We start from the raw sequence: 53563 nt of genomic DNA on the forward strand, positions 1-53563 counted from the left end.
GGGTTCCCAAAATGCCCGCACACCGCCTTTGGATGAAAAGCGGCGCTTCTGGACGCGCGGTAAATTTCTATCATTCTGCCGTACAGGATAACCGTGATAAGCACCGACATGATTTTCATGCAAAGGCTCACAAGGCTTGTTTCCATAACGAGCATAAGCAGTTCGGGGATTTCCATAGCGTCAAGTCCGGCTTGCATGGACGAGAGGGCGGCGTCAACGTCGATATTCGTATCGCCGCCGATCACGCCCGCCGCGCCGGAAACAACGTGCTGCGCCATATCGAACACCGCCATAGTGATAGTAAAGGTGTGGGTAACGAGATACACCGCTACCCACGCCTTGAAAAACCACTTAAAGAACATGAACGTGTCAATATCGTGCATATTGTTCTTTTCCGTTACCATGCTGATAAGCTCCACGCATAGAACGTAGGTAATAACAAGCCCCGCAATGGGTACAATCACATTTTCCGACAAGCTCTGTATCATGGAAAATATGCCTGCGTTCCACCCCTGCGGGGTTTGTCCTACCTCTGCGGCGATAGTTCCGACTTTTTCGTTTACGTCCCCGAACATAGTTGACAGATTACCGTTAATGGCTCCAATGAGGATTTCCTTTATCCATTCGTTAATCGCGTCAAGTATGCTCTGCATAGGCTAACCCCGCCGCTTAACCGAACAGTCCGGCAAGCAGAGGTACGAGGGTGCCGCCGATAAGGGCAACGCCGCCGCCCGCCATGAGCTGTTTCATGCCCTGGCTTTTTGCTTATGTGTGATAAAGAAGTAATAGAAGTGTAAAAAATTTTGCCGTTCCTATCCGGCACATGAGGTATGTCGGATAGGTCGGGCGGTTAGGTGTCGGGCAGTTCTACCTTGCCGACAAAAGAATAATAGATTTCGATTTCCTGTCTGCGTAACTTGCCCCGGCGTTTCCCGTCAAGGGCAACGCTTTCATGGACAACGATTTTCTCCACAAACTCCCGCAGCAGAGTAGGGGTAAGTTCTTCAATGGTAGTGTGCCTGCGTACCACATTCATAAACTTTTCAGCGTTTGCGGTGGCTTCCTGCGCTTTGGAAAGTTCTTCCCGCAGTCTGGCGGCACGTTCTTTCAGTTCTTTCTGCTCGGCTTCATAGTCTGCCGACAGCTCTGTGAAACGCTCGTCCGATATGCGCCCGGTTACGCTGTCCTCATACAGCCGCTTGAAGATAGCAGATAACTCGGCTATGCGTTTCTCGGCGGCTTCCAGCTCCTTTTTCTTGGCGGCGTTCCTGCGTCTGTCCCCGTCCTCATTCTGCTCGATTAAAAGCTTCATAAACCGGGCTTCATGCTTTGCCGCATAGCTGGTAACTTTCCGCAGATTGGAGAGTACGCCAGCGGTCAAGAGGTCAGTGCGGATAAAGTGCGCTGTGCAGTCGGCGGTGCGTTTCTTGTAGCTTCCGCAGATATAACAGTCCTGCTTGCGCTTGTCCGTCTGGTATCGCTGCTGGTACATGACGCTGCCGCAGTCGGCACAAAAGAGTATGCCGGAGAACAAGCCCACTTCGTCATAACGGTTGGGGCGTTTGCGCTGCTTGCGTAACTCCTGCACCCGTTCCCACGTTTCCCGGTCAATGATAGGCTCATGGTGGTTCTCAAAAACCGCCTGCTTTTCCGGGGGATTTTCTATGCTGTGTTTCAGCTTGTAGGACGGCTTCTCGGTCTTAAAGTTTACCAGACAGCCCGTATATTCCCGGTTTTCCAGCAGATGAACCACGGTATTGGTCGCCCACTTGCACTCATAGCCGGGGTGGTAGCGGCGGGTGCTGCCCGTCCTGCGGTATTCCAGCGTCCCCGGCGTGGGGATTTGCTGCTCGGTCAGCATACGGGCTATCTTGGTCGGACCGTTCCCGGCAAGGCAAAGGCTGTAAATCTGCCGTACCACCGGGGCGGCTTCCTCGTCAATGATAAAGTTTTCGTCCTCGTCCATGAGGTAGCCATAGACGGGCTTGCTTGTGATGGGCTTTCCGCTCATGCCCTTAGAGCGTTTTACTGCCTTGATTTTCTTGCTCGTATCTCTCACCAGCCATTCGTTAAAAATGTTCCGCAGCGGGGCAAAATCATTTTCCCCCTGTGCGCTGTCCACTCCGTCATTGATAGCGATGAAGCGGACACCTTTCTGTGGGAAAATCATTTCTGTGTACATTCCCACCTGTAAGTAGTTTCGCCCTAACCTCGACATATCCTTGACGATAACTGTCCCGACTTTCCCTGCTTCAATGTCTGCAAGCATGGCTTGAAATCCGGGTCTTTGAAAGTTCGCACCGGAATAACCGTCGTCGGTGTACCAGCGCAGATTAGAAAATCCATTCTGTTTGGCATAGGTTTCCAAAATCCTCTTTTGGTTGGAAATGGAATTGCTCTCGCCTTGCAGCTCGTCCTCATGGGACAGTCTTGGGTAAAGGGCGGTAATGAGTTGCTGGGTGGTCTGTCTTAACATAAATTCCTCCGTTTCCGACAGCCAGCCCCACTATTCCGTACCTTGATTGTACCACATGGGGCGGCTGTCTGTATAGCGGCAAAAGCGTCAAATCTGCTTCTTTACGGTCGGTAAAAATGACGGTTTTTCAATCAGGCTTATCACAGGTCAAATATCCGGCGGCGGCTTCTGCTTCCAGCACTTTCATCATCTTGTCAGCGGCGGTGTCGGTCGCCCCCTCCTTGAAAAAGCCAGACACCACAAGGATTGTGTTGCCTATCCTCGTTTCGGTCACGCAGTCCGGGCGGCGGGCAGGGCGTTTGTTTCTCTGGGTGTCGGTCATAGGCAAATCTCCTTTCCGGCAAGCAGCCGTTTCAGCTGTTCCATTTTTCCCTGTGCGGCGGCTTTCCTCAAATTCTCCCCGGTAAAGCAGAGAGGGGAACACATTTCAAGCAGGCGGTCATAAATCCGGGCGTGGGCGGTGTCCTCCGGGTGCTGCAATTCCTCCAGCGTGAGGTTGGTCGTCACAATCAGCGGCTTCCTGCTCCGGTAGCGGCTGTCAATCACATTGTAGACCTGTTCCAGACCGTATTCTGTGCCACGCTCCATTCCAAAATCGTCAATGATGAGCAGGGGGAAGCTGCAAAGGCGGGAAATATATTCGTTCCTGCCCGCAAAGCTGGCGGCAAGGTCGTTTAATATTGCTGCAAAGTTTGTCATGCACACCGGGACTTCCTGCTCCATGAGGGCGTTTGCAATACACCCGGCAAAATAGCTTTTCCCAGTGCCTACCCTGCCCCACAAGAGCAGCCCGTAGTTCCCGTCCTTTATCTGTTCCCAGCGTGCCACATATCCGGCGGCGTTCTTCATCTGCGGGCAGCTGCCGTTATCGTTGGCAAATGTCCAGTCCTGCATGGTCTTGTCTGTAAAGCCCTGCCGTTTCAGCCGTTCCACCGTTTCAAGGTGGCTGCGCCGCTTCTCGGCGGCTTCCCGTTCCTTACGGGCTGCCCGCTGGCAGTCGCACTCTGACGGGTGGCGGTCACGCCCGAAAAAGGTCTTGCCCTCCGGGAAATAGGCTTCTTTGGGTTTCCGGCATTTGCCGCAGTATAAAAGCCCGTCCTCCCCGGTGTAATCCTCCGGCTCGGCTGTGGTGTCGGTCATAGGCAGTATGGTGTTGTGGATTGTATCGGTCATAGGCTTTCTCCCTCCTTGAATGAATAGTCCGGTATGCCTTTCTTTGGCTTCTCTTTGGCAGCGTCCTCCTGCGCCCACTTGTAAATGGTGGCTGCATGGCTCTGGTACTGCTTCCCGGTGGAAGCGATGTGGCAGGAAAGGCGGTCAAGGTAATACTCCCACTTGCCGGGGAAGTCCTGTTCCAGCTCCAAAAGTTCTGTGTCAGAAAGAAATACATTTTTATATCTGCCATAAGCGGCGGGGGGCTGCCCCTCACTCGCTCCTTTTGTTTGGCTCTCTATTAGGTTGTTTATATTAGTTTGGTTAGGGGACGGTTTTCCGACCGTCATAAGGTCAGTTTTCCGGCTGTCAGTTGGTCGGTTTCCCGCCCTTATGAGGGGCGGTTTTCCGTCCGTCAGTTGGTCGGAAAACTGTACCACTGGGATAGGCGGCACTTTCACATACAGACGGTTGGCGGCAGAAAAGCCCGTCCGTCTGCGTTCCAGCAGCCCGGCAGCGTCCAGTTCGTTCAGTGCGCCCTTTATGGTGGTGCAGCCTTTATCCAGCATTTCCGCTATCTCTGCTATGGGGTAGACAATGTATGTCCGTCCCTCGCTGTCCTGCCAGCCGTTCTTCTGCGAAAGGGTGGAACGGTCTAACAGCAGCGCATATAACTCTCTTGCGGTGTGGGATAGGTCTGTTTCCAGCAGGAAACGGGGGTAAGGCAGGTAAGCGGGCAGCTCCGTTCCTGCGGTCATATAATCAGCGATAGGGTTCACCTCCTTGTGGTGTCTGTCTGTGGGTTCTGTTACGCTTTTAGGGGGCGTTTTTAAGGGAAAAGGATAAATGTATCACGCACCCTTTGACACCCTCCAAAAAAGCCTTGATTTATGCGGGTTTGAAATGCCCTAAAGCGTGACATTTCTCCCTTTGTTTCCGCTTCCGTTTGGCGGCGTTTATCCGCTTCATGCGTCCGGCGCAGTCCGGGCAGTATTTCCCCCGGTTGGATTTTGGGAAGAAGAACGCCCCGCAGACAGCGCAGCGTTTCCGGCTTCCCCGGCGCAAGAGGGCGGCTTCCAGTGCTTCATCAAGGGGCAGGACAGCGGCGGTAAACCAGCGGCAGAGCAGCGAATAGCTGATACTCTGTACACACACGCAAGGCTCGCCGTCCTCCAACAGCAGGCAGTTCCCGCTGTCATAGTTGCAGCACTCATGCACAAGGCGGCGGGCTGCCCGGTACTGGCGGTAGTCCATGCGGGGGATATTACCGTTCATGGCTCTGCTCCTTTCTGCGCTGCGGCTCGCTCCGGCGTAAAATCTGGTCGATATTGCCCTTGACAGTCTGCAAGCGGCGGTACTCCTCCCGTTTTGCCCGGTAATCGTTGTAGCCGCTGTTTTTCTCTTTGATAAGGCTTTCAATCTCTGCTTGCAGGGATTTATAGCTCGGCAGCTTGGAAATGCCGTTCTCCCTGAAATAGCGGGCGGCTGCGTCTGCTATGATAAAGTCACTTTCATGCTTCTGACGGTAGGCTGCTTTTGCTTTGGCGTTTTTCTGCTGTTTCAGCCCGTCCCGGACAGGGCGGGTCTTGGAATAGGCAAGCACCTGCCGTTGCAGCTCCTTTTTCCCGTTCAGCGTCTTTTCCACCTGCTTCAACCACGCAAGGCTTTCCTGCATGGCGGCATAGGCGGCAGAACAGGCTTCGTCCAGTTCCTCCGGGGAGGAAAAGCCGTACTGCTGATAGGCGGTAACGGTAGCTGCCATTTGCTTTAGGTTGTGCTTTGCCGCCCAGCGGTCATAGCCCACGCCCTTGCCCTCGGCTCGCTTGGCTTCCCGGTCAACCATGCGCTGCAAGGTGTTGTCTGCCGGGGTGGTTTTTGCAGCTTTTTCCCCTTGTAACGGCTTTTTAACTGCGGCAGGGTATTCGGGTATGGCTTTGGTCTGTTCGGCAGCTCTGTGGGCGTTCTGCGTGAGCAGGGCAAGGACAGCAGCCTTGTCAAAATCGTCCCCCAGCTTTCGGGCTGTGATAGGCTTTGTCCTGTCCGGCGTGAGGTAGGAAAGCCGCCCCCGGCTCTCCTTGACGGTCACACCCTCCCGCAGCAAAAGGGAAGAAAACTCGTCAAAGCTGCCAGCTTGGGAAAGTGCCTGCCGTATCGTCCGGCGCAGCTTCGCCTTGTCCGTTTCAAACTTGGTGGGCTTGGTCGGCTGTCCGGCGGCTTCTCTGGCGGCGTTCTCTTTGTCAAGGGCAAGCTGCCCTTTCTTTGCCGCCCAGTATTCCCGTTCGGTTATCCGTTCCTTGCTGCCGTTCAAGAGGTCGATTTGGTAAAGCCCCTCCCGGTGGCACATTTCCATGACTTCGCTCTTGAAATATTCCATAGCGGCGTTGGTGCAGCGGTGCTTGCAGCCCTCCAGCGTGTCGGCTGGTCTGTCCATGTAGGGCAGAAGCGGGACTTCGTAAATCCGCAGGGAGTTGATGACGATATGCACATGGATATTCCCGCTGTGGTTATGCCCGTCCGGGTGGGTGCAGATTAGGGCTTGGTGTCCGGGGAAATGCTCCTTGCAGAACTGCTCGCCCAGCTCCTGCGCCCGGTCTACGGTCAAGCCGTTGTCTGTCCCGTCCCGTGGGTCAAAGCTGATGATATAGTGGTGGCTTTTCACATCTTCCCGTTTTTGGTTTTTCTCATAGCGGAGATTGGCTCGCATACAGGCAACAGCGAAATCCTCGCCCCCGCAGTTGAGGGAAGAAATGCGGTAATCCTCCCTCGGTATCAGCCGCCCGTTTTCATCAAGGGTGGCTTTCATGGTAAACTCGTCATGCTCAAATGTGAGATAGGCTTCCGCTGCGCCATAGTCGGCGTTTTTAGAGCTGATATGTTTGAATGTTGCCAACAGCGTCACCCACTTTCTGCAAGACTTCAAACTTTAGGGCAGCAAGGTCGGAAACCGCCGCCCGTACCTCCCCGGCAAGCTGCGGATAGGGACTGTGCCACTCGTTCAGCGTCCGGGCTATCTGGTTTAAGTTGCCGCCGATCCTCCCGTATTCGGCGGTCAGCTTCCCGACAGCGGCAAGCAGCTCGTCATTGATGGGGGAAACGGTTATGATGGGGCGTATGGCTGCCCCGGTTATGGCTTGCCGGATAAACTCGGCTTGGCTCATGTGGTAAGCAGAAAGCCGCTGGGCAAACTCGGCGTATTCTTCCTCGGTCATGCGTGTTTTGACTACCCGGCTGCGGTGCGGCGTGTTGTATCGTTTCATAGGTGGTTGACCTCCTTTCTGTGCGTGGTGTCCTCTCACTAATAGGAGAAAAACAGGGTGTGAAGCGGAACTGTTTTTGAAAAATCCGAAAAATATTTTGAGGGGTTTTTCAGCGGCGCAAGCCGCATAAGCAGGGTTTGGGGAAGGCACTCCCCAACAAGATTCCCGCAGGGGCAAAATGAGCGATAAGCGAATTTTGGCACCTCGGTAGAATCTTGCTCTAAGAAACTGCCGGCCTGCCGTTCACTTGCTACTGCCACTTTTTCAGAAAATCTATAACCAGCTTTTTTTATAAAAGGCTGCGGGCTGGCGTTTTTCCCTTACTCCCTACAAACCACAAAAGAGCAGAATGGACGGACTTTCCGGCAAGAACTTTTCCGGCGGCTCGGTCTTTCCCGACAATAAGGCGTTTCGGAAGCTGCGTTTTGCCCGCTGTCTGAAAAAAATGGCAGCCTTTTTTGGTTTCACTGTCTAATACGGAACTTTTGGAAATTTGCCAAAAATGGACGCAAAAAAAGCAGCAAATCTTTTTCGGATTTACTGCTTCATGTGCCGCTGCGGTGCGGCGGGATGGATATTCAGTTGAAATAAAAGAGGATGGTGGTACTTTAGTCTATCGACTCTTTACTAACTATTAGGTAATCTTGAAAGATTTTCCTTGAATTTATCTAAAGAATGTTCATTGTTTCCCGCAAAAATAAGTGGAATTGTATATTCATATGATATGCCATTTTCATAGTCCGATAATTGTATTTTTATAGTATCATCCCTCTCATCTTTAGGTGCTATATATATGAATGAATTTTTATTTATATCAGATATTTTCCCTTTTTCAGAAGAAACAGTATAACCCCAGTCTGTTAAATTTGTCTTTATTGTAACTTCTGTTTCTGTTTCTTTTCTAGTCTGCAATGCTGTTTTATCGATTTGGATATCAAAAGGAGTCGAACCTAACAATTCACTGTTTATATTTACAAGTTCTTCTCCATTTGTTTTAGAAATATTAGATTCATCTTCATAATTTTGTTGAGATTCATCTTTTGGTGTTTCTCTGTTACATCCTAATAAAAAGCATAAAATAATTAGTACTAATACAGAAAGTTGTTTTTTTTGCATTTATTTCTCCTTTCATATTATCAAAGAAAGCACTGAGAGTACTTTCAAGAAATTATGAAATATTCTCAATGCTTTCTATTTTTTGATTATAAACTTGCCGGTAATGATACTATGTTAATTTATCTCTTTCGCGTAACCTTTGTTGCAATATACACATGCACCATTCACCCATTTGTGAGACATTTCAATCGTCTCAACTTCATAAATGCTTACTTCTCCACAAATTAAACATTGTTTGTAATTATATACATGACGTGTCGCACATTTATCCCAGTCATCATATATACCAGGCATTTCATCTTCATATCCATAGTACTGGGGAGAACCCCAACTATGAGTATGAGCGGCAAATACAGTCATTGGAGCAGCTACAATTCCAGCTACTACTGAAAGTGCTAAAATAGATTTTCTTAAATTCATAAGTTCCTCCCTTTCCTTAAAAATACATAGCTCTTTGTTACATTGTCATTTTAACATAATAATTGGTAAAATGCAATAATTTATTTTCTATTTACGAGAAAATACTGTGCATATTATCTTATTTAGGAATAGTTAAGGCGGCTACCTAAATCTTTTTATTACTTTACCGCACATGAGCATTCGCGCCCGGATTGTCGTTTCCGTAGCCCTCCAAGAGGTTGATAACGCCCCAAATGCCAAGACCTGCTCCGAGAGCGATAACGAGTGTCTGCAAAACGCCTACTGCGCTGTTGAAAAATGCCATAATATAACTCCTTTCTGCCGCTGTGCGGCTGCCCGAAAAAGGGCATAAAAAACGGCGGTCAGTTTTCGATAACTGCCGCGGTCATAAGTCCCCGCGCTGCGTTTGTTGCTGCTGCGCGGCGGTATTCAGTTGTAGGGTGCGGCTTCCTGCCGCGATACGCGCAAGGAGTAGGGGCGCGTACCATGTAGCCCGTGTTTATTATTTTTACTTTAAGCTCCCTCCTTTTCAAAAAGCGGTGTGTAGACAGGCTTAATGCCGTACTGCCGTTCCCGGACAGCTTCGATATACTTGATATAGGAAATACCTGCCTGTCTTGTCCTGCGTTCCTGTTCCCGCTGCATTTCCTCGGCAGCTTCCACAAGCCCGCTGATAGCCCGGATTAGCTGCTGTTTTGCCTTTTTCTTTCTGATACGCTTATTCATTTTCTGTGTCCTCCTGCAAATCTGCTTCGTCAACTTCGTAATAGTCAAATACCTCGTCCGGCTTTACGATTGCAGGACGGCGGCGCAAGTGCTTTTCCATGTCAAAGGCATTTTTCTTGTCAAAGTCGGAAAGGTACTTGTACTTCGGGTGTTTGGTAATATCGTATTTTTCGGAGAAGAACGGACGCACCCCGCGTAGTTGCAAGATACATTTCCCGCCGTCCATGACCGCAATTTCATCTTCGCTCATAAGCTGCTTGCCTAACTTCTGATAGTTCAGCCCGTGGGAAAGCTCCCGTCCTCTTGTTTCGGAAGTGTTGAAGCTGTCAATGGTTTCTTTCCCCAAGATTTCCGACATTTCTTTAAGGGTCGTTTTCTCCTTGCCGCCCAAGAACAGGGTCGTATCGCAGTTGCCGACAATGGTATCGGCGTTGTCCTTGTAGATAGCCTTTAGCTGCGACTGGCTCTGCAAGATGATGGACGCGGAGATTTCGCGGCTCCTTATCGTGGCAATGAGTTTTTCAAACTTCGGTATCTGCCCGATATTTGCAAACTCGTCAAGCAGACAGCGCACATGAACAGGTAGCCGCCCGCCGTACACATCATCTGCCTTGTCACAAAGCAGATTGAAAAGCTGTGTGTAAAGGATTGATACAACAAAGTTAAAGGTGTCGTCGGTGTCGGAGATAATAACAAAAAGCGCGGTCTTTCGGTCGCCTAAGGTGTCAAGCTCCATTTCGTCGGTTTCCATCAGCTCGCGCAGTTCCCGAATGTCAAAGGGGGCAAGACGCGCACCGCAGGAAATGAGGATAGAGCTTCTTGTTTTTCCGGCAGACAGCAAAAACTTCTTGTACTGGCGCACCGCAAAATGTTCCGGGTCTTTTTCCTCCAAGCGTTCAAACATGAGGTCAACGGGGGATTGAAATTCCGGGTCGTCCTCGCGGGCTTCCGACGCATTTATCATTTCAAGCAGCGTCGTAAAGTTTTTCTCATTCTCCGGGGCTTCGTACCAGATGTAGCCGATAAGGGCGCAGTAAAAAAGCCGTTCCGATTTCACCCAAAAATCCTCGCCGGATTTTTCCCCGTCGCCTTTGGTGTTGGCGATAATGGTATTTACCAGTTTCAAAATATCCTTTTCGCTGCGCAGATAGGCGAAGGGATTGTACCGCATGGATTTCTTGAAATTGATGGTGTTTAGCACCTTGATTTTGTACCCGCCCCGCTGCAAGAGCTTTCCACACTCGATTAAAACCGTTCCTTTCGGGTCTGTGACAACATAGCTGCTGTGCATTTGCATTAAGTTGGGCTTTACAAAAAACCTTGTTTTGCCGCTGCCGGAGCCGCCGATGACAAGCACGTTTTTGTTTCTTGCATACTTCGGGTGCTTCGGGCGGCTGCTCATCATCAGCCTTTCGGTCTGCGTCAGCAGCACGTTATTTTCAAACATGGGGTCGATATATGGCTTTATATCCTCGGCATTGCCCCAACGTGCAGAGCCGTACTCCATGCCCTTACGGTATTTCTTTGCGTTCTTGCCTTTCACATAGACCGCAAGCCGGATAACGACAGCCCCGACAATGCCGATAAGCAAATCCATAGGGTTAAAACTCGGCAGGGCATTTGAAAAGGCAGCGGAAAAGCCGCTGCCAATGGAAACCAGCTTGCCGGAGAGGTCAGCCCCCGGCGAGAGCCGCACCGCCTGTCCGACTTTATCAAAGAGATACACAAAGAGCAGATAGGGGGCGTTTAGGATAAGCAGCTTCTTGATATTCGGCTTCATAGCGATACCTCCCTGTCCTTGTATTTTGTCTTTTGACGGTTCGCGTTAAGCTGCTTTGCTGCTTCCCGGAATGTGGCAAGTGCCTTTCGGATAGAGGGCTTTTGCTCCTGTGTCAGCTTCTTTGCGGAAAACTCCTTAAAGGCTGCGGTCAGAGCGTCCGCGTCCCGCCCCTTGAAAAAGACGAGATAACGGGGCGGCGTTTCGGTGCTGTCTTTCTTTAGGGCAAAGTCGATACCGTATTTTTTTGCCGTCTGCTCAAAGGCTTTGATATTGCCCTCGGTTATCTCAATGTTGGATAGCCCCGCGTTCTGCTTCGCAAGCTGCTTTAGGGTCTGCTTCCCGTGGGGCTGTTTTTCCTGCTGCTTTTTTGCCTGTGCAAGCATGGCTTTGATTGCCTTTTGCAGCGTTTCAGCGGTCAGCTTCGCTCCCTTGACAGAGAGCGCAACCACTTTTTCGTTGATTTCATCTTGCAATGTTTACCGTCCTCCTTTCCCGGTAGTAGTGATAGTGTTAAGGTGGTACGCCGCTTTTGGGCGTGAAAAAAGGGCGTCCGTTCTTCACGCCGCCCCGTTAAATCCGCACCCGCAGCCCGTTCAAGTCCTCGGCGCGGATACCTACAAGATACCAGTTGTCCCCGTACTCAATCCGGGTCGGCTTCCATTTGCCGCCTGTGAATACGTCCATGCACTCGCCGCAATGCAAGCCGCCGTAATAGTCGGCAATATCAAAGCGAATATCGTAGCGGTCAGCGGTTTCGTCAAAAATTAAAGCTCCTGTTTTCTGTGCCATGTGGTAAATCCTCCTTTTTTCGTTTACAGGCTTTCGCCCTCGTTGTAGGTGTAGTAGTCCGGGTCGCCGTATTTAGGCTTGCCGGATAATGCGCCGCTTGCCATGTCGTGAGCGACAAGGGAAGTATAGTAGCTGTCAATGGTAGACGGGGCATTGAAAAGCACCGCCTTTAGGTACTGCTTGATGTTGCGGATTTTCGTGGTGTTCTCCTGCATACAGTCAAGCACAAAGCGGATATGTTCGCTGTTCAGCTTCATAAACTTTGACTTCACAAGCTCGGCGGGGTAATCGTCCCCGGCAATACGGATTTTCTTTCTTGCCGTACAGACGGTTTCAAGCATGAGGTCAACAATTTCATTCAGACGGTCGCGGTCAAGGCTTCTGTCCTGTAAGAGAATGTCATAGGCGATATTGTCTTTGATAATTTCCTCATACACTCTGTAAGCGTCGTTCCTTTCCGTTCTTTTCCGTTCCGGCGGCTGTGCCGTTTCGTCCTCGCCATAAGGCAAGGGATTTAGGGAATGGATAGGAATGGAATGGGTACTTGATAAATCCGTATTTGATTTTTCTTTTTTTGGTAAGTTAGTTCTTTGTATATCTTTATTTAATTGCGTTGGATTTTCCAACGTAGGTTTTTCCTGCGTAGGTTTTTCCAACGTTGGATTATCCAATGTTGGATTTTCCAATGTAGGTAAATCCGATACAGGCGGGGTCTGCGGCTGCTCAAAGATTACATAGTCTGTGCCGCGCAAGCGTCCTTTCTCGTCGCGCTCCCTTGAACGGACGATATACCCGGCGCGTTCCAGTTCCTTAACGGCTTCCCGGATAGCGTCGATTTTCTCCCGGTTGATAAAGGACAGCCCCGCAAGGGTATAGTCCCAATCCTCCGGCAAGGACAGCATTTGCGATAACAGCCCTTTTGCCTTTAGGGATAGCTCCTTATTGCGTAAGTGGTGGTTGCTCATAACCGTATAGCCCTTGTTGCGCTCCACTCTGAAAACTGCCATAGCTTCATCACTCCTTTGCTGCATACCTGTTACGCAATAGAAACGCGATTTTGAGGGTTTAGGTATCAATCCCTTATCCGCTGAAAACCGCGCCCGCAAAGCCGCATAAATCAAGGGCTTTTTCCTGCCTACTGCGTAACAAAGGGCATGAAAAAAGCGGCGTTCCTGTTCTTCCTTGTGGGAAGTGAGAAACGCCGCCTGTGCGGTGCGTTATTCTGCTTCTTCGGCTATGAGGTCTTGTATGACTTCGCCAAAGTCTGCCGTAAAGGAAAAAATGAAGTATTCCAAAACGGCGGGGTCTGCGTCCATAGGCTCGGCTTCTTCGGAAAAGGGCAAGCCCATAAGCCCATAGAGCATTTTTATGATTTTGAACAGCTTCCCCCGGTCGGCGGGGGTGTTCATGGTAACAAGTACGTCGGTCAAGCGGTTTACGGTTTCCATGTCGCCGCCTGTCGTTACCCATACCATTTCTGCGAATGACTGCGTGATTGCCCCGGCGACAAGGTTTACCTTATCCTTGCTGATTTCGCCGGACGGGAGTATAATACCCTTGTCTAAAAGTACGTTTTTCATGTCGTCCTCCTATAATCTGTGGTGCCAAAATGGTGCCCGGTCTTACAAAATCATCTTATACGGAGATACGGCAAGATAAATGACGATACGCGGAAAACCTTGATTTTAAGCCATTTTCGCAAGGTTTTATAAACACTTGCGCGGGCTTATAAGAAGATTTCCGTCTATCAAATCAATAAAAAATTTGTCGAAAAGAATTGAACTTCTGCGAAGAATAGAGTATCATAAATATAATTTTACAAAAACGAGAATTTTAGTCAAAGGAGATATAACATGCAGCTTTTAAAAGACCGTATACTGAAAGATGGAATCGTGAAACCAGGAAATATTTTGAAAGTAGACAGTTTTTTGAATCACCAGATGGACATTACTCTGATCAATGAGATCGGCAAAGAATTCAAGAGACGTTTTGCTGACTGCCCGATTACCAAGATCCTTACGATCGAAGCATCTGGAATCGGAATTGCCTGTATCGCAGCACAGTATTTTGATGTTCCTGTAGTTTTTGCCAAGAAGGCACAGAGCCTGAATCTGGATGGTGAGATGTACTGTTCCAAGGTAGAATCTTTCACCCACAAGAAAGTTTATGACGTGATCTTATCCAAGAAATTTCTCGGACCGGAAGACCATGTTCTCCTGATCGATGATTTCCTTGCCAACGGATGTGCACTGCTCGGCCTGATCGAGATCGTCAAAGAATCCGGAGCTACCCTTGAAGGTGCCGGAATCGTGATCGAGAAAGGTTTCCAGAACGGCGGACAGAAGATCCGTGACATGGGTGTTCGTCTGGAATCTCTTGCGATCGTTGACTCTATGACTGATGATTCTCTGACATTCCGCGAGTAATTTTTTACCGTCCACAGTAAAATTTATCGCAAAGCGCACAAAACAACAGCCGGAACAAAGTCTTAATGCTCTGTTCCGGCTGTATTTTTGTATCTTTACTTATTATTTCTTTGCCTTTTCGGTCGGTGTTGGTGTCTCCGTAGCGGTTGGCTTCGGCGTAGAAGTCGGCTTCTTTGTCGGCTCCGCCTTTTCCGTTGGAGTTGGTGTTTCTGTCTCAGCTGGTGTCGGGGAAACTTCCTCCGGTGTTTCCGTTGGAGTCACCGTCGGCTCTGCTGCCTCAGTCGGTGTGACCGGCTCCGGTGTCTCTGTCGGGTCCGGCTCTACTTCCTTCTCTGAATAATATCCATTGTCGATCAGGATCTCATAGTTATCCCTGTCGATCATCTGCGACTCACAGAGATAAGTTCCTATGATCTTGACGCCATTGTCATACTGCTCGTAATCATTGACTTCCGGATCATCCTCTCCGTGGAGATATACATTTACCATCTCCTCGCACTGATCCGCAAGTTCTCTGAAATCCATAAATACACTGAATGCCTGTGTGCCGGATGCTATACGCTTCACTGCATCCTCCTTGCAGCCATTTCCCGTGATCATCGGCCAGATATCTGTTCCCGGAACTACACCAGCCTCCTGAAGTGCTTCCTGCACGGCTCCTGCTGCATCGTCAAATCCTGTACAGATGATATCCGGTGCCGCTCCATCTGGATAAAACTGCTCCAGGATCTCTGCTGCACGTGATTTTGCAGTGTTTTTGCTCCATCTCAGGATTCCTGTGTCATCAAAAGAAAGTTTGCCTGATTTGCATACAAGAGTTCCGTCATCCAGATATTCCTGCAGCGTCTCCATCAGACCGTTATACAGAAACAGCGCCTGCGTATCATCCAGAGATCCCATAAAAAATTCGATTGTCCTGGATTCTTTTGCCTCACGGACCTTGTCCAGTTCTTCGCTCTCAATGATCTTCTTGCCGATCATCTGACCGATCTGGCGGCCGCCAAATGTGACATAATATTTGACTGCATTCGTATCCATGATCAGATCATCGTAGGAAAATACCGGAATTTCCGCTTCCTTCACGCTCTCAAGGACACTCTTGAGCCCATAAGGATCCACCGGTGCAATGACGAACGCAGAAACCTCTTCTGCTGTCAGTTCCTGGATCTGGGAAACCTGTCTGGAAACATCGTTCTCGGCATACTCGATCACCGGTTCATATCCATCGTCCTCAAGTGTGCTTTTGAACTCATCTGCATCTCTGGTCCATTTCTCCTCGTTTGGAAGAAGAACGGCGATCTTCTCTCTGGAAGCTTCCGTTGTCTCCTCCGTCTTGTCCTCATTGTCAGAATCTGAGGTTTCTGTTTCCTTTGATGATTTCTGTTTATTTGTTTCTTTATCTGATTTTGCTTCCGGAGTCGGAGTCTCTGTCAGTTCATCCTCTCCTGCTCCCTCTTTTTCTGTCTGTGCACTTTCACTGGCAGCTTCTGTTGCCTCATTCTTGCCACATCCGCCAAGTACAGTCGTTGTCAGAAAAATGCCTAATAAAAGATATGCTGTCTTTTTTTTCATGTTAAATTCCTTTATATTCCTTTGCGAGAAGTTTCAGATAGTCTCTATAGGCTGCCGCTGTCTTCTTTGGCTTGACGATCGTAACGTCCCTTCCCATTGCAGTCAGCCATCCAAAAAACTGCGGACCGGATATCTGTGGTACTGTAACGGATATGTATCCGGCTTCTTTTGTCTTGTAATTTCCATGAGTGCCAAAATATTCCTGAACTTCTTTTTCTCTTGTCTCCCTGCACAGAAGTTTCATAGGTTTCTCTGTATCCTGGATCTCGCTCTCGTCCAGAACAAAATGCTTTACCAGTACTTCTTTAACAACCGGCTGTACTTTCTCTTTGTTCTGTCTGACTGCAGGTTTCAGCACTGTTTCCTTCTTTTCTTCTGCATTCCGACCTGCAAGATAATAGCCGCCCGGTCTTCCTCGTTTATATTTTATGTCCAGTCCAAACTCTCTCAGCGCGTCTAAATCATCATAAATACTTTTACGCTCCGCATTGACTCCACATTCTGTCAGTTTCTCAAGGATCTCCTGCATAGTTACTGCACGGTTCTCCCCGGTCTCCCCAAGCAGATGTTCCAAAACCAGTATTTTTGCTTTCTGATTACGTGATTTCGCCATTTTTGTCCCCTTGTTTGCCCTTTTATGATTATGATTGTCTTTTGCAAAAAGAAGGTGTCAAAAGCATTTGGCTCTCAGCACCTTCGTGACCTTTTATATTTGAATTATATCCTCACCATATTTTGAATGCAAGTACTATTTGAGGAATCTGTGACAGATATAATCGTTGGCTTCTTTTTCCTGGCTGTCGTCAAGCGGGGTAAGCTCTGTCTGCTCTCCGTATTTCTTCTGCAGTGCGTGCAGGATCAGCCAGTCCGCAAGCTGCGGGTTCTTCGGAAGCAGCGGTCCATGGAGGTAGGTTCCGATCACATTCTTGTACACAACACCTTCATAACCGGATTTACCGTCATTTCCAGAACCATAGAGAACTTTGCCAAGCGGTTTGTTATCGTTGATACATGTCCTTCCACCGTGGTTCTCAAAACCGACGACCGGCATCTCAAACAGGTCGCTCTGAAGGACGATGTTGCTGATGAGACGGCCCTCCTCCTGCTCTGTATACATATCTACAAGTTCCAGCCCCTTGATCGTTCCCTGGTCCGTCTTGTAGTAATTTCCAAGGAGCTGATAACCGCCGCAGATAGCGATAACGACTCCATTATCCTCTACATATGCCTTGAAATCCTTCTGGATCTCCTTGAGTTTCTCACAGACAAGCATCTGCTCCCTGTCGGAACCGCCTCCCAGAAGCACGATATCAAGTTTGGAAAAATCAATCTTGTCATCGATCTCGTAGGCGATGGTTTCTGCCTCGATTCCTCTCCACTGGCATCTCTTCATCAGGCACTGGATATTGCCTCTGTCCCCGTAAAGATTCAGGAGATCCGGATATAAATGTCCTATCGTAAGTTTCATTTCTGCTCTCCCTCCAGCTTCTTGAGTATATTTCTGGTACTGAACAGTGCTGTATAGTTTACAAGCACATACAGATTTCCGGTTCCGTCAGCCACGCGGCTGCGGATCGCCTTCTCGACATCAGCTTCCAGCATGGTCGGAATATCTACGTATTTCATTCGAAGACGCATATCCTGGCATCGGATACCGCTGACTGTGATGGAGCGGATGCTCTCCTCCTGGAAGCGGTCAAAATCCACATCCCATAGCCAGGAAATATCGATTCCATCCTGTGCATTGTCGTTGATCGCGATGAGCACATCCTTCGGCATGCTGTCCTGCATCACGGCAGAAATATTCTGGTTAAAACCTGCCGGGTTCTTTGCAAGGTTCAGTGTCACACTGGTTCCCTGGATACGGAACTGTTCCATACGACCGTTCTCCGGATTGAATTTCTTAAGCATATCCTGGAAATGTTCCGCCTTAAATCCGGCCGTGCGGATTCCCGCATAGGCAGCCAGAATATTGTATACGTTATAAAATCCCTTGTAATTTGCAGTGATCTTATGATCTTCCACACGGAAAGAAAGCTGGTCTCCTACCTGTACATCAGAAGCATCATATTCTGGAACCGGTCTATGGAAACCGCATTTCGGGCATTTGTAATCACCAAGCTGGCTATAATGATAAAAACTGTACTGTAATCTCTCGCCGCAGCGTTTGCAGAAACGACCCTCCCGGATCTCATTTGTCTTGCTCTTCATGACAGCTTTGCTGATTCCGTAGTACGTACAGGCATTTCCGCTGTCCATTGCAAGATAAGCAGACAATGCATCATCTCCGTTTACCACAAGTTTCATCTTTGGCACTTTGCGGATCATTTCTTCGAGAATATTCATGGTGATATCGATCTCACCATAGCGGTCAAGCTGATCGCGGAAAAGGTTCGTCATAACCATATAATCCGGCTTGATCTGCGGAAAAATATATCTCGTGGATGCCTCATCTACTTCAATGCAGGCATAATCTGCCTTGATATGTCCGTTCAGTCCTGCCCCAAGTACAAATGCCGCCACAACACCATTCAACATATTGGAGCCGGTATGGTTACAGATGACTTTCTGTCCCTCTGCCTCCAGTGCTGCACAGAGCATGTTGTTGGTCGTAGTCTTACCATTGGTACCGCATACTACAAAAATGTCTTTTTTGACTTCCCCTGCCAGTTCTTTCAGTACAGGCGGATATATCTTAAGTGCGATCTTGCCTGCCCATGTCACACCCTGGCGTCCCATCTTCTTGCAGGCAAAGCCAGTTGCCTTGGCAGCCCAGACTGCCAGTATTCTTCTAATATTCATGTGTTCTGTTCCTTTTATTTTAACTTTATAGTTCCTACTGATTTTACGACAATTTTCCTGATTTAGCAACTGTCTTCGAAAAGTTAGCAAAAAAAGGCAGACACCTGTATCTGATTTATTTGGTAAAAAGTTCTTTTTCGTTCAGATAATTACGATATTGTTTTTGCGCTTCCTTCATATATGTTCTGGAAACAGGCACTACAATGTCTCTCATAATAAAGCCATCAGCCTTCATTCCCATTGTCTTGTTCATATTGACAAAAAAGCTCTGGTGACAGCGAAGAAAAGAACTGCCTTTCAGCTGATCCTCAAAATCACAGAGTTTTCCTCTGCAATGGATAATTCCTCCATCTTCCATATGAAAATTTACTGTGTGAAGACTGCTTGAAATATACTGGATCTCACTGTGTCTGATCGTATAAAACCGGGAACGATAGCGAAAACAGACACTTCTCTCTTCCATAGATCTATCACTGTATCTCTGCACATTGCTATCCAGAAAATAAAAAATTTTTTCAATTTTTTCATACGTCAGTGGTTTAAGAAGATACTGAAGTGCAAACACCTCAAATGCCTGTCTGTAATATTTCTCACTCTTTGTCATAAATATGATTCCAACTTTTTTGTTGACTTTCCGTATTTCCTGTGCAACCCATATTCCATTTTCCTCTTCAAACTCAATCTCCATGAAAATAAGCTGAAACTGATTTGGATTCTCGGTCATACGATTGAGCAGCTGGTGACTTTTTGTAAGTTTTGTGATTTCAGCATCTGGAAGTAACTTTCGTACATATTCTTCAAGAACTCCTGCATCCCTGGAATTCCCATCACAAATAGCAATTGTAATTGGTTTCATTAAATTCTCTCTTTCTAAAATATTTCTCTTTTGCATACGCCAATTATATCATATTTCTGAATTCACTTTTACCCCCCCCCTAATTTTTTTGACGTTTTTGCTGTTAAATATGACGTTCTTGCAAAATATGACGTTTTCTCATAGCAAATTTAAAATTCCTGTACATTTCCTGTCACATTTTCATAGAAAAAGGACATCTATTCCTTTTGATAAAAAAAAGAGAAGATATCCTGCTATGAATATCTTCTCCTGATTTCTGTCAAATTATACTAACTCGATCAGAACTTCCATTGCTGCGTCACCTTTACGCGGTCCGATCTTAACGATTCTTGTGTAACCACCGTTACGATCTGCATATTTCGGTGCGATCTCTTCGAACATCTTCTTGGTCATGTCGATGTCTTTTGTGTTTTTCTTCTTTCCAGCAGCTTTGGTCGGAACTTCTTTTACCGGGTAGAATACTTTAGCCATCTGACGACGAGCGTGCAGTCTGGATGGAGCATCTTTGGTAATTTCTTTCTGTACTTCGTCATATACGGTTACTTTCTTTCCGTCTACAACTTCTTTTACTCTCTTACCGTCAGCATCTTTACGAGCAACTTTTGCAGTTACAGTAACTGTCTCGAAGTTGTCTTTCTCGCGAACTGCCATAGCGATAAGGCTTTCAGCGATCTTGCGGATCTCTTTAGCTTTAGCTTCAGTGGTAACGATTTTTCCGTTGTACAGAAGGTTTGTTACCTGGTTTCTTAACAGAGCTTTTCTCTGATCAGAAGTTCTGCTTAATTTTCTATATTTTGCCATGTTATTTTCCTCCATCTGCGGGACATCCATACATGCTAGTTCGGTCTTACTGCATGAATGCTTAGGCATCCCCGCTCAAATTATTAAGAAGTGCTTATTCTTCAGTTGGCTGAAGCTGTAAGCCCAGTTCTTTCAGTTTAGCAAGTACTTCTTCTAATGACTTACGACCAAGGTTACGAACCTTCATCATATCATCAGAAGTTCTGTTGCAAAGTTCTTCAACTGTGTTGATTCCGGCTCTCTTCAGGCAGTTATAAGAACGAACGGAAAGTTCGAGCTCATCAATGCTCATCTCCAGAACCTTTTCTTTCTCATTGTCTTCTTTCTCGATCATGACTTCTGCAGTCTTTGCATTCTCAGAAAGATCAATGAACAGGCTCAGATGTTCACTCAGTACCTTCGCAGCGAGGCTGACAGCCTCATCCGGATCCAGTGTTCCATTGGTATATACATCCAATGTAAGTTTATCGAAATCAGTAACCTGACCAACACGGGTGTTCTCTACAACCATGTTTACACGGTCAACCGGTGTGTAGATTGCATCAACTGCAATTACGCCGATCGGCATGTCGTCAGTTTTGGCTTTATCAGCACCGATGTAACCACGGCCACGGGTAATTGTAAGCTCCATAGCCAGTCTGCAGTCCTTGCCTCCGTTAAGAGTAGCAATGATCTGATCTGGATTCATGATTTCGATATCCTGATCTGCCTGGATGTCAGCTGCTGTTACAACACCAGATCCCTCACACTCGATATATGCGGTCTTTGGCTCATTGTCTGTGCTGGTATTTTTGATAGCAAGGCTTTTCAGATTCATGATGATCTCTGAAACGTCTTCTTTTACGCCCGGAATAGAGCTGAATTCATGAAGAACTCCATCGATCTTAACCTGGCTTACTGCTGCTCCCGGGAGGGAGGACAGCATAATTCTTCTGAGAGAATTACCAAGTGTAGTACCATATCCTCTTTCCAGAGGCTCTACTACGAATCTGCCAAACTTTTTATCTTCGGAAATTTCCGTAATTTCGATTTTTGGTTTATTAAAATCAAACACTATATGGTTCCCTCCTTCTGGGTATTCAACATTTGAGGGTATTAACGAATGCTGTAACTGTGAAGAAAACTCCCCACAGTTACTCGTGTTCTAATTATTATTTAGAATACAGCTCGACGATAAGCATTTCGTTTACCGGAACATCAATTGCTTCTCTTCTTGGAAGTTCTTTTACAGTTCCGCTTAAAGCTTCCTGATTAACATCGATCCATTCCGGAACAAGTCTTCCACCTGTTACTTCCAGAATTCCTTTGTATCTCTCAGAACCTTTGCATTTTTCTTTGATTTCAACTGTGTCACCAGCTTTTACAAGGTAAGACGGAATGTTTACACATTTTCCGTTTACAAGTACGTGTTTGTGGTCAACGATCTGACGAGCTTCACGTCTTGTTCTTGCAAATCCCATACGGAATACTACGTTGTCAAGTCTGCTCTCAAGAAGGACCATAAGGTTTTCACCAGTCTGTCCCGGCATTCTGTCAGCTTTGTTGTAGTAGTTGTGGAAAGGTTTTTCCAGAACTCCGTAGATGAATTTTGCTTTCTGTTTTTCTCTTAACTGTAAACCGTACTCAGACATTTTTCTGTTTGCACGTTTTAACTGTCTTGTGGATTTTTTATCAATTCCTAAATAAATCGGATCCAGGCCAAGGGATCTGCATCTTTTCAGAACAGGAACTCTATTTACTGCCATTTCAAGCTACCTCCTAAATTAGACTCTTCTACGTTTTGGTGGACGGCATCCGTTGTGCGGAACCGGTGTTACGTCACGGATACTTGTTACTTCAAGGCCGCAAGCCTGAAGTGCACGAATTGCAGCTTCACGTCCTGATCCTGGTCCTTTAACCATAACATCAACAGTTTTTAATCCATGAATCAGAGCAGCTTTTGTTGCAGTCTCTGCTGCCATCTGTGCTGCATAAGGGGTAGATTTTCTTGAACCTCTAAATCCCAGACCGCCGGCACTTGCCCATGAAAGAGCGTTTCCTTCGTTGTCAGTCAGAGTAACAATTGTATTGTTAAAGGATGACTGGATATGTGCCTGTCCGTGTTCAACGTTTTTCTTAACACGACGTTTAGTAGTCGCTTTTCTGGTTGTCTTTGCCATTTTAAAACTAACCTACACTTTCCTATATATAATCAATTATTTGTTACGAATTATTTCTTCTTATTAGCAACAGTTCTCTTAGGACCCTTGCGAGTTCTAGCGTTTGTTTTGGTCTTCTGGCCACGAACCGGAAGTCCTTTACGATGACGGATACCACGGTAGCATCCGATTTCCTGCAGTCTCTTGATATTCATAGCGATTTCACGACGAAGATCACCTTCAACTGTCATTGTTTCATCAATAACAGCACTGATTTTCTTTACATCATCGTCTGTCAGATCTCTGACACGGATGTCAGGATTTACTCCTGCCTGTGCAAGAATCTTGTCTGCACTTGTTCTGCCGATACCATAGATATAGGTAAGGCCGATTTCGATACGTTTGTCTCTTGGTAAATCTACACCAGCTATACGAGCCATGTACTGTTTCCTCCATTTTCTTTTTGAAAGTCGTCTGAACCGTACCACTTGCAATCTCGCAAGGTGAAATAGGGTACATCTTCAAAAACTCTCGATTTTTCTAGTTTCCTAATTGGGGTGCCTCGGTAAAACACCCAGCCGCCTTTGGCGAAAAGCGACCTTTCCGAAATTTTGTTGCCTCTCGGTATTAGGCAATACATGCTTCTTTAATAAAATATTAAAACAGTCCGAACAACCCTTCCGGGTGTATCAAACTGCAGCCGCACGTTTCACAAATCAGTCAATCAACCCTGACGCTGTTTGTGTTTTGGATTTTCACAGATTACTCTGATAGATCCTTTTCTTTTGATGATCTTGCATTTCTCGCAGATCGGCTTTACAGATGATCTTACTTTCACTGGAAATCCTCCTTTTCCGTAATATAGGCTTGAATCTGCAGTTCATACACGCCTCAGCGCGTACAACCAGTATAATAACATTCTATTCCAAGAATTGCAAGCCCTAAATCAAATTTTTTTCATGTTTTTCAGAGGAAACAAAAAAACACCACGCCGTGGTGTTTTTTGCATTTCCTCATCACTATACCCACACACTCCCCCACACCACAACGCGCGTGGCCAACAGGGGGTGTGTGAGGGGGACACGCGGCCTTCGCGGAACTCTGAGCCTGTCCCCCTCACGGTTTTATTTATCTCGCCAGATAATCCGGCCTTTTGAAAGATCATATGGAGAAAGTTCAATAGTAACTTTATCTCCAGGAAGAATACGGATGAAGTTCATACGCAGCTTTCCGCTGATATGAGCCAATACCACATGCTTATTTTCCAGTTCTACTTTGAACATTGCATTAGGCAGCTTCTCCAGTACAGTACCTTCCACTTCAATTACATCTGCTTTTGACATTAAAAACCTCCTGTGTCATCTGTCATTTTGTAAGAGTCAGAATTTCCGGTTCTCCATCCGTGATCAGAATCGTATTTTCGTAATGTGCAGAAAGAGATCCGTCCATAGTTACAACTGTCCACTCATCATCCTCCCATGCAACATCTGCACGGCCAAGGTTGATCATCGGTTCAATCGCAAGTGTCATACCCGGCATCAGTTTGATGCCTCTGCGCTTCTGCGGGAAATTCGGGATCTGCGGATCCTCATGAAGATGAGTTCCGATTCCGTGTCCTACGAGGTCACGAACGATACCGTAATTGAATTTCGCTGCATAAGCACCGATTGCTTTGGAAATATCATTCAGATGATTTCCTGCTTTTGCAAATTTAATTCCTTCAAAGAAGCTCTGCTTTGTTACTTCCATAAGCTGTCTTGCTTCCGGTGAAACTTCACCTACCGCATAAGTACGTGCGGCATCTGAATGATAACCTTTGTAGATCAGTCCGGCATCGATCTTGACAAGATCGCCTTCCTGGATGATCTTATGTCTGGACGGAATCCCGTGTACTACTTCATCATTGAGGCTGATGCAGAATGATGCGGGAAAGCCCTCATAATTTAAAAAGTTTGGAGTGCAGCCCATAGAGCGGATCATATCCTCACCGATACGGTCCAGTTCTTTTGTGCTGATTCCCGGCCTGATATGAGAAGCCAGTTCATCATGAACCTTTTCCAGTAAATGACCGGCATGTCTCATAAGCTCGATTTCATGTTCTGACTTAATAGAAACTGACATTTTCTTATTCTCCCAAGATCTCGACGATTGCCTGGAACACTTCGTCCAGGGAACGAGTTCCGTCTACTGTCTTTAATACGCCCTGCTCTGTATAGTAGTCAATCAATGGCTGTGTCTGTTCGTGGTAAACCTTCAGACGCTTGGAAACTGTTTCCGGTTTGTCATCGTCACGCAGTACCAGTGTCTCACCACAGGTATCGCATACATTCTCTGTCTTCGGTGCTGCATACACGATATGATAAGTAGCTCCGCATTTCAGGCAGGCTCTTCTGCCTGACATACGATTAACGATGTTTTCATCCGGAACATCAACATCGATTGCATAATCAATGCCGCTTCCGAGTTTCTTAAGAGCTTCTGTCAGGCACTCTGCCTGAGGAATCGTTCTCGGGAAACCATCCAGTACATAACCATTTTTGGCATCATCCTGCTGGATTCTGTCTACTACGAGGTCGCAGGTTAATTCATCTGGTACCAAAAGCCCCTGATCCATATATGTTTTTGCTTTTTTGCCTAATTCAGTACCATTCTTGATGTTTGCACGGAAAATATCTCCTGTGGAAATGTGCGGAATCCCGTATTTCGCTGCAATTTTCTTTGCCTGAGTTCCTTTTCCGGCACCTGGTGCACCCAACATAATAATTCGCATAACAAATACCCTCCTTTTCTTTATGAAGCATATAGGGTCAGTCACCCTTTCGGTGCTGCCCGGACAGGAAAAACAAATGCCACTGTTACCGTAACAAATAAATTTCGCCTGTACCAAATCAAGGCTGTGACGCTTACGCACCACAACCTTCATTTTTAGTTGTTCAGGAAGCCTTTGTAATTGCGGACAAGTAACTGGGACTCAATCTGTTTCACAGTCTCAAGTACAACACCAACCACGATGATGATAGATGTTCCACCGAAGGAAACGTTTGCCCCGAAGACTCCGTTGAAGAAGAACGGAATAACTGCCACAATGATCAGACCTACCGCACCTATAAATATAATATAATTTAGCATTTTAGTCAAATAATCTGATGTAGGTTTTCCTGGACGGATGCCCGGGATAAATCCCCCCTGCTTTTTGATATTATCTGCAACTTCCAGTGGATTGAATGTAATGGAAGTGTAGAAATATGCAAAGAATACGCAGAGTACTACGTATACCAGCAGACCCCAGGTATATTTGATCTGGGATGGATTACACCAGTTACTTGAGGAAAGTCCTCTCAGAATCTCACTTCCAATGCCAGTTCCGTTTGTTTTACCGGCAAACTGCGCGATAACGCCCGGGAAGGACATAATGGAAGAAGCAAAGATGATCGGGATAACGCCGGCAGTGTTGACTTTCAGCGGAATATTGGTGGACTGACCACCCATCATTTTTCTTCCTACCATCTTTCTGGAATACTGAACAGGAATTCTTCTCTCTGCTCCATTAAGAATAAGGACAAATACTACTACAACAAGGATAATTGCGAAGATGATAACACCTGCAAGTGTTCCTTTTGCAATTGTTTTCCCCTTAATAAAATTCTCATAAAGAGTTGTCATATCACTCGGGATACGGGAAATGATGTTTACCGCAAGTACGATAGAAATACCATTTCCAACACCTTTTTCAGTGATACGTTCGCCGATCCACATTAACATTGCAGATCCTGCTGTCAGACTGGCGATCACGACGATTGCCTTAAGAATGTTCATATCCTGTACGATATTTCCGCGGGCAAATCCGATTGTCATTGCAATAGACTCAAACAGTGCGAGTCCAATTGTGACATAACGGGTAATCGCTGTCATCTTTTTTCTTCCCTCTTCACCATCTCTGTGCATTTCCTCCAGAGCAGGAATTGCAATTGTAAGAAGCTGAATGATAATGGAAGAAGTAATGTACGGTGTAATGTTCAATGCGAATACGGACATGCTCTCAAAAGAGCCACCGGTGAATGCATCAAAGAAATTGAATGCATCACCGGTATTACTCCGAAACCACTGTTTGAATACATCACTGTCCACACCCGGAATCGGGAGCTGTGAACCGATACGGATGACTAAAATCATCCATAAGACGTAGAGAAGTTTTCTCCGCATCTCTTTTACTCTAAAAACACTTTTAAGAGTTTCAAACATTAAATCACCTCTACTGTACCACCTGCAGCTTCGATTTTTGCTTTTGCGGTCTCGCTGACTGCATTAACTTTAACTGTAAGTTTTTTAGTCAGTTCACCGTTTCCAAGAATCTTAACTCCGTCTCCTGCTTTGGAGATTGCGCTGGTAGCAAGTAAAGATTCAACTGTAACTTCTGCTCCGTCCTCAAAACAATTCAGAACGTCAACATTGATTGCGATGATCTCTTTAGAATTTCTGTTCTTGAAGCCCCTCTTAGGAAGACGTCTGTATAAAGGCATCTGTCCACCTTCAAATCCCGGTTTCTTGTGTCCGGAACGAGCTAACTGTCCTTTATGTCCTTTTCCGGCTGTTTTACCGTTTCCAGAACCATGTCCACGGCCTCTTCTGAAGTTATCGCTGTGTTTAGAACCATCTGCTGGTCTTAAGTTTGATAATTCCATCTTTGGCACCTCCTTTTATTTTTTGAAAATACTCTCTGGATATCTTATGCTTCTTCTACCTTTACAAGATGCTGAACCTGCTGGATCATTCCTCTGGTTGCTGCATTGTCAGGCATTTCAACTGTTTTGTGCATTTTTGTAAGTCCCATAGCAACTACAGTCTTTTTGTGTTTCGGAACTGCACCGATTGGAGACTTAACAAGTGTAACCTTTAATGTGTTTGCCATTATTTTGTCCTCCTTATGCCAGAATCTCTTCTACAGATTTTCCGCGAAGTTTTGCAACTTCTTCCGGAGTTTTCAGTTTGCTTAATCCATCGATTGTAGCCAGAACTACGTTCTGTTTATTTCTGGATCCCATACATTTTGTACGGATGTTTTTGATTCCTGCAAGCTCGATGACTGCACGGGCTGGACCACCAGCGATAACTCCAGTACCTTCCGGAGCACGTTTCAGAAGCATCTCAGCACTTCCGAATTTACCTACATAGTCATGAGTGATGGAATTGTTCTCATCTCTTGCAACTGTAACCAGTTTTTTCATGGCATCTTCTTTTCCTTTGCGGATAGCTTCCGGAATTTCAGCTGCCTTTCCTAAACCTGCACCAACATGTCCGTTGCCGTCACCTACTACAACTAAAGCTGTGAAACGGAAGTTACGGCCACCTTTAACAACCTTGGTAACACGTTTGATTGACACTACTTTATCTTCTAATTCTAACTGACTAGCATCAATAAGATTATGTTTCATGTGTCTTGTTCCTCCCTTTTAGAATTTCAGCCCAGCTTCTCTTGCTGCGTCTGCCAGTGCCTTTACTTTACCGTGATAGATATAGCCTCCTCTGTCGAAGACAACGCTCTCGATACCTGCTTCAACTGCTTTCTTTCCGATTACAGTTCCAAGGTATGCTGCAGCTTTTACATCATCAGTATTTTCCAGTTCAGCTTTTACATCTTTCTGAAGAGTAGAAGCAGATACTAAAGTTTTTCCTACAGTGTCATCAATGATCTGTGCATACATATGCTTGTTGGAACGGAATACTGCCAGTCTAGGAGTAGTAGCTGTTCCATTGAGATGATGACGGATTCTTCTATGTTTTTTTTCGCGAATTTCCGCTCTGGATGCTTTATTAATCATATTCTCACTCTCCTTATTTATTTCTTACCAGTCTTACCGACTTTACGTCTGATAACTTCATCAGCATACTTGATACCTTTGCCCTTATATGGCTCCGGTCTTCTCTTATCTCTGATCTCTGCTGCGTACTGGCCAACTTTTTCTTTGCTGATACCGGAAACGATGATCTTGTTTCCATCAACTTTGGATTCCAGACCTTCTGGATCTTCCATCTCTACCGGGTGAGAATATCCCAGAGAAAGAACAAGTTTCTTGCCCTGTTTCTGTGCTCTATAACCTACACCGTTGACTTCAAGCTCTTTTGTGTAGCCTTCGCTTACACCAACAACCATGTTGTGAATAAGGCTTCTTGTCAGACCGTGTAATGCTTTCATTTTCTTAAGATCGTTCGGTCTTGTAACTACTACATGACCATCTTCTACTTTGATTTCCATTTCGGTTGGAAGTGCTCTTTCGAGTGTTCCTTTAGGACCTTTAACGGTTACTACGTTACCTGCAGCTACGCTTACTTCAACGCCTGCCGGAATAGCTACCGGAAGTCTTCCGATTCGTGACATAATATTGTCCTCCTTACTTAAATTGTCGGAGAGAAAAGTTTTCATTTCTCTCTGTTTTCAGTTTGTATCTATCCTTAAATTCGCCCGTGCGCTTACGCGCTGGGCTCATTAAGTTTCGTAGGTCAAATGCTTTCGGTCTGATTACCAAACGAAAGCAAGAACTTCTCCACCAACCTGAAGTTTACGAGCTTCTTTGTCAGTGATTACACCTTTGTTTGTGGAAAGGATTGCGATTCCAAGTCCGCCAAGTACTCTCGGGAGCTCATCTTTACCAGCGTAGATACGAAGACCTGGTTTGGAGATTCTCTTAAGTCCTGTGATGATCTTGTCATTCTTTGTCTCACCGTATTTCAGTGTGATATGGATGGTTTTGAATACGCCATCTTCGATCAGATCGTATTTTGCAATGTATCCTTCATCTACAAGGATGTTTGCGATTGCGATTTTCATTTTGGATGCCGGAACATCTACTGTATCATGTTTTGCAGTGTTAGCGTTACGGATTCTTGTAAGCATATCTGCGATTGGATCACTCATTGTCATGTTAGTTTCCTCCTATTATTCTCTTCTCAGACTTTACATGATTAATATAATAACTTTAGTTTTAACAAATTTGCACCACTTCCCTCAACTAAACTCAACCTTCGTTTACACTCGGTTTCGTTAAGGTTCGGGAAGGACCTCGCACTAAATTCATGCTGCGCCTAATGGCTTGCATTCATTAAGTTGCTTTCGGCCTACCAAGAAGCTTTTTTAACACCCGGGATCTGACCTTTGTATGCCAGTTCACGGAAGCAGATACGGCAGATACCGTATTTTCTCAGGTATGCGTGTGGACGTCCACAGATTCTGCAGCGGCTGTATTCTCTTGTGGAGAATTTCTGTTTGCGCTGCTGTTTGATTTTCATTGCTGTTTTAGCCATTAGAATTCTCCTCCTTATTTAGCAAAAGGCATATTGAACTGAGTTAACAGCTCACGAGCCTCTTCGTCTGTCTTAGCAGTTGTAACGAAGATGATGTCCATACCTCTTACTTTGTCTACCTTATCGTACTCAACTTCTGGGAAGATAAGCTGTTCTTTGATTCCCAGTGCGTAGTTTCCTCTTCCATCGAAAGCGTTCGGGTTAACACCACGGAAGTCACGTACACGAGGAAGAGCAAGGTTGATAAGACGATCAGCGAATTCATACATCTTCTCGCCTCTTAAGGTAACCTTACAACCGATCGGCATACCCTCTCTGATTTTGAAGTTAGCTACTGATTTTTTAGCTTTTGTAGCGATTGCTTTCTGACCTGTGATCAGTTCCATATCAGCGATTGCTGCATCAAGAAGCTTAGCGTTTTCTTTAGCTTCACCAACACCCATGTTGATAACGATCTTATCGAGTTTTGGCACTTCCATAACGTTTTTATATTCAAATTTTTTGGTCATGGCATCCATGATCTCATTTTTGTAAAGTTCTTTTAATCTACTCACTTGTCATGCCTCCTCTCTTAATTAATCGATTACTTTACCTGTTGCTTTAGCAACACGTACTTTTTTGTCTCCATCCATCTGGAATCCAACTCTTGTTGCTTTTCCGTCTATAACGAGCATTACGTTGGAAACGTGAAGAGCAGCTTCTTTTGTTGTGATTCCGCCAGCCTGGTTTGCTGCTGATGGTTTGTTGTGCTTTGTAACCATGTTGATACCTTCAACGATTACGGTGTTGTCTTTTACGTTAACGGCAAGAACTTTGCCTTCTTTGCCTTTATCTTTACCAGCGATTACTTTAACAGTGTCGCCTTTTTTAATTTTCATAGCTGACATTAGGCACCCTCCTATAATACTTCCGGAGCTAAGGAAACGATCTTCATGAATTTCTTCTCACGAAGCTCTCTGGCAACTGGTCCAAAGATACGTGTTCCTTTCGGAGTTAAATCGTCTTTAATGATTACGGCTGCGTTTTCATCGAAACGGATGTAAGATCCGTCTTTACGACGAGCGCCTTTTTTGGTACGAACAACAACAGCTTTAACTACGTCACCTTTTTTAACAACGCCGCCTGGTGTTGCATCTTTAACAGTAGCAACGATAGTATCACCGATGTTTGCATATCTTCTTGTAGAGCCACCCATAACACGGATACAAAGGATTTCTTTTGCACCAGTGTTGTCGGCAACTTTCAGTCTAGTTTCCTGCTGAATCATACTGGTTTCCTCCTTATTTCACTTTCTCTACGATCTCAACCAGTCTCCATCTTTTGTCTTTGGACAGCGGTCTGGTTTCCATTACTTTAACGGTATCACCGATATTGCACTCATTGTTCTCATCATGAGCTTTGAGCTTATATGTTCTCTTTACGATTTTTTTGTAAAGAGGATGTTTTACATGGTCTTCGATAGCAACAACAATGGTCTTGTCCATCTTATTGCTGACAACCTTACCCACACGGGTCTTTCTCAGATTTCTTTCCACGATTATTTCCTCCTACTATTCACTATTTAGCAGCGTTTGCCTGCTCAGTGATTACTGTCTGGATTCTGGCAATATTTTTGCGAACCTCTTTGATTCTGCTTGTATTGTCTAACTGATTGGTTGCATTCTGAAATCTCAGATTGAAAAGTTCTTTCTTAGCAGCTACTAATTCTTCATTTAATTCTGCAGCTGATTTTGCCTTTAAATCTTCTACGAATTTATTAATTTTCACTGTTATCACCGCCTTCTAAGTCTGCACGAGAAACGATTTTACATTTACATGGTAACTTGTGCATTGCAAGACGTAATGCTTCACGAGCGATCTCTTCAGAAACGCCTGCGATTTCGAACATTACACGTCCTGGCTTAACAACTGCTACCCAGTATTCAAGGGTACCTTTTCCGGAACCCATACGTGTTTCTGCTGGTTTCGCTGTTACTGGTTTATCCGGGAAAATCTTAATCCAAACCTGACCACCACGTTTGATGTAACGTGTCATGGCAACACGGGCTGCTTCGATCTGGTTAGATCTGATCCAGCAAGGTTCGGTAGCAACAAGTCCGAATTCACCATAGTTGATCTTATTACCTCTAAGGGCTTTACCTCTCATGGAGCCACGGAACTGTTTACGACGTTTTACTCTTTTTGGCATTAACATTATTTATCGCTCCCTTCCTTATTTCCTTTAGTAGGAAGTACTTCACCGTTGTATACCCAAGCTTTTACACCAACTTTTCCGTAAGTTGTGTCAGCTTCTGCAAATCCATAATCAATGTCAGCACGAAGTGTCTGAAGCGGGATTGTTCCCTCGCTGTAGAACTCTGTACGAGCCATATCAGCTCCACCAAGACGTCCGGATACGGATGTTTTGATTCCCTTTGCTCCTGCTTTCATTGTTCTCTGCATTGTAGACTTCATAGCACGTCTGAAGGAGATACGGTTCTCAAGCTGAAGTGCAATGTTCTCAGCAACAAGCTGTGCATCTCTGTCAGGTCTCTTAACTTCTTTGATGTCTACGATGAGTTTCTTATCTGTGTATTTCTGTAATTCAGCTTTAACTTTTTCGATCTCAGATCCGCCCTTACCGATTACGATACCCGGTTTAGCAGTGTAGATGATGATCTTAACTCTGTCAGATGCTCTCTCGATCTCAATCTTGGAAACACCTGCACTGTAAAGTTTTTTCTTTAAAAATGTTCTGATATTATAGTCTTCAACCAGGTAATCTGCAAAATCTGCTTCTGCATACCATCTGGAATCCCAATCCTTGATAACACCGACTCTAAGGCCATGTGGGTTAACTTTCTGTCCCATGCTTTTCCTCCTTATCTTTCATCCAGCACGATGGTGATATGGCTTGTTCTCTTTTCGATTCTGTAAGCTCTACCCTGTGCTCTTGGCTGAATACGTTTCATTGTAGGTCCTTTGTTTGCATAGCACGCTGCAACGTAGAGGTTATCTGCGCTCATTCCGTTATTGTTTTCTGCGTTTGCGACTGCTGACTCAAGCAGTTTCTTCAGAACGCTGGATGCGTATCTCGGATTATATGTGAGGATACCAAGTGCTGTCTGCACGTCTTTACCACGGATTGCATCTAATACATAGCAGGCTTTCTGAACAGAAATTCTTGCATAAGATAATTTTGCAGACGGTCTTGTCTCTCTATTACTCTCATTTCTGGCTCTCTTAATCTGGCTTCTATGTCCCTTTGCCATTTTAAAGTGCCTCCTTTCCAATTAATCGATATCTGGTAACACCGCCTTGCTGCCCCCTTGCGGGACAACAGGCAGATTATTTATTTTAAATTAATTCTAGCGAACGCCGGATTTCTTTTCGTCTTTTCCGTGTCCTCTGTAAGTTCTTGTAGCTACAAACTCACCAAGTTTGTGTCCTACCATATCTTCTGTTACATATACCGGAACGTGTTTTCTTCCGTCATGTACTGCAATTGTGTGTCCTACGAAGGACGGGAAGATAGTGGAACGACGTGACCATGTTTTGATCACAGATTTATCATTTGCAGCATTCAGAGCGTCAACCTTTTTAAGCAGGCTTGCGTCTGCGAAAGGTCCTTTTTTCAATGAACGAGACATTCTGTACCCTCCTTATTATTTTGATAAAGCTTTTCCATCGCGTCTTCTTACGATGAGCTTGTTGGACTGTTTGTTTTTCTTTCTGGTCTTCAGACCAAGAGCAGGTTTGCCCCATGGTGTGCACGGACCTGGACGACCGATTCCGGTCTTTCCTTCACCACCACCATGCGGATGGTCATTCGGGTTCATTACGGAACCACGAACTGTAGGTCTGATTCCCATGTGACGTTTACGTCCAGCTTTACCAACATTGATAAGGTTGTGGTCGCCGTTACCAACAACTCCGATAGAAGCGCGGCATACAAGCGGAACCATTCTCATTTCACCTGACGGTAATCTTAATGTTGCGTATTTGCCTTCTTTAGCCATAAGCTGAGCACCGTTTCCAGCGGAACGAACCATCTGTCCGCCCTTTCCAGGATGAAGCTCAATGTTATGAACCATAGTACCAACCGGGATAAGCTCCAGTGGCAGGCAGTTTCCTACACGGATTTCTGCTTCCGGACCATTCATAACTTTCTGTCCGACTTTCAGTCCTTCCGGTGCAAGGATATATGCTTTCTCGCCATCAGCGTAGCTGATCAGAGCGATGTTAGCTGTTCTGTTTGGATCGTACTCAATTGTTTTAACTGTAGCAGCAATACCATCTTTTCTTCTCTTGAAGTCGATGATTCTGTATTTTCTTCTACTTCCGCCTCCGCGGTGTCTAACAGTGATTTTACCCTGGTTGTTACGACCAGCGTTTTTCTTCAGAGATACGACTAAGGATTTCTCAGGGGTGCTTGCTGTAATCTCAGAGAAATCAGATCCAGTCATATGTCTTCTGGAAGGTGTATATGGGTTATAGGTTTTGATTCCCATGATGTTTCTCCTTTCGAATTTCTTATCGTGCTTTCGTGCACATAGTCATTTGAGAAAGCTGGGATTAAAGTCCCTCGAAGATCTCGATATCTTTGCTTTCTTCTGTAAGAGCTACGATCGCTTTTTTGGTTTTAGCTGTTTTTCCAACAACTGCTCCACGGCGTTTTTTCTTACCATCCATGTTCATGGTATTTACGCTCTTAACTTTTGTTCCTTCGAACATTTTCTCAACAGCCTCTTTGATCTGAGACTTGTTTGCTTCCGGATGTACCAGGAATGTGTATTTCTTTTCTCCCATGGCGTTCATGGATTTTTCTGTGATAACCGGTTTCAGGATCACATCATAATACTTAATATCTGCCATTATGCGTACACCTCCTCGATGGATGCTACTGCATCTTTGGTAACTACTACTGTATTGTGTTTCATAACATCATATACATTCATAGTATTTACTGTTGCAGTCTGTACATCTGCGATGTTTCTTGCAGAGATTGCTACGTTCTGGTCATCAGCTGCTGTGATAACAAGAGCTTTGTCTGCTTTGAGGTTTGTAAGAACCTTCTGCATTTCTTTTGTCTTAGCTTCTGCAAGTGTAAGGCTGTCTACAACAACCAGTTTATTGTCCTGAACTTTAGAAGTCAGAGCTGATTTCAGAGCTGCTCTTCTTTCTTTTTTGTTCATTTTTACTTCATAGTCTCTCGGTACCGGAGCGAATACTACACCGCCGCCAGTCCACTGTGGTGCACGGATGGAACCCTGTCTTGCATGACCTGTTCCTTTCTGTCTCCACGGTTTTCTTCCGCCGCCGCTTACTTCAGAACGTGTTTTAGCTTTCTGAGTACCCTGGCGTTTATTTGCAAGCTGACGAACAACTGCGAGATGAACAAGATGCTCGTTGATCTCAACACCGAACACTGCATCGTTCAGTTCCATTGTTCCAACTTCATTGCCTTCCATATTAAAAACTGTTACGTTTGCCATTCTGATGCTCCTCCTTTCTCAATTATAAAGACTTTACTGTCTCTTTGATGGTAACCATGGATTTCTTAGGTCCTGGAACAGCACCTTTCACTAACAGTAAGTTGTTTTCTGTATCTACACGAACGATTTCAAGGTTCTGAACAGTTACCTGTACATTTCCCATATGTCCTGGCATGTGTTTTCCTTTGAATACTTTGCTCGGATCGGAGCAAGCACCGTTGGAACCTGCATGACGATGATATTTGGAACCGTGAGCCATAGGTCCTCTGGACTGTCCATGTCTCTTGATAGCTCCCTGGAAGCCTTTACCTTTGGAGATTGCAGTAGCATCGATGTGATCTCCTGCTGCAAAGATGTCAGCTTTGATTTCCTGTCCTACTGTATATTCAGCAGCGTTTTCGAATCTGAATTCTTTAACGAATCTCTTAACAGCAACTCCAGCTTTGTCGAAGTGACCTTTTTCCGGTTTGTTCACCAGTTTTTCTCTGATGTCGCCGTATCCTACCTGAACTGATGCGTATCCGTCGTTTTCCTCTGTCTTAACCTGAGTTACAACGCATGGACCAGCCTGTAAAACGGTTACCGGAATTAACTGTCCGTCTTCATTGAAGATCTGAGTCATTCCGACTTTAGTAGCTAAAATAGCTTTCTTCATTTCTTTCTTCCTCCTTATAGCGGATTACCATAAAGGCAATCATATAGTTTTTTGAAATGCCCGATGGACATTTAAAAACGAGTTAAATTATTTGGTTTTCATCTTGATATCGATGTGAACACCTGCAGGCATTTCCAGTCTGGAAAGTGCATCTACTGTTTTCTGGGTTGGTGTCATGATATCGATGAGTCTCTTATGAGTTCTCTGCTCGAACTGCTCTCTGGAATCTTTGTATTTGTGAACAGCTCTTAAGATTGTAACAACTTCCTTCTTTGTCGGAAGCGGAACCGGTCCGCTAACAGTTGCTCCATTCTTTTTAACAGTATCGATGATTTTTGCTGCGGATGCATCTACTAACTGATGATCGTAAGCTTTTAAAGTGATTCTCATTACCTGATTTGCCATAAAAAAAGTCTCCTCCTATTCGTACTCAATTATGCAGTACGACAAGCGGCGACTGTACACATCTCCGTGTGTGTCATGCGACATTTATCCACACGTCCATCCCGATGATGGTTTCTGAACTTGTACAGTGACTTGTCGTCAGTTTCCTAACTTGACATTCGCTCCACGGAAAACCTGCCGGTAACTGGCAGCAACCTCGCGCTTCATAGCTATCATGTCACAGCAAATATTAGTATATACGATGATTCCGAATTATGCAAGTCTTTTTTTTATTTTTTTGAAGAAATTTGTGCACAATAATTTATGGTACTTTCTTCTTATTATAGTGCAAAATGCAGTGAAAGGATTCTGTATCCCCTCACTGCATCTCATTTAACATTTTTCTTCCTATATATAATAGGATATTATTCAGTTATTCTTCGGATTCCTCATCACCACCGATGATATCGGAATAGTCAAACAAAGTGACCTTGGTAATGGAATCTCTTACGATATCCGGAGCATCGCCGGCCTTTCTTGCTTTGTCAGCGAGCTGGGAAGCAGAGTAACTCGGGATCGCCATTTTCCTGATCTCTACTGGTTTCTCTTCTTCCGGTTCTTCCTCAGACTCCTGGATCTCCGGGAGATCCTCTGTATAGTTCCCTGTGGTCTCATATACATCCTGGTCATTATCGGAATCCTCTGCGGTAGCAGCAGCAATTTCCTTCTTCAGAAGTTCATGTGCCTCGCTTGTTGCCACCTGGACATTTCTTACCGGGCGCTGTGGTTTCTGTGTCGGTTCTTCCTCCAGGTCATCCTCATAGATTTCATCTACAAATCCGCCTGTGCGGATCTTTTTGCGTTTCTTTTCTTCTTTCTTGGCCTGCTTACGGTGGGCTTTCTCGCCATAAAGAAGTTCTCTGTCCTCTTCGTCCATACGTTTCGCACGGGCTTTTTCTTCCATACGAAGTTCCTTGGCAGTCTTAACATGTCTGCGTTCTCCACCAAGATCTTCGTACTCGTCTTCCGGTTCTTTCTTGAGAAGTTCTGCCACAACATAGAGAATGATGAGGAAAAGGACTACCAGACCAAGAATGATCAGTCCTTCTGTGCTCTCTGTCGCAGTCAGGATATATCCCACGAAAGGAATTGTAACTACAACCTTCTGCACCCAGTTCTTGACAGAAACTGTGATATTGCTCTGTGCAGACGCACTTGAATCAATCACTGTACCTGTGTTATTCTCTCTGTTTACATTTACAAGATTATAACGGTATGTCATGGAATCCTTCTTTACCAGAATCGGAGTCCCTGCTGTTACCTCTTCTGTCTTTACCGGTATCGCATACGTTATGGATCCCATCGGCAGATTAGTGGCCTTATCTGTGCTGTCTACAATCACCGTTGTAACTCCGAAAAATGGCGGCAGTGCCATACCGAGTATCAGGGCGATCGTACATATAATTACGAAATGTACAATAAACTTCAAAAATTTAGACATTGGTATCTCCCTCGCTTTTGGTTTACATTCATTAACATTTTAATATTATACCTTGTTTTTGTTTTATGGTCAATTATAATCTTGTATTTCCGGCAATGTCTGAAATATAAAAAAGCATTACACCGGACTGGTCTTCTTCCGGGCAATGCTTCTTATTATTCTGCTATGATTCTTTTATTACTGATTGTTGCTTAAATACTTCTCTATGCTTGTCATGGCTGCTTCTTCGTCATCGCCATTTGCAGAAAGTGTGATCTCTTCACCTGCGTCCAGCCCTAATGTCATCATTCCCATAATACTCTTGGCATTTACTTTCTTTCTTCCAATCTCAACATAGATCTCACTGTTAAACTGGCTTGCAACCTGTACCAGTTGTGCAACCGGACGTGCTTCAAGTCCTGTAGACAGTTGAATAGTGATTGGTTTTTTAATCATAATAACTCCTCCTCGTTCACCCGCAGTCCGTCAGCGATCTGGCTGAGCTTTCTTAAGCGGTGATTTACCCCCGACTTCCCAACCTGCGGATTTAACATCATACCTAATTCTTTTAGTGTAGCTTCCGGATACTGCAGTCTCAGCTCCGCGATCTCAGCAAGACCTTCGTTCAGATTGTGAAACCCCATCTTTTCCTGAATCAATCTGATGTCCTCTGTCTGCTTCACTGCTGCATTCACCGTTTTGTTGATATTCGCTGTTTCACAGTTTACTTTCCTGTTGACAGTATTTCGCATTTCCTTGACGATCCTGATATTCTCAAGGTTCATCAAAGCTACATTTGCCTCCATAACTGCCAGCATATCTACGATCTGCGCGCCCTCTTTCACATAGACCACATATGACTTCTTGCGCATGACAATTTTGGCATCGATCTCAAAGCTGCGGATAAGTTCCCGAAGCTGCTCTGCTTTCTGCTCGTCTGAACAGACGATTTCAAAATGATACCCTTTCTCCGGATCACTGATCGAACCGGATGCCAGAAACGCCCCGCGGATAAAAGCCCGCTTACAGCAGCTCTGCTGTATAACGAGCCCATTGCCTGCATATAACGTTTCTCCGCTACATTTATCTACAGAAAGTTTCGTCCCCTGAAGTACAGTCTCTATCTGTGCCGGGTCTGCAATTTCGACAAAATATACTTTTCCTTTTTTCATCTGACAGCTTTCCCGAATAGCTATTGCTGTATCTATATTAAAGGTTTTTGTCAACAATGTAAAGTACTTTCTTACAACAGCATAATTTTCAGTCTGAAAATGCAGGATCCCGTCTGCTGTCATTCTGCCACAGGCACTCAAAAGTGCAGCTATTTCTGCGATCCTGCAGTGTCTTGCTGTGCTGACCTGCCTGGAAAGTTCTTCTTTCACCATCCCTGAAAAAGACAATTCCCGTTCTCTCCTGTTCTTATATTACTTATTTTTTGCGAAGCGCATCCTTACCGATGTCCCTGTGTTCCAGGCGGATCCCATATCCCCTTTCTGCATGAAGGCGGTCATAAAGGACACGCGCCAGTGTAACAGACCGATGCTTACCGCCTGTGCATCCGACTGCGATCACGAGATTGGTCTTGCCTTCCTTTGCATAATTCGGAATCAGAAATTTCATCATATCTTCCAGTTTGTCGGCAAAATCCTGTGCCACCTGGTTCTGCATCACATAATTGTAGACGCCATCATCCATCCCTGTCTGCGGCCGCAGTTCATCCACATAATAAGGATTGGGAAGGAATCGCACATCAAACACAAGATCCGCATCCTCCGGGATTCCATACTTGAATCCAAATGACAATACAGAGATCATCATATTGTCGAATTTGCCATTTTCTACAAAGATCTTGTCCAGTTCTTTTTTGAGTTCTCTGGTGAGAAGATGTGTCGTATCTATGATATAGTCGGCATGTTCTTTGAGAAAACTTAAACATTCCCGCTCCTTCTGTATTCCTTCATCCACGCGCCCTGTCATGGCAAGCGGATGTGTTCTCCTTGTTTCCTTGTATCGTTTGACCAGTGTGCGGTCATCTGCATCAAGAAAAAGGATCTCGAACTTATATCCCTCCGCTTTAAGCTGGTCAAGTACTTCTTCCAGCCCCTCCAGATATCTGCCGCTGCGGACATCCAGTCCAATTGCTGCATTCTGAACATCCTCTCCCTTGTTTGCCGACACCAGAGAGACAAATTTCCCCACCAGCTGGATTGGCAGATTATCCACACAGAAATACTGTGCGTCTTCCAGCATCTTCATCGCCGTAGATTTGCCCGCGCCGGACATTCCTGTAACAATTACCAGTCGCATCTCTTATCTCCCGTTTCTCAACTGCTTTGCAGTTTAGTTAAAATCCCCCAAAAATTTCACTTCTGGTTCCAGAGTCACTCCGTATTTCTCACGGACTACCTCTGTCACATGATCCATCAGTGCCACAACATCCTGCGCTGTTGCATCTCCTGCGTTGATTACAAAACCACAATGCTTGTCAGATACTCTCGCTCCTCCGATCTGATATCCGCGAAGACCGCTGTCCATGATCAGCTTGCCTGCAAAATATCCTTCCGGACGTTTGAATGTACTTCCTGCGCTTGGAAATTCAAGCGGCTGTTTCGAAGTACGCTTCTCACTGAGTTCTCTGGTAAGCGCTTTGATCTCTTCCAGATTACCTTCCTTAAGTGAGATCGTTGCGCCGAGCACAAGATAACCTGCTTTTTTGATGATGCTTGTTCTGTAGCCCATCTCAAGCTCTGATGCCGGGATCACACGAATTTCGCCGTCTCCTGTCATCACAGTGACTTCTTTGAGTACATCCTTCATTTCTCCGCCATATGCACCCGCATTCATCACAACAGCTCCTCCAAGTGTACCCGGGATCCCTCCTGCGAACTCAAAACCTGCAAGAGAAGCTCTTCTGGCCGCCACAGCGATGGAAGAAAGAAGCGCCCCCGCTGCTGCACGGATCTCTGTACCATCTACTGTGATCTCCTCCATATTGCGGTCCAGCTGGATAATCACGCCTCTGTACCCCTGGTCGCTGACCAGAAGATTGCTTCCGTTTCCAAGTATGAAATATGGCAGCTGTTCCTGTCTGCATATCTCAAGCGCCTTACTCACTTCTTCTATTGTTCTCGGCATCACAAAAACATCTGCCGGACCGCCGATACGAAAAGTTGTATGTTTCTTCATCGGCTCATCAAAGAGCACCTGCTCTGTTCCTAATTGCAGGCAAAATTTCTGTCTGATCTGCTCATTCACAAATGCTATCCTCTATCTTTCTATTTATTTTAAACCTCAGGCTTATTTTCCTGATCTTCATATTATTTTTTGTGTTTTTCTGACAAAATATCCCGTACTACTTCTCCTGCTGTCATAAGTCCTGCAACCCCCGGCACAAAAGAAATGCTTCCATGGATATTTCTCTCGATATTTTCTTTATTTCTTCTGAATTCAAAACCTCTGCGTGAATGTTCTCTGGAGCACAGTACCTTCAGCCTGCGTACTCCCTTCCTGCGAAGTTCCGCACGCATTTTCTTTACTGCCGGATCTGCCGCAACACGTGAGATATCCATGATCTCCAGGCTTGACGGATTCAGCTTATTCCCCATATCCAGGCATGAGATAACCGGAACCTGATATTTCTGAGCCTGCTCTATCAGAAGGATCTTGGATGAAACAGTATCCATTGCATCCACAATATAATCATAGGCTTTCAGATCGAATAACCCCATAGTGTCTTCATTATAATATGTTTCATAGGTGTGAACCAGAATATCCTCGTCTATATTATGGACCCGTTCTTTGGCTATCTGAACTTTCTTATGGCCGATCGTAGACTGCAGCGCATAAAGCTGCCTGTTGATATCTGTGACCGTTATTGCCTCATGATCCACAAGTGTAAGACTGCCAACCCCGCATCGTGCCAGTGCTTCCACTGTATAGGAGCCTGCACCTCCCAGACCGAAAACAGCAATCTTAGCTGTACTCAGACGGTTAACTCCCTTCTGACCTAGCAGGATCTCCATTCGGGAATATGCGTCGTACATGCAAAACCTCCTCGTAACATCCTTATAAATAATATTGAAAATGCCGTGCATTCCCATTCCTTTTAATTATACTATCCAATCAAATAAAAGTACAGGTTTTCATATTTTTTTAAGAATTAATGTATGATTCTCTCAGATTTTCACATACTACTCATCAAAATCAATAAAAAAGGAGTTCTTTTGTATGTGGCAGCAGATTTTTCTTGGCTTTGCAGGAATATGTTCAGGAGTTATCATTGCCGGCGGTGCTGTCGGACTGATGATCGGACTTTCCATTCTTCCAAGATATGCCGGGATCACACATACTGCAGATTCTATCCTGCTTTACGAGGATATGACCCTGCTTGGATTCGTACTCGGAAATCTTTTCTGGATCTTTGAGATCTCTCTGCCGCTTGGAGTCCCGTTTCTGATACTGTATGGTGTCTTTTCCGGGATATTCCTCGGAAGCTGGATCCTCGCGCTGGCGGAAGTCGCTGACGTCTTCCCTGTTTTTTCCAGAAGGATCCGTCTGACGGAAGGTTTTCCTGCCATTATCATAGCGATCGCTGCCGGGAAATGTACCGGCACACTTCTTTTTTATTTCCTTGGCTGGCAATAAGCCTCATTATTATATGCATAAACCAGACAAAAGTCAAACAGAAAGGAGATTTCATGCCTTCAGAACAGCAAATAAAAAAGCAGAAAAAATATGAGCAGTATGTCAAATCCATCACCCCCTCTCACAGTCTCCCTGTAAATATGCTAAAAGCCTTTATCACAGGAGGCCTGATCTGTCTTTTCGGACAGTGGATCTTAAACACCGCTCAGACCATGGGCGCAGACAGAGAGACTGCCGGAAACTGGTGCTCGCTTATTTTGATCTTTCTGAGTGTACTTCTTACCGGATTGAATCTGTATTCCAAGATTGGAAAGTTCGGAGGCGCCGGGGGACTTGTTCCGATCACCGGTTTTGCAAACTCGGTTGCCTCTTCCGCGATCGAATTCCAGGCAGAAGGACAGATCTTCGGCATCGGCTGCAAGATCTTTACAATCGCTGGTCCTGTGATCCTGTACGGGATCTTAAGTTCCTGGCTTCTTGGCATTGTCTATTATATTCTCAAACTTATGGAGGTGATCGGATGAAACCAGCAGCTCAGACCGGAAAAGTAAGCCTCGCTTTTCAGGAACCGGTCTATATTCAAAGTGCAGCTTCGATCGTCGGCAAAAAAGAAGGCGAAGGACCGCTCAGAGACTGTTTTGATATGGTGAGCGAAGATCCACGCTTCGGGACAGATACCTGGGAAAACGCAGAAAGCACTCTCCAGAAAGAAACTGCTGTACTTGCGATCGGAAAAGCCGGTCTTAAGCCTTCTGATATCCGAATGGCATTTGCCGGGGATCTTCTTGCACAGACGATCGCATCTTCTTTTGGCATTGCTGATATGGGGATTCCGTTTTATGGGCTGTATGGTGCCTGCTCCACGATCGGTGAGTCCCTTTCCCTCGGAGCCATGTCCGTCGCAGCCGGTTACGGTGCACATATCCTCTGCGCCACATCCAGTCATTTTGCTACTGCCGAAAAGGAATTTCGTTTTCCGCTCGGCTATGGAAACCAGCGCCCGCTCTCTGCAACCTGGACAGTGACGGGAAGCGGAGCCTGTGTCCTTGGAAACAATCCGCCAGTTCCGGAAAACACAGAAAATGCCTCTCCCCTCCGGCACGAAAACGGCTGTGTGGCAGTCACTGCGCTTACTACCGGAACGGTTGTCGATTTTGGTTTTCGTGATTCCATGAATATGGGCGGCTGCATGGCTCCTGCTGCCTGCGATACGATCTGCCGCCATCTGACCGATTTTGACCGGAAGCCTTCCGATTACGATGCCATTATCACCGGAGATCTCGGCGTGGTCGGACAGAGGATCTTATTTGATCTGCTCCGGGAAAAGGGTCTTTCCATCAGTTCCATCCATCATGACTGCGGACTTCTGATCTTTGATAACAAATCACAGGATACGCATTCCGGCGGAAGCGGCTGCGGCTGCGCCGCCTCCGTGCTGGCTGCGTTTATCCTGCCGCGCATCGTTACCGGCCAGTGGAAACGTGTCCTGTTCGTGCCTACCGGGGCAATGCTCTCCAAAGTAAGCTTTAATGAAGGAGAATCCGTTCCGGGAATCGCCCACGGAATCGTTCTTGAACACATTCAATTATCCTGAAAGGAGTTTTTTATGGATTATTTTAATGCATTCTGGGTCGGCGGTGTGATCTGTGCCCTGGTCCAGATCCTTCTTGATAAGACCAAGCTGATGCCCGGGCGGGTCATGGTCATTCTGGTCTGCTCGGGTGCTCTTTTGAGCGCGATCGGAATCTATCAGCCATTTGCCGACTATGCAGGTGCCGGCGCTTCTGTTCCGCTTCTCGGCTTCGGGCAGGTTCTCTGGAAAGGTATGAAAAAAGCCATCGACCAGGACGGTTTCCTCGGACTTTTTACCGGGGGATTCACAGCCTGTGCGACTGGAGTTTCTGCTGCGCTGATTTTTTCCTATCTCGCCAGCCTGATCTTCAAACCCAAAATGAAAGACTGACCTGCGGTCTTTCAGAAGGAGATTTTTATGAGTGATACTTTATATTTGCAGCTTGACATGAACATACAGGTACAGCATCCCCATGTGTATCTCCAGGATATCGCACGGCTTTCCTGTACCAATCCCAAAATTTTGAACAGGCTCCGTGTCCTGCCTGTTGCGAACCTGGATTCAGAAAAGCCGGGAAGGTATGTCATGTCTGTCATGGATCTTGTCGACATGATCCAGAAAAAAGAACCGGAACTTACGATCACACCTGTCGGCGAACCTGACTTCATTCTTACCTATAAAAAAGAATCCACTCCCGGCACGCTTTTCCGCTGGCTCAAAGTGATCCTTGTCTGCCTTGCCACGTTTTTTGGCGCGGCATTTTCCATCATGACCTTTAATACGGATGTGGATGTCGGCACACTTTTCCAAAAGATCTATTTTCAGGTAACAGGAAAAATCTCCAGCGGTTTTACCATACTGGAGATTTCTTATTCCATTGGGCTCGCCATCGGAGTCCTGTTCTTCTTTAATCATTTCAGTCATCTGAAGTTTTCTGCTGACCCCACACCTATGCAGGTGCAGATGCGTAAATACGAAGATGATGTCAACACCACGATCCTGGAAGATCTTAACCGCGAAAAATAACTGTTTATGGCAAAAAACACAGGGCAGAGAACGCCATGCCGTCTCTGCCCTGTATTTGCCAAACACTTTACTTTCCCTGACTTAACGATCAGTCCTCGAAACAACTGATCACATAGCCTTCATTTTCGATGACTACATCTGAAACATTGTCTCTGTCCCAGATTGCATCACTGATGATAGATCGTAAGCTCTCATCCATCTGAATATTAAACGTTTCCTCAATAACCTGAAACGGAACGTTTTCGTTCTCCTGTGCGTACTCCATGATGAAATCAAGAATCTTCTCTTCCATATCTGTAAATCTGCCTTTCTGTAATTACTGATATTGACATCAGCCTGTATCGTTACTGTTCACAGCAACCTTGTATCATCTTACCGCAACTTCCAAAATATGTCTACGAAAATTTATGATTTTGTTGCACTATAAGCATTTTTCGTTTATAATATGCTTTATTAGTGTTTTACCATATTAAAGAGGTAAAAGGAAAGGGAGTAAACAAATGAAAAAACTTTGGACCAAATGGACTGAGATCGCACTGGTCAAGCGAATCCTCGTAGGACTGATCCTGGGAGCCATCCTGGGAATCGCTGTACCGGGAGCTTCTGCAGTCTCTATTCTGGGTGACATATTCGTCGGAGCCCTCAAAGCGATCGCACCGCTTCTTGTATTTTTCCTGGTTATCAGTTCTCTGTGCAATGCCGGAAAATCTCACGGCGGTGTTATCAAAACCGTAATCATACTTTACATGTTCAGTACCGTTCTTGCCGCTGTGATCGCAGTATTTGCAAGCATGATCTTCCCGGTTGAACTGACACTGACAACTGCTGCTACTGATACTGCTGCACCACAGGGTATCGCAGAAGTCCTCAACAACCTTCTGCTGAACGTCGTTGCAAACCCTGTTTCTTCTCTCGTAAATGCAAACTATGTTGGAATCCTGATGTGGGCTGTCCTGATTGGACTTGCTTTACGTGCTGCCAACAACATGACCAAGAACGTTCTTGCTGATGTTGCAAACGGACTTTCCACAGTTGTTACCTGGATCATCAACATGGCACCATTTGGTATCTTCGGTCTCGTGTTCAACACAGTATCTACAAACGGACTGGATATCTTTACTACTTACGGTAAACTGCTTCTTCTGCTGGTTGGCTGTATGCTGTTTATCTATTTTGTTACCAACCCGATGCTCGTTTACTGGTGCATCCGCAAGAATCCTTATCCACTGATCTTCCATTGCCTGAAGAGAAGCGCGCTGACTGCATTTTTCACCAGAAGTTCTGCCGCCAACATTCCTGTAAACATGAAAGTCTGCGAGGAAATGGGACTTGACAGAGATACTTACTCTGTAACTATCCCGCTCGGTGCAACGATCAATATGGATGGTGCAGCGATCACGATCACGGTTATGACAATGGCCACTGCCTTTACACTTGGTATCCATGTAGATATCCCGACTGCGATCATCCTGAGTCTCCTGGCTGCACTTTCAGCCTGCGGTGCTTCCGGTGTTGCCGGTGGATCTCTTCTTCTGATCCCGATGGCATGCTCTCTGTTTGGTATCTCTGATGATATCTCCATGCAGGTTGTTGCAGTTGGTTTCATCATCGGTGTTATCCAGGACTCCGTAGAGACAGCCCTGAACTCTTCTTCCGACCTTCTGCTCTCTGCTTCTGCTGAGTTCAGGCAGTGGCGTCGGGAAGGAAAAGAAATTAAATTCTGATTTTAAAACTGATATTTTTATGTATCTGATATTTCTAAAGAATATCGCTTCTCTGATTGTATTTCAGGGATGCGGTATTCTTTTTTTTCTTGCATTTCCTGTGTTGTTATGCTATACTCATTACCGCTATGAAGCCCGCAAAATCAGCGGATGCGCCGCTGGCGTTTCCCCGATATGCAATACACCAAGGTCTTACAGGGCTTCCCGCCGATTCCCGGCGTAAAATGAATCATGTGTTCGTGACCTTCCACATGTAAAACAAAACTAAAGGAGAACTGAATAATGAAAAGCAAAAACACAATGTTCCTTGTGCAGGCAGCCACTATCGGTGCTATCTACGTAGTTCTGACTCTGCTGTTTGCCCCATTAAGCTACGGCGAAGTACAGGTTCGCTTCTCTGAGGCACTGACGATCCTTCCATACTTCACACCTGCTGCAATTCCGGGATTATTTGTAGGATGTATCCTCTCCAACCTGCTTGGCGGTGCAATCCCTGTAGATATCATCTTCGGAAGTATCGCAACACTGATCGGTGCAGTCTTTACTTACAAACTGCGCGGTTCCAGCAAATGGCTTGCTCCATTGCCGCCGATCGTAGCTAATACGGTTATCGTACCTTTCGTTCTTTACTACGGATACGGTGTGAACCTTCCAATCCCGCTTATGATGCTGACCGTCGGTGCCGGCGAAGTCATCTCCTGCGGAATCTTCGGAATGATCGTCCTCACCGCACTTTCCAAGGTGAAAGGGTCTGTTTTTGGGAAAGCAAGTTATTCTAAATAAAAGTCAAAGCGGCTGCCGGGCGATTTCCTGGCAGCCGTTTTTTATATAAGACTTATTCCGTCTTTCCTCTCATTGACTTTCCTTCTGAAAATCTTTATAATAAACTCAGAAACAAAGAAACCAAGCGCAAAGAGAATATAATATTCTGTTTTTACATATAAATCGATGCTGACGGCTTAATGTAATCAGCATATCGGGCATCGAGAAATAAAGTAATCATCCATCTCGATACAAACTCCTCAGCTTCTTCAATATCCTCTTCTCCATCCGCGACACCTGCACCTGGGAAACGCCTAGCTGTTCTGCGATCTGGGTCTGGGTCTGGTCCTGGAAGTAGCGCATGTAGAGAAGTTTGCGGTCGGAGGATTCCAGTTTTCCGAGGATTTCCTCGAGGAAGATCCGGTTCAGGAGATGCTCTTCGGCGTTTTCTTTTTCCGGGATCTTGTCTATGAGGGAGATGTCGGTTCCCTCGCTCTGATAGACGGTTCTGTACAGGGATTCTACTTCTGCCGCTGAGTCCATCGTCATCGCGACTTCTTCGGGCGGCATTTCGAGCATTTCTGCGATTTCTTTGAGGCTCGGTTCCCTGCCCAGTTCTTTCTCTATCTTTTCTCTCGCCAGATAGACTCTGTGCTGGTTTTCTTTGATGGACCGGCTCACCTTGATCATTCCATCATCCCTGAAAAAGCGTTTCAGTTCTCCTAAGATCATCGGGATGGCATATGTGGAAAATTTCACCTCAAATGCCGGGTCAAATTTATCCACCGCCTTGAGAAGCCCGATGCTCCCTATCTGAAAAAGATCTTCCATCTCCACGCCTCGCCCAAGGAAACGCCGTGCCACGCTGTAAATAAGTCCTGTATTCTCTTCAAATAACGTATCTCTTGCCTCTTTATCCCCCTGGTGTGCACGCCCGATCAGGGCAAGAGTATGTTCCATAAGCTATCCTTTACCGGCCGATGAGTTTTTTCATCCGCACCCGGGTTCCTGCACCAACCTGTGATTCTACTTTCAGGTCATCCATAAATGCCTCCATAAAGGTAAATCCCATACCGGACCGGTCTGTGTCTGCCTTTGTGGTGTACATCGGTTCCATTGCCTTCTGAATGTCCGGGATTCCCTTCCCATGATCTGTGATCTCCACATAGATTTCCTGACCGGTAATACAGAGTTTCATCTCTATCTTATGTATTTCTCCCTCATAAGCATGGATAATGCTGTTGGTGACTGCCTCAGAAACTGCGGTCTTGAGATCTGCCACTTCCTCCAGCGTCGGATTGAGCTGCGTACAGAATGATGCCGCCGTAATCCTTGCCAGGGCTTCATTTACCGGCCTACTGTCAAATACAAGTGTTACTTCATTTGCTTTTTCCATAATCTTCTCCTTCTTCCTCTGCCCTCTGAATCTCCATATATCTGTGGACTCCTGATAAATGGAGCAGTTTGTCAATATGACTGCCTGTATTGACTGCCATGATACACTTCTGCCCCATCCCCAGCGCCCGGTATCGCCCCATGATCAGTCCGATACCAGAACTGTCCATAAACTCCGTATTCTCAAAATCAAAAACAATCCTTTTGACATAGGTTCTGCTCATGATCCTGTCCGTCTCCTTTCGGATCCAGTCCGACTGCGGATGGTCAAGATCCTGCGGAAGATGTACCGTCAGGATTGCGTCTTTGAATTCAAACAGCTCATTCATTTTCATTCCCCCTGCAATTTTTTTACTGTTCCATTCAGGCATCCTCAATATACAAATACAAAAAAGGAGATGTGCATCATACACATCCCCTTCTCCGAGGTTCCTCTTATAGCGTTTTGTCCCTGCATTGCCTGCAGCTATCACTAACTGTTCACTATAATATTATTCATAATAATCTGATTCATCGTAATCACCGCTGTCATCGCTTCCATCACCAGAAGTATCATCTGATCCGGCATTTCCGGAACTTACAGCCTGACTGATCGTATTATAGATTGTTTTCTGTGCATCTGAAAGAACATCTGCCTGTACATTCTGCAGTTCCAGTGCAGCATCGTCCAGATTCTTCTGCTGATAATCTGCGTATGCCTGCAGAAGTGCCTGATAACTCGTACTCTTTGTCTGTTCAGAAGTCAGCTGCTGTGTAACTTCATCTGCCGAATTCGTGGCTTCCTTCGCATCATTCTGCGCCTTGGTAAGTTCTGCCGCCTGACTTGCAAGCGATTCACTGTACTGGACGATCTGCTGGTTCGCTTCCTTGTAAATTCCCTGACGGATTGCCGGAACTGCCAGCATCCAGAAAGCACCAACTCCAGCCACGATTCCCGTCATCAGAACAAAAAACAGAGAAATTCTGGAGCGTTCTCTGTAAACAGGCTGCTGCACAACCTGATCCGGAGCCAGCACATCCATCTCCTGCTGCTTTGAACTGCCCGAATGGAAAAATCCCTTTTTTCCCTTCTTTTCAAGCTTGGTCGTAACTCCTGTCTGTTCATCCACTTCCCTCAGAAAGCGAAGCGTTGTCGTATTCGTCTTATCAATACGCGCTGCCTTCCGAAGAGTTCTTCTCGCTTTGTTCCATTCATGATTTTTCATCTGGATCAATGCAAGAAGATGATATCCCTTGATAAGCTTCGGATTCTGTGAAAGAATCTTGCGCAGCTGAATTGCCGCCATATCTTCATGTCCTTCACGGCACAGAAGCAATGCGTGATTATATTTCTTGATTGTCTCATTGATCGCATTCAGACGGTTTCTGTTCGCCTGAAGTTTATTGATGTATTCTGTTGCAAGGTTTCTCGTCGGCTGAAGACTCTTACTAATCACCCATTCGCTGAGTGCAGAAACCACTTCTCCTGTCTCAAAATAAACAAGCCCAAGAAGATTCCTCGCCTTGATATTTCTCTTATCATAGATCAGACTCTGTTTCAGACAGGCGATCGCTCCGGAAAGATCACGGATGCTTGCCTTCTCCAGACCCTGATTGTAAAAACTCTTGGACAGATAATCTACTTTTTTCTGGATCAGTACATTATATCCGCAGTTCGGACAGTAGTCCAGATCCATGTCTGTAAGAAATGCCCCACAGTTCACACAATTCATTCACTATTTCTCCCTTTGTGTACTTCGTATGCTTCTTATCTTGTGCGTCGATTGCTTTTTGCCTCTCTTAAGACTTCCTGAAGGACATCCAGAATATCAGTCAGCTCTCTGTCATAGATCGCACCCTCTGCGTCTGTGACATCCAGACAGGGTTCAAATTTCTTCAGTTCCTCTTCATAATCGATCATAATAAATTCTCCTTATTTTCCGATTCCCTTAAGGATAGCGGTCTTGATCTCGCCTACCAGATACAGGGAACCTACGCAAAACAGCAGTCCATCTTCGCCCTTGACCGCAAGTGCTTTCTTAAATGCCTCCTCCGCGTCATCACAGACTTCAGCGGAAGGACAGCCATTCTCACGGAAGATCTCTGCCAGATGTTCTGCAGGTACTTTACGGTAACCGCCCACCTGGGTAACTACCACATGTTTGAACTGGATCTTGTCCAGGATCGTATGGATCATATCTGTATAATCCTTGTCATCAACTGCCGAAAACAGCAGTGTAAGCGGATACTCCTTCTGAAAATGTGCCGCTGTTTCCACGAACTTGGCAACTCCATCCTCATTATGCGCACCGTCTACGATCACGCCCGGCAGTACAGTTTCCATTCTTCCCTGCCAGCGTGTTTCAAGAAGTCCCTTCTTTACTGCATCCGCAGATACCGGAATGACGTCCTTCAGCACTTCGATCGTTTTGAGGGCAAGAGAACTGTTCATCACCTGATAAACAGCAATAAACGGAATGGAAAATACTGTGTTACCATAATACTCATTCTTAAATGAAAAATCAATGCCAGAGCGTGTATTTCGGATAATTTCTGTATCTTTCCTTGTCACTTCATAATATGGGCTGTTCAGTTCCTGTGCCTTTGCTCTGATCACTCCTGCTGCCTTTGGATCGTTTCCATCGTAGATCACAGGCACTCCCGGAACAATGATCCCGGCTTTTTCCCCTGCGATGGCCTCGATCGTATTTCCCAGATACTGCATATGGTCAAAACTGATCGATGTGATCACACAGGCAACCGGATTTTCTACTGCTGTTGTTGCATCCAGCCTGCCGCCAAGTCCTGTCTCAAGCACTACATAATCCACCCCGGCATCTGCAAAGATCACCATTCCCATCAGGAACAGGAATTCAAAATATGTCGGATGATAGTTTCCTTCTTCTACCAGTTCATCTGCCAGTGCTTTGACCTTGCAGAATGCACGCAGGAATGTCTCATCATCGATATTTTTCTCATTGATCTGAAAACGCTCATTGATCACGACCAGATGCGGAGAAGTAAAGAGTCCGCAGGAATATCCTGCCTCTCTCAGAACAGACGTCAGGAATGCACAGGTACTTCCCTTGCCGTTTGTACCTGCCACATGGATCACGCGGAATTTATCCTGCGGATCACCAAGACGTTTCAGGCATTCCTTCGTATGCTCCATCTTATTCTTGGTCGTAAATTTCGGGGTTTCTTCAATATAAGCAACTGCCTCTTCGTAATTCATAAAAAAATTCACCACTTTATCCTATAATGTATTCGCAGCAGCAAGGAGCCATACGCTCCTTAACTACTACGATATTCATTATATATGAGTGGTGAAAGATGTCCAGTACCAATCGTAATCTTTTATTCGGCAAAATCTTTAATTTTCTGCCGGAAGTTTCCATTTATTTTCGTTATACAACATATAAGCCGAGCGATCGTAACTCTTGCTCAGTGCTTTTCTGGTAGAACTGTTGCTTCGCTGAACAACAGAAACCCGGTCAAAATCATTGATCTCTGTTCCCGAGATCATCAGAGTGGTCGGATTTACATAGACTGTATCATACCATTCTCCGTTCAGTTTGACCTGACTGGATGGCGTGAAATTCGTTCCCCTGAGCCGGTAGGTATGATCCACTGTAGATATCTCTTCCATGGAATCCAGTGTCACATCATAAAGTCCCATCCGCATCTTGGTCCTCTGGAACGGGCTTTCTCCGTCATAGGAATATTTCTTGCCGTAAAGCACGTCATACTGAAGAGTCTCCAAATCCACCTGATAATTCCTTGTATTTCTTCTCGCCTGATGATAACGGAAGATCGTACCTTCGTGGATACCGGCACGGTCCATGACCTCTGCTGCCATCTGATAAGCTGCAAGGTTTTCATCTTTTTTCTCCAGACCGAAGTTATCCCACATAACGTACTGTGTCTGGAACAGATATTTGTTCTTGAGATCTTCCACAGTAAGTCCCATGGTCGGAAGATGATCGCCATACATAACAAGGATCACATCCTCCGGATAATCTGCAAGCGCATCTGTAAGTTCCTTGACAAAGTTATCCATCTCATGGATCTCATTACAGTAGTATTCCCACTGATTGTTCTGAGCCTCTGTCTCGGCTCCGGAAACTGTGATCTCCGGATCGTCGATCAGCTGTTCTTCTGGATAGGCTCCATGTCCCTGCGTGGAAATCGTATAAATGTAATCCGATTCCTCCGTAGAATCCAGACATTTGATAATTTCATCCGTCAGAACTTCATCCTTGGTCCAGCCAAGCGGATTCTTGTCCTCTTCCTCCGACATGTATTCTGCAGAAGTGAAGGTATCAAATCCAAGATTCGGGAAAATGCTCCTTCTTCCATAGAAATTCGCCTCATTATTATGTACTGCATGAGTCGAATAGCCAAGATTCTTGAGCACATACGGTGCACTTTCGCAGGTGGTTTCCTTGAGAATGCTCTTGTATGGATACTCACCCGGTCCGAAATAATGAAGGCTCATACCGGTGATAGATTCAAATTCTGTATTGGCAGTTCCTGCTCCTACAGACGGAACCTTGTAATATCCCGAAGTGTATTCTTTCATGAGTTTACGGAAATTCGGGATTGGATCCTCTGAGATGTTCAGATACTCTACCAGCGTCGGATCAAAGAAGGACTCAAGCTGTACAAAAATAATGTTCGGCTTGCTGTCCTCGTTTGTTGCCGGAAGATTGTCTTCTGTCTTTTCGATACGGGTGATCTCCTGCTCAGAGTAATCTCTCGGACAGCTGATCCCTGTATCAAAGATCGTTACTGCGAGGCAGTAAGGATATCCATAATCCTCATATGCAAACGCAATATTTCCAAAATAGTTGGACA

General features: G+C 45.6%; 76 protein-coding genes and 1 pseudogene (1 of these 77 cut by a window edge). 9 read left to right on the top strand and 68 right to left on the bottom strand.

The features are described 5' to 3' along the window. The 9 genes and pseudogenes from DWX28_RS09120 to DWX28_RS09160 form a co-directional block, all read right to left on the bottom strand. A partial coding sequence (locus DWX28_RS09120; RefSeq protein ID WP_118252525.1) for a VirB6/TrbL-like conjugal transfer protein, CD1112 family occupies positions 1–653 on the bottom strand: 653 nt, incomplete at its 3' end. Between the two features lie 16 nt (positions 654–669). Then, a pseudogene (locus DWX28_RS20325) lies at positions 670–765 on the bottom strand (Maff2 family mobile element protein); the annotation flags it as partial. Positions 766–850: 85 nt separating this feature from the next. After that, a complete protein-coding gene (locus DWX28_RS09130) occupies positions 851–2476 on the bottom strand; it encodes a recombinase family protein (protein WP_002594230.1) in 1626 nt (541 codons plus the stop codon). Between the two features lie 127 nt (positions 2477–2603). After that, positions 2604–2798: a transposon-encoded TnpW family protein gene (locus DWX28_RS09135; protein ID WP_002594231.1), complete on the bottom strand. Its 195-nt coding sequence runs from the start codon at positions 2796–2798 to the stop codon at positions 2604–2606. After that, positions 2795–3649: an ATP-binding protein gene (locus DWX28_RS09140; protein ID WP_002594232.1), complete on the bottom strand. Its 855-nt coding sequence runs from the start codon at positions 3647–3649 to the stop codon at positions 2795–2797. Before DWX28_RS09140 ends, DWX28_RS09135 begins: the two co-directional genes overlap by 4 nt. Beyond that, entirely contained in the window at positions 3646–4386 is a 741-nt protein-coding gene (locus DWX28_RS09145) for a replication initiator protein A (protein WP_002594233.1), read from the bottom strand. Before DWX28_RS09145 ends, DWX28_RS09140 begins: the two co-directional genes overlap by 4 nt. A gap of 130 nt (positions 4387–4516) precedes the next feature. Continuing rightward, entirely contained in the window at positions 4517–4903 is a 387-nt protein-coding gene (locus DWX28_RS09150) for a cysteine-rich VLP domain-containing protein (protein WP_002594234.1), read from the bottom strand. After that, complete coding sequence (locus tag DWX28_RS09155) at positions 4893–6518, bottom strand: relaxase/mobilization nuclease domain-containing protein (RefSeq protein WP_002594235.1); 1626 nt, start codon at positions 6516–6518, stop codon at positions 4893–4895. The genes DWX28_RS09150 and DWX28_RS09155 overlap by 11 nt, the downstream gene beginning before the upstream one ends. Next, the gene (locus DWX28_RS09160) at positions 6490–6885 is read right to left on the bottom strand and encodes a plasmid mobilization protein (protein WP_002594236.1); all 396 of its coding nucleotides are present in this window, start codon (positions 6883–6885) and stop codon (positions 6490–6492) included. Before DWX28_RS09160 ends, DWX28_RS09155 begins: the two co-directional genes overlap by 29 nt. A gap of 349 nt (positions 6886–7234) precedes the next feature. Between DWX28_RS09160 and DWX28_RS20250 the strand changes: the two genes are divergently transcribed. Then, the gene (locus DWX28_RS20250; protein ID WP_007037420.1) at positions 7235–7360 is read left to right on the top strand and encodes a hypothetical protein; all 126 of its coding nucleotides are present in this window, start codon (positions 7235–7237) and stop codon (positions 7358–7360) included. 152 nt (positions 7361–7512) lie between these two features. Here the strand turns inward: DWX28_RS20250 and DWX28_RS09170 are convergent, their stop codons facing one another. The 9 genes from DWX28_RS09170 to DWX28_RS09210 form a co-directional block, all read right to left on the bottom strand. Then, a complete protein-coding gene (locus tag DWX28_RS09170; protein WP_002569239.1) occupies positions 7513–8001 on the bottom strand; it encodes a hypothetical protein in 489 nt (162 codons plus the stop codon). 114 nt (positions 8002–8115) lie between these two features. Continuing rightward, positions 8116–8421: a hypothetical protein gene (locus DWX28_RS09175; RefSeq protein WP_002569240.1), complete on the bottom strand. Its 306-nt coding sequence runs from the start codon at positions 8419–8421 to the stop codon at positions 8116–8118. 163 nt (positions 8422–8584) lie between these two features. Then, positions 8585–8725, bottom strand: coding sequence for a Maff2 family mobile element protein (locus DWX28_RS09180; protein ID WP_039909177.1), 141 nt, complete (start codon positions 8723–8725; stop codon positions 8585–8587). A gap of 209 nt (positions 8726–8934) precedes the next feature. After that, positions 8935–9147, bottom strand: a complete 213-nt coding sequence (locus tag DWX28_RS09185) for a condensin complex subunit 2 (RefSeq protein WP_117524149.1) — start codon at positions 9145–9147, stop codon at positions 8935–8937. Then, complete coding sequence (locus DWX28_RS09190) at positions 9140–10927, bottom strand: VirD4-like conjugal transfer protein, CD1115 family (RefSeq protein WP_005928544.1); 1788 nt, start codon at positions 10925–10927, stop codon at positions 9140–9142. Before DWX28_RS09190 ends, DWX28_RS09185 begins: the two co-directional genes overlap by 8 nt. Further along, positions 10924–11400, bottom strand: coding sequence for a PcfB family protein (locus DWX28_RS09195; RefSeq protein WP_005928540.1), 477 nt, complete (start codon positions 11398–11400; stop codon positions 10924–10926). The genes DWX28_RS09190 and DWX28_RS09195 overlap by 4 nt, the downstream gene beginning before the upstream one ends. Positions 11401–11497: 97 nt before the next feature. Further along, complete coding sequence (locus tag DWX28_RS09200; protein ID WP_005422968.1) at positions 11498–11716, bottom strand: DUF5348 domain-containing protein; 219 nt, start codon at positions 11714–11716, stop codon at positions 11498–11500. Positions 11717–11739: 23 nt separating this feature from the next. After that, positions 11740–12723: a DUF6017 domain-containing protein gene (locus tag DWX28_RS09205; RefSeq protein ID WP_117524151.1), complete on the bottom strand. Its 984-nt coding sequence runs from the start codon at positions 12721–12723 to the stop codon at positions 11740–11742. 210 nt (positions 12724–12933) lie between these two features. Beyond that, complete coding sequence (locus DWX28_RS09210; protein WP_117524153.1) at positions 12934–13296, bottom strand: hypothetical protein; 363 nt, start codon at positions 13294–13296, stop codon at positions 12934–12936. 273 nt (positions 13297–13569) lie between these two features. Between DWX28_RS09210 and DWX28_RS09215 the strand changes: the two genes are divergently transcribed. Further along, positions 13570–14142 carry a xanthine phosphoribosyltransferase gene (locus DWX28_RS09215; protein ID WP_022214834.1) on the top strand — a complete coding sequence of 191 codons (573 nt, stop codon included), beginning with the start codon at positions 13570–13572 and terminating at the stop codon, positions 14140–14142. A gap of 102 nt (positions 14143–14244) precedes the next feature. Here DWX28_RS09215 and DWX28_RS09220 read toward each other — a convergent pair whose 3' ends face one another. The 42 genes from DWX28_RS09220 to DWX28_RS09425 form a co-directional block, all read right to left on the bottom strand. Next, entirely contained in the window at positions 14245–15714 is a 1470-nt protein-coding gene (locus DWX28_RS09220; protein ID WP_118252526.1) for a substrate-binding domain-containing protein, read from the bottom strand. Between the two features lies 1 nt (position 15715). Next, entirely contained in the window at positions 15716–16327 is a 612-nt protein-coding gene (locus DWX28_RS09225) for a WYL domain-containing protein (protein ID WP_118252527.1), read from the bottom strand. A gap of 135 nt (positions 16328–16462) precedes the next feature. Next, entirely contained in the window at positions 16463–17182 is a 720-nt protein-coding gene (locus DWX28_RS09230; RefSeq protein ID WP_022214837.1) for a type 1 glutamine amidotransferase, read from the bottom strand. Then, complete coding sequence (locus tag DWX28_RS09235) at positions 17179–18516, bottom strand: MurT ligase domain-containing protein (RefSeq protein ID WP_118252528.1); 1338 nt, start codon at positions 18514–18516, stop codon at positions 17179–17181. Before DWX28_RS09235 ends, DWX28_RS09230 begins: the two co-directional genes overlap by 4 nt. A 115-nt stretch (positions 18517–18631) precedes the next feature. Beyond that, positions 18632–19372 carry a LytR/AlgR family response regulator transcription factor gene (locus DWX28_RS09240; protein ID WP_158565301.1) on the bottom strand — a complete coding sequence of 247 codons (741 nt, stop codon included), beginning with the start codon at positions 19370–19372 and terminating at the stop codon, positions 18632–18634. 264 nt (positions 19373–19636) lie between these two features. Then, a complete protein-coding gene (locus DWX28_RS09245) occupies positions 19637–20173 on the bottom strand; it encodes a bL17 family ribosomal protein (RefSeq protein ID WP_022214840.1) in 537 nt (178 codons plus the stop codon). A 94-nt stretch (positions 20174–20267) separates the two neighbouring features. Further along, complete coding sequence (locus DWX28_RS09250) at positions 20268–21227, bottom strand: DNA-directed RNA polymerase subunit alpha (RefSeq protein ID WP_022214841.1); 960 nt, start codon at positions 21225–21227, stop codon at positions 20268–20270. A 97-nt stretch (positions 21228–21324) separates the two neighbouring features. Further along, positions 21325–21918 carry a 30S ribosomal protein S4 gene (gene rpsD / locus DWX28_RS09255; protein ID WP_118252530.1) on the bottom strand — a complete coding sequence of 198 codons (594 nt, stop codon included), beginning with the start codon at positions 21916–21918 and terminating at the stop codon, positions 21325–21327. An 18-nt stretch (positions 21919–21936) separates the two neighbouring features. Beyond that, a complete protein-coding gene (gene rpsK / locus DWX28_RS09260) occupies positions 21937–22332 on the bottom strand; it encodes a 30S ribosomal protein S11 (protein WP_022214196.1) in 396 nt (131 codons plus the stop codon). Positions 22333–22382: 50 nt separating this feature from the next. Continuing rightward, positions 22383–22751, bottom strand: coding sequence for a 30S ribosomal protein S13 (rpsM, locus tag DWX28_RS09265; protein ID WP_022214197.1), 369 nt, complete (start codon positions 22749–22751; stop codon positions 22383–22385). A gap of 284 nt (positions 22752–23035) precedes the next feature. Continuing rightward, a complete protein-coding gene (gene rpmJ / locus DWX28_RS09270; RefSeq protein ID WP_003497809.1) occupies positions 23036–23149 on the bottom strand; it encodes a 50S ribosomal protein L36 in 114 nt (37 codons plus the stop codon). Positions 23150–23435: 286 nt separating this feature from the next. Continuing rightward, entirely contained in the window at positions 23436–23654 is a 219-nt protein-coding gene (infA, locus tag DWX28_RS09275; RefSeq protein ID WP_005428560.1) for a translation initiation factor IF-1, read from the bottom strand. 22 nt (positions 23655–23676) lie between these two features. After that, the gene (gene map, locus DWX28_RS09280; protein ID WP_022214198.1) at positions 23677–24432 is read right to left on the bottom strand and encodes a type I methionyl aminopeptidase; all 756 of its coding nucleotides are present in this window, start codon (positions 24430–24432) and stop codon (positions 23677–23679) included. A 4-nt stretch (positions 24433–24436) separates the two neighbouring features. Then, on the bottom strand, positions 24437–25081 hold the full coding sequence (locus DWX28_RS09285; protein WP_022214199.1) for an adenylate kinase: 645 nt from the start codon (positions 25079–25081) through the stop codon (positions 24437–24439). 155 nt (positions 25082–25236) lie between these two features. Beyond that, a complete protein-coding gene (secY, locus tag DWX28_RS09290) occupies positions 25237–26553 on the bottom strand; it encodes a preprotein translocase subunit SecY (RefSeq protein ID WP_022214200.1) in 1317 nt (438 codons plus the stop codon). Beyond that, positions 26553–26993, bottom strand: a complete 441-nt coding sequence (rplO, locus tag DWX28_RS09295) for a 50S ribosomal protein L15 (protein ID WP_118252531.1) — start codon at positions 26991–26993, stop codon at positions 26553–26555. Before rplO ends, secY begins: the two co-directional genes overlap by 1 nt. Positions 26994–27037: 44 nt before the next feature. Next, positions 27038–27220 carry a 50S ribosomal protein L30 gene (gene rpmD / locus DWX28_RS09300; protein WP_118252532.1) on the bottom strand — a complete coding sequence of 61 codons (183 nt, stop codon included), beginning with the start codon at positions 27218–27220 and terminating at the stop codon, positions 27038–27040. Positions 27221–27233: 13 nt separating this feature from the next. After that, on the bottom strand, positions 27234–27743 hold the full coding sequence (rpsE, locus tag DWX28_RS09305; RefSeq protein ID WP_118252533.1) for a 30S ribosomal protein S5: 510 nt from the start codon (positions 27741–27743) through the stop codon (positions 27234–27236). An 18-nt stretch (positions 27744–27761) separates the two neighbouring features. Further along, complete coding sequence (rplR, locus tag DWX28_RS09310; protein ID WP_015542258.1) at positions 27762–28130, bottom strand: 50S ribosomal protein L18; 369 nt, start codon at positions 28128–28130, stop codon at positions 27762–27764. Positions 28131–28147: 17 nt separating this feature from the next. Continuing rightward, entirely contained in the window at positions 28148–28687 is a 540-nt protein-coding gene (rplF, locus tag DWX28_RS09315; RefSeq protein WP_015542257.1) for a 50S ribosomal protein L6, read from the bottom strand. 141 nt (positions 28688–28828) lie between these two features. Beyond that, on the bottom strand, positions 28829–29230 hold the full coding sequence (gene rpsH, locus DWX28_RS09320) for a 30S ribosomal protein S8 (RefSeq protein ID WP_005424990.1): 402 nt from the start codon (positions 29228–29230) through the stop codon (positions 28829–28831). Positions 29231–29424: 194 nt separating this feature from the next. Further along, on the bottom strand, positions 29425–29610 hold the full coding sequence (locus tag DWX28_RS09325) for a type Z 30S ribosomal protein S14 (protein ID WP_005424988.1): 186 nt from the start codon (positions 29608–29610) through the stop codon (positions 29425–29427). A 14-nt stretch (positions 29611–29624) separates the two neighbouring features. Next, positions 29625–30164: a 50S ribosomal protein L5 gene (gene rplE / locus DWX28_RS09330; protein WP_118252534.1), complete on the bottom strand. Its 540-nt coding sequence runs from the start codon at positions 30162–30164 to the stop codon at positions 29625–29627. A gap of 21 nt (positions 30165–30185) precedes the next feature. After that, positions 30186–30497, bottom strand: coding sequence for a 50S ribosomal protein L24 (gene rplX, locus DWX28_RS09335; RefSeq protein ID WP_118252535.1), 312 nt, complete (start codon positions 30495–30497; stop codon positions 30186–30188). An 11-nt stretch (positions 30498–30508) separates the two neighbouring features. Then, positions 30509–30877, bottom strand: coding sequence for a 50S ribosomal protein L14 (gene rplN / locus DWX28_RS09340; protein WP_005424985.1), 369 nt, complete (start codon positions 30875–30877; stop codon positions 30509–30511). A gap of 13 nt (positions 30878–30890) precedes the next feature. Beyond that, positions 30891–31145: a 30S ribosomal protein S17 gene (gene rpsQ, locus DWX28_RS09345; protein WP_008707264.1), complete on the bottom strand. Its 255-nt coding sequence runs from the start codon at positions 31143–31145 to the stop codon at positions 30891–30893. A 22-nt stretch (positions 31146–31167) separates the two neighbouring features. Beyond that, complete coding sequence (gene rpmC / locus DWX28_RS09350; protein ID WP_022067328.1) at positions 31168–31377, bottom strand: 50S ribosomal protein L29; 210 nt, start codon at positions 31375–31377, stop codon at positions 31168–31170. Beyond that, the gene (rplP, locus tag DWX28_RS09355; RefSeq protein WP_019162497.1) at positions 31367–31804 is read right to left on the bottom strand and encodes a 50S ribosomal protein L16; all 438 of its coding nucleotides are present in this window, start codon (positions 31802–31804) and stop codon (positions 31367–31369) included. The genes rpmC and rplP overlap by 11 nt, the downstream gene beginning before the upstream one ends. Then, positions 31804–32460, bottom strand: coding sequence for a 30S ribosomal protein S3 (gene rpsC / locus DWX28_RS09360; RefSeq protein ID WP_005424980.1), 657 nt, complete (start codon positions 32458–32460; stop codon positions 31804–31806). Before rpsC ends, rplP begins: the two co-directional genes overlap by 1 nt. An 11-nt stretch (positions 32461–32471) precedes the next feature. Further along, positions 32472–32861 carry a 50S ribosomal protein L22 gene (rplV, locus tag DWX28_RS09365; RefSeq protein WP_118252536.1) on the bottom strand — a complete coding sequence of 130 codons (390 nt, stop codon included), beginning with the start codon at positions 32859–32861 and terminating at the stop codon, positions 32472–32474. Between the two features lie 96 nt (positions 32862–32957). Next, entirely contained in the window at positions 32958–33239 is a 282-nt protein-coding gene (gene rpsS / locus DWX28_RS09370) for a 30S ribosomal protein S19 (RefSeq protein WP_008707255.1), read from the bottom strand. Between the two features lie 15 nt (positions 33240–33254). After that, entirely contained in the window at positions 33255–34100 is an 846-nt protein-coding gene (rplB, locus tag DWX28_RS09375; RefSeq protein WP_118252537.1) for a 50S ribosomal protein L2, read from the bottom strand. Positions 34101–34164: 64 nt separating this feature from the next. Further along, positions 34165–34464 (bottom strand): 50S ribosomal protein L23, encoded by a 300-nt coding sequence (gene rplW, locus DWX28_RS09380; protein WP_118252538.1) that lies wholly within the window; start codon positions 34462–34464, stop codon positions 34165–34167. Beyond that, positions 34464–35084 carry a 50S ribosomal protein L4 gene (gene rplD / locus DWX28_RS09385; protein ID WP_118252539.1) on the bottom strand — a complete coding sequence of 207 codons (621 nt, stop codon included), beginning with the start codon at positions 35082–35084 and terminating at the stop codon, positions 34464–34466. The genes rplW and rplD overlap by 1 nt, the downstream gene beginning before the upstream one ends. A 22-nt stretch (positions 35085–35106) precedes the next feature. Next, a complete protein-coding gene (gene rplC, locus DWX28_RS09390; protein ID WP_118252540.1) occupies positions 35107–35739 on the bottom strand; it encodes a 50S ribosomal protein L3 in 633 nt (210 codons plus the stop codon). An 87-nt stretch (positions 35740–35826) separates the two neighbouring features. After that, positions 35827–36144, bottom strand: coding sequence for a 30S ribosomal protein S10 (rpsJ, locus tag DWX28_RS09395; RefSeq protein ID WP_118252541.1), 318 nt, complete (start codon positions 36142–36144; stop codon positions 35827–35829). Positions 36145–36556: 412 nt separating this feature from the next. Next, positions 36557–37624 carry a hypothetical protein gene (locus DWX28_RS09400; protein ID WP_022214141.1) on the bottom strand — a complete coding sequence of 356 codons (1068 nt, stop codon included), beginning with the start codon at positions 37622–37624 and terminating at the stop codon, positions 36557–36559. Positions 37625–37801: 177 nt separating this feature from the next. Continuing rightward, positions 37802–38059, bottom strand: a complete 258-nt coding sequence (locus tag DWX28_RS09405) for an HPr family phosphocarrier protein (RefSeq protein ID WP_022214142.1) — start codon at positions 38057–38059, stop codon at positions 37802–37804. After that, on the bottom strand, positions 38056–39003 hold the full coding sequence (gene whiA, locus DWX28_RS09410; protein ID WP_022214143.1) for a DNA-binding protein WhiA: 948 nt from the start codon (positions 39001–39003) through the stop codon (positions 38056–38058). Before whiA ends, DWX28_RS09405 begins: the two co-directional genes overlap by 4 nt. Before the next feature lie 28 nt (positions 39004–39031). Continuing rightward, positions 39032–39910: an RNase adapter RapZ gene (gene rapZ / locus DWX28_RS09415; protein WP_022214144.1), complete on the bottom strand. Its 879-nt coding sequence runs from the start codon at positions 39908–39910 to the stop codon at positions 39032–39034. Positions 39911–39943: 33 nt separating this feature from the next. Next, positions 39944–40858 carry a UDP-N-acetylmuramate dehydrogenase gene (murB, locus tag DWX28_RS09420; protein WP_022214145.1) on the bottom strand — a complete coding sequence of 305 codons (915 nt, stop codon included), beginning with the start codon at positions 40856–40858 and terminating at the stop codon, positions 39944–39946. Positions 40859–40920: 62 nt separating this feature from the next. Then, entirely contained in the window at positions 40921–41646 is a 726-nt protein-coding gene (locus tag DWX28_RS09425; protein ID WP_022214146.1) for a tRNA threonylcarbamoyladenosine dehydratase, read from the bottom strand. 184 nt (positions 41647–41830) lie between these two features. Between DWX28_RS09425 and DWX28_RS09430 the strand changes: the two genes are divergently transcribed. From DWX28_RS09430 to DWX28_RS09450, 5 genes are read left to right on the top strand one after another with little or no spacing between them, the layout of a single operon-like run. Next, positions 41831–42247 carry a stage V sporulation protein AB gene (locus DWX28_RS09430; RefSeq protein ID WP_022214147.1) on the top strand — a complete coding sequence of 139 codons (417 nt, stop codon included), beginning with the start codon at positions 41831–41833 and terminating at the stop codon, positions 42245–42247. Between the two features lie 53 nt (positions 42248–42300). Further along, a complete protein-coding gene (locus DWX28_RS09435) occupies positions 42301–42771 on the top strand; it encodes a SpoVA/SpoVAEb family sporulation membrane protein (protein WP_022214148.1) in 471 nt (156 codons plus the stop codon). Further along, entirely contained in the window at positions 42768–43841 is a 1074-nt protein-coding gene (locus tag DWX28_RS09440; RefSeq protein WP_022214149.1) for a stage V sporulation protein AD, read from the top strand. Before DWX28_RS09435 ends, DWX28_RS09440 begins: the two co-directional genes overlap by 4 nt. 12 nt (positions 43842–43853) lie before the next feature. After that, positions 43854–44210 (top strand): stage V sporulation protein AE, encoded by a 357-nt coding sequence (gene spoVAE / locus DWX28_RS09445; protein ID WP_022214150.1) that lies wholly within the window; start codon positions 43854–43856, stop codon positions 44208–44210. Between the two features lie 27 nt (positions 44211–44237). Continuing rightward, positions 44238–44846, top strand: coding sequence for a stage V sporulation protein AA (locus DWX28_RS09450; RefSeq protein ID WP_118252542.1), 609 nt, complete (start codon positions 44238–44240; stop codon positions 44844–44846). A gap of 88 nt (positions 44847–44934) precedes the next feature. On the opposite strand, the gene DWX28_RS09455 is transcribed toward DWX28_RS09450, so the two are convergent. Beyond that, the gene (locus DWX28_RS09455) at positions 44935–45138 is read right to left on the bottom strand and encodes a hypothetical protein (RefSeq protein ID WP_022214152.1); all 204 of its coding nucleotides are present in this window, start codon (positions 45136–45138) and stop codon (positions 44935–44937) included. A gap of 208 nt (positions 45139–45346) precedes the next feature. Between DWX28_RS09455 and sstT the strand changes: the two genes are divergently transcribed. Next, positions 45347–46570: a serine/threonine transporter SstT gene (gene sstT / locus DWX28_RS09460; protein ID WP_118252543.1), complete on the top strand. Its 1224-nt coding sequence runs from the start codon at positions 45347–45349 to the stop codon at positions 46568–46570. 282 nt (positions 46571–46852) lie between these two features. After that, positions 46853–47353 (top strand): QueT transporter family protein, encoded by a 501-nt coding sequence (locus DWX28_RS09465; RefSeq protein ID WP_022214154.1) that lies wholly within the window; start codon positions 46853–46855, stop codon positions 47351–47353. Between the two features lie 216 nt (positions 47354–47569). Here the strand turns inward: DWX28_RS09465 and DWX28_RS09470 are convergent, their stop codons facing one another. The 7 genes from DWX28_RS09470 to DWX28_RS09495 form a co-directional block, all read right to left on the bottom strand. Further along, positions 47570–48292, bottom strand: coding sequence for a SigF/SigG family RNA polymerase sporulation sigma factor (locus tag DWX28_RS09470; RefSeq protein WP_022214155.1), 723 nt, complete (start codon positions 48290–48292; stop codon positions 47570–47572). A gap of 10 nt (positions 48293–48302) precedes the next feature. Then, entirely contained in the window at positions 48303–48728 is a 426-nt protein-coding gene (spoIIAB, locus tag DWX28_RS09475) for an anti-sigma F factor (protein ID WP_022214156.1), read from the bottom strand. Further along, complete coding sequence (locus tag DWX28_RS09480; RefSeq protein ID WP_022214157.1) at positions 48712–49056, bottom strand: anti-sigma factor antagonist; 345 nt, start codon at positions 49054–49056, stop codon at positions 48712–48714. Before DWX28_RS09480 ends, spoIIAB begins: the two co-directional genes overlap by 17 nt. 162 nt (positions 49057–49218) lie before the next feature. Continuing rightward, positions 49219–50439, bottom strand: a complete 1221-nt coding sequence (locus DWX28_RS09485) for a hypothetical protein (protein WP_118252544.1) — start codon at positions 50437–50439, stop codon at positions 49219–49221. A gap of 35 nt (positions 50440–50474) precedes the next feature. Beyond that, positions 50475–50627: a hypothetical protein gene (locus DWX28_RS19530; RefSeq protein WP_022214159.1), complete on the bottom strand. Its 153-nt coding sequence runs from the start codon at positions 50625–50627 to the stop codon at positions 50475–50477. A 12-nt stretch (positions 50628–50639) separates the two neighbouring features. After that, positions 50640–51941, bottom strand: a complete 1302-nt coding sequence (locus DWX28_RS09490; RefSeq protein WP_118252545.1) for a bifunctional folylpolyglutamate synthase/dihydrofolate synthase — start codon at positions 51939–51941, stop codon at positions 50640–50642. Positions 51942–52079: 138 nt separating this feature from the next. Beyond that, on the bottom strand, positions 52080–53563 hold the 3' portion of the coding sequence (locus tag DWX28_RS09495) for an LTA synthase family protein (protein WP_118252546.1). The gene runs 532 nt beyond the window's last position; only the last 1484 of its 2016 coding nucleotides appear in the window; its start codon lies off the right edge, out of view; its stop codon occupies positions 52080–52082.

Origin of the sequence: Blautia sp. AF19-10LB, from assembly GCF_003461245.1 — a bacterium.
Classification (GTDB): Bacteria; Bacillota; Clostridia; order Lachnospirales; family Lachnospiraceae; genus Blautia_A; species Blautia_A intestinihominis.

What these genes read in the sequence shown, in the direction of transcription:
- DWX28_RS09130 (WP_002594230.1), bottom strand. Translation starts at nt 2,476, where the DNA reads ATGTTAAGACAGACCACCCAGCAACTCATTACCGCCCTTTACCCAAGA.
- DWX28_RS09400 (WP_022214141.1), bottom strand. Translation starts at nt 37,624, where the DNA reads ATGTCTAAATTTTTGAAGTTTATTGTACATTTCGTAATTATATGTACG.
- DWX28_RS09450 (WP_118252542.1), top strand. Translation starts at nt 44,238, where the DNA reads ATGAGTGATACTTTATATTTGCAGCTTGACATGAACATACAGGTACAG.
- DWX28_RS19530 (WP_022214159.1), bottom strand. Translation starts at nt 50,627, where the DNA reads ATGATCGATTATGAAGAGGAACTGAAGAAATTTGAACCCTGTCTGGAT.
- DWX28_RS09440 (WP_022214149.1), top strand. Translation starts at nt 42,768, where the DNA reads ATGAAACCAGCAGCTCAGACCGGAAAAGTAAGCCTCGCTTTTCAGGAA.
- rplD (WP_118252539.1), bottom strand. Translation starts at nt 35,084, where the DNA reads ATGGCAAACGTAACAGTTTTTAATATGGAAGGCAATGAAGTTGGAACA.
- secY (WP_022214200.1), bottom strand. Translation starts at nt 26,553, where the DNA reads ATGTTTGAAACTCTTAAAAGTGTTTTTAGAGTAAAAGAGATGCGGAGA.
- infA (WP_005428560.1), bottom strand. Translation starts at nt 23,654, where the DNA reads ATGTCAAAAGCAGATGTAATTGAAGTGGAAGGTACTGTACTGGAGAAG.
- DWX28_RS09225 (WP_118252527.1), bottom strand. Translation starts at nt 16,327, where the DNA reads ATGGCGAAATCACGTAATCAGAAAGCAAAAATACTGGTTTTGGAACAT.
- DWX28_RS09480 (WP_022214157.1), bottom strand. Translation starts at nt 49,056, where the DNA reads ATGAATGAGCTGTTTGAATTCAAAGACGCAATCCTGACGGTACATCTT.
- DWX28_RS20250 (WP_007037420.1), top strand. Translation starts at nt 7,235, where the DNA reads ATGGACGGACTTTCCGGCAAGAACTTTTCCGGCGGCTCGGTCTTTCCC.
- rplB (WP_118252537.1), bottom strand. Translation starts at nt 34,100, where the DNA reads ATGGGAATCAAAACCTATAACCCATATACACCTTCCAGAAGACATATG.
- rplP (WP_019162497.1), bottom strand. Translation starts at nt 31,804, where the DNA reads ATGTTAATGCCAAAAAGAGTAAAACGTCGTAAACAGTTCCGTGGCTCC.
- DWX28_RS09150 (WP_002594234.1), bottom strand. Translation starts at nt 4,903, where the DNA reads ATGAACGGTAATATCCCCCGCATGGACTACCGCCAGTACCGGGCAGCC.
- DWX28_RS09470 (WP_022214155.1), bottom strand. Translation starts at nt 48,292, where the DNA reads ATGGAACATACTCTTGCCCTGATCGGGCGTGCACACCAGGGGGATAAA.
- rpsC (WP_005424980.1), bottom strand. Translation starts at nt 32,460, where the DNA reads ATGGGACAGAAAGTTAACCCACATGGCCTTAGAGTCGGTGTTATCAAG.
- DWX28_RS09145 (WP_002594233.1), bottom strand. Translation starts at nt 4,386, where the DNA reads ATGACCGCAGGAACGGAGCTGCCCGCTTACCTGCCTTACCCCCGTTTC.
- rplX (WP_118252535.1), bottom strand. Translation starts at nt 30,497, where the DNA reads ATGTCAGCTATGAAAATTAAAAAAGGCGACACTGTTAAAGTAATCGCT.
- DWX28_RS09245 (WP_022214840.1), bottom strand. Translation starts at nt 20,173, where the DNA reads ATGGCAAAATATAGAAAATTAAGCAGAACTTCTGATCAGAGAAAAGCT.
- DWX28_RS09205 (WP_117524151.1), bottom strand. Translation starts at nt 12,723, where the DNA reads ATGGCAGTTTTCAGAGTGGAGCGCAACAAGGGCTATACGGTTATGAGC.
- DWX28_RS09235 (WP_118252528.1), bottom strand. Translation starts at nt 18,516, where the DNA reads ATGAATATTAGAAGAATACTGGCAGTCTGGGCTGCCAAGGCAACTGGC.
- rpsJ (WP_118252541.1), bottom strand. Translation starts at nt 36,144, where the DNA reads ATGGCAAATCAGGTAATGAGAATCACTTTAAAAGCTTACGATCATCAG.
- DWX28_RS09435 (WP_022214148.1), top strand. Translation starts at nt 42,301, where the DNA reads ATGCCTTCAGAACAGCAAATAAAAAAGCAGAAAAAATATGAGCAGTAT.
- DWX28_RS09135 (WP_002594231.1), bottom strand. Translation starts at nt 2,798, where the DNA reads ATGACCGACACCCAGAGAAACAAACGCCCTGCCCGCCGCCCGGACTGC.
- rapZ (WP_022214144.1), bottom strand. Translation starts at nt 39,910, where the DNA reads ATGCGACTGGTAATTGTTACAGGAATGTCCGGCGCGGGCAAATCTACG.
- DWX28_RS09240 (WP_158565301.1), bottom strand. Translation starts at nt 19,372, where the DNA reads ATGAAACCAATTACAATTGCTATTTGTGATGGGAATTCCAGGGATGCA.
- DWX28_RS09285 (WP_022214199.1), bottom strand. Translation starts at nt 25,081, where the DNA reads ATGCGAATTATTATGTTGGGTGCACCAGGTGCCGGAAAAGGAACTCAG.
- DWX28_RS09430 (WP_022214147.1), top strand. Translation starts at nt 41,831, where the DNA reads ATGTGGCAGCAGATTTTTCTTGGCTTTGCAGGAATATGTTCAGGAGTT.
- sstT (WP_118252543.1), top strand. Translation starts at nt 45,347, where the DNA reads ATGAAAAAACTTTGGACCAAATGGACTGAGATCGCACTGGTCAAGCGA.
- rpsS (WP_008707255.1), bottom strand. Translation starts at nt 33,239, where the DNA reads ATGTCTCGTTCATTGAAAAAAGGACCTTTCGCAGACGCAAGCCTGCTT.
- DWX28_RS09190 (WP_005928544.1), bottom strand. Translation starts at nt 10,927, where the DNA reads ATGAAGCCGAATATCAAGAAGCTGCTTATCCTAAACGCCCCCTATCTG.
- rpsD (WP_118252530.1), bottom strand. Translation starts at nt 21,918, where the DNA reads ATGGCAGTAAATAGAGTTCCTGTTCTGAAAAGATGCAGATCCCTTGGC.
- DWX28_RS09325 (WP_005424988.1), bottom strand. Translation starts at nt 29,610, where the DNA reads ATGGCTAAAACAGCAATGAAAATCAAACAGCAGCGCAAACAGAAATTC.
- rplR (WP_015542258.1), bottom strand. Translation starts at nt 28,130, where the DNA reads ATGATTAATAAAGCATCCAGAGCGGAAATTCGCGAAAAAAAACATAGA.
- DWX28_RS09200 (WP_005422968.1), bottom strand. Translation starts at nt 11,716, where the DNA reads ATGGCACAGAAAACAGGAGCTTTAATTTTTGACGAAACCGCTGACCGC.
- rpmD (WP_118252532.1), bottom strand. Translation starts at nt 27,220, where the DNA reads ATGGCAAACACATTAAAGGTTACACTTGTTAAGTCTCCAATCGGTGCA.
- rpsH (WP_005424990.1), bottom strand. Translation starts at nt 29,230, where the DNA reads ATGACAATGAGTGATCCAATCGCAGATATGCTTACAAGAATCCGTAAC.
- DWX28_RS09210 (WP_117524153.1), bottom strand. Translation starts at nt 13,296, where the DNA reads ATGAAAAACGTACTTTTAGACAAGGGTATTATACTCCCGTCCGGCGAA.
- rplC (WP_118252540.1), bottom strand. Translation starts at nt 35,739, where the DNA reads ATGAAGAAAGCTATTTTAGCTACTAAAGTCGGAATGACTCAGATCTTC.
- rpsM (WP_022214197.1), bottom strand. Translation starts at nt 22,751, where the DNA reads ATGGCTCGTATAGCTGGTGTAGATTTACCAAGAGACAAACGTATCGAA.
- rplF (WP_015542257.1), bottom strand. Translation starts at nt 28,687, where the DNA reads ATGTCACGAATCGGAAGACTTCCGGTAGCTATTCCGGCAGGCGTTGAA.
- rplW (WP_118252538.1), bottom strand. Translation starts at nt 34,464, where the DNA reads ATGGCAGATATTAAGTATTATGATGTGATCCTGAAACCGGTTATCACA.
- DWX28_RS09215 (WP_022214834.1), top strand. Translation starts at nt 13,570, where the DNA reads ATGCAGCTTTTAAAAGACCGTATACTGAAAGATGGAATCGTGAAACCA.
- DWX28_RS09465 (WP_022214154.1), top strand. Translation starts at nt 46,853, where the DNA reads ATGAAAAGCAAAAACACAATGTTCCTTGTGCAGGCAGCCACTATCGGT.
- spoIIAB (WP_022214156.1), bottom strand. Translation starts at nt 48,728, where the DNA reads ATGGAAAAAGCAAATGAAGTAACACTTGTATTTGACAGTAGGCCGGTA.
- DWX28_RS09220 (WP_118252526.1), bottom strand. Translation starts at nt 15,714, where the DNA reads ATGAAAAAAAAGACAGCATATCTTTTATTAGGCATTTTTCTGACAACG.
- spoVAE (WP_022214150.1), top strand. Translation starts at nt 43,854, where the DNA reads ATGGATTATTTTAATGCATTCTGGGTCGGCGGTGTGATCTGTGCCCTG.
- DWX28_RS09485 (WP_118252544.1), bottom strand. Translation starts at nt 50,439, where the DNA reads ATGAATTGTGTGAACTGTGGGGCATTTCTTACAGACATGGATCTGGAC.
- DWX28_RS09175 (WP_002569240.1), bottom strand. Translation starts at nt 8,421, where the DNA reads ATGAATTTAAGAAAATCTATTTTAGCACTTTCAGTAGTAGCTGGAATT.
- DWX28_RS09140 (WP_002594232.1), bottom strand. Translation starts at nt 3,649, where the DNA reads ATGACCGATACAATCCACAACACCATACTGCCTATGACCGACACCACA.
- rplO (WP_118252531.1), bottom strand. Translation starts at nt 26,993, where the DNA reads ATGGAATTATCAAACTTAAGACCAGCAGATGGTTCTAAACACAGCGAT.
- rplV (WP_118252536.1), bottom strand. Translation starts at nt 32,861, where the DNA reads ATGGCAAAGGGACATAGAAGCCAGATTAAGAGAGCCAGAAATGAGAGT.
- rpsK (WP_022214196.1), bottom strand. Translation starts at nt 22,332, where the DNA reads ATGGCAAAGACAACCAGAAAAGCGACTACTAAACGTCGTGTTAAGAAA.
- DWX28_RS09405 (WP_022214142.1), bottom strand. Translation starts at nt 38,059, where the DNA reads ATGATTAAAAAACCAATCACTATTCAACTGTCTACAGGACTTGAAGCA.
- DWX28_RS09425 (WP_022214146.1), bottom strand. Translation starts at nt 41,646, where the DNA reads ATGTACGACGCATATTCCCGAATGGAGATCCTGCTAGGTCAGAAGGGA.
- DWX28_RS09455 (WP_022214152.1), bottom strand. Translation starts at nt 45,138, where the DNA reads ATGGAAGAGAAGATTCTTGATTTCATCATGGAGTACGCACAGGAGAAC.
- DWX28_RS09230 (WP_022214837.1), bottom strand. Translation starts at nt 17,182, where the DNA reads ATGAAACTTACGATAGGACATTTATATCCGGATCTCCTGAATCTTTAC.
- DWX28_RS09180 (WP_039909177.1), bottom strand. Translation starts at nt 8,725, where the DNA reads ATGGCATTTTTCAACAGCGCAGTAGGCGTTTTGCAGACACTCGTTATC.
- DWX28_RS09160 (WP_002594236.1), bottom strand. Translation starts at nt 6,885, where the DNA reads ATGAAACGATACAACACGCCGCACCGCAGCCGGGTAGTCAAAACACGC.
- DWX28_RS09170 (WP_002569239.1), bottom strand. Translation starts at nt 8,001, where the DNA reads ATGCAAAAAAAACAACTTTCTGTATTAGTACTAATTATTTTATGCTTT.
- rplN (WP_005424985.1), bottom strand. Translation starts at nt 30,877, where the DNA reads ATGATTCAGCAGGAAACTAGACTGAAAGTTGCCGACAACACTGGTGCA.
- map (WP_022214198.1), bottom strand. Translation starts at nt 24,432, where the DNA reads ATGTCAGTTTCTATTAAGTCAGAACATGAAATCGAGCTTATGAGACAT.
- rpsE (WP_118252533.1), bottom strand. Translation starts at nt 27,743, where the DNA reads ATGAAACATAATCTTATTGATGCTAGTCAGTTAGAATTAGAAGATAAA.
- DWX28_RS09490 (WP_118252545.1), bottom strand. Translation starts at nt 51,941, where the DNA reads ATGAATTACGAAGAGGCAGTTGCTTATATTGAAGAAACCCCGAAATTT.
- DWX28_RS09185 (WP_117524149.1), bottom strand. Translation starts at nt 9,147, where the DNA reads ATGAATAAGCGTATCAGAAAGAAAAAGGCAAAACAGCAGCTAATCCGG.